Here is a 57,671-nt window from a genome sequence, read left to right on the forward strand (position 1 = left end):
GTGAACGCGCCCATGATGAATCAGGAGTACTAACTGCCCTGAAGCCGCGAGAAGACCTTCGGGTCTCGAGTTGGTGGATGCGTGGGACCTTTCCTGGTAGTAGTCAAGCGATGGGGTGACGCAGGAAGGTAGCTGGGCCGGTCAGTGGTAATACCGGTGTAAGCGTGTAGGGCGTGTCCTAGGTAAATCCGGGGCGCATACAAGCCTGAGACGTGATGCGTAGCCGATTGAGGCGAATTCAGTGATCCTATGCTGCCGAGAAAAGCCTCTAGCGAGCTTTCACACGGCCCGTACCCCAAACCGACACAGGTGGTCAGGTAGAGAATACTAAGGCGATCGAGATAACTATGGTTAAGGAACTCGGCAAAATGCCCCCGTAACTTCGGGAGAAGGGGGGCCTCGTCTGGTGACGGAATTTACTTCCTGAGCTGGGTGGGGCCGCAGAGACCAGTGAGAAGCGACTGTTTACTAAAAACACAGGTCCGTGCGAAGTCGTAAGACGATGTATACGGACTGACGCCTGCCCGGTGCTGGAAGGTTAAGAGGACCGGTTAGCTTTTCGGAGCGAAGCTGAGAATTTAAGCCCCAGTAAACGGCGGTGGTAACTATAACCATCCTAAGGTAGCGAAATTCCTTGTCGGGTAAGTTCCGACCTGCACGAATGGCGTAACGACTTCTCAGCTGTCTCAACCATAGACTCGGCGAAATTGCATTACGAGTAAAGATGCTCGTTACGCGCGGCAGGACGAAAAGACCCCGGGACCTTCACTACAGCTTGGTATTGGTGTTCGGTTCGGTTTGTGTAGGATAGGTGGGAGACTGTGAAACGGTGACGCCAGTTATCGTGGAGTCGTTGTTGAAATACCACTCTGATCGAATTGGACCTCTAACCTCGGACCATGATCTGGTTCAGGGACAGTGCCTGGTGGGTAGTTTAACTGGGGCGGTTGCCTCCCAAAATGTAACGGAGGCGCCCAAAGGTTCCCTCAGCCTGGTTGGCAATCAGGTGTCGAGTGCAAGTGCACAAGGGAGCTTGACTGTGAGACTGACAGGTCGAGCAGGGACGAAAGTCGGGACTAGTGATCCGGCACCGGCAAGTGGAAGCGGTGTCGCTCAACGGATAAAAGGTACCCCGGGGATAACAGGCTGATCTTCCCCAAGAGTCCATATCGACGGGATGGTTTGGCACCTCGATGTCGGCTCGTCGCATCCTGGGGCTGGAGTAGGTCCCAAGGGTTGGGCTGTTCGCCCATTAAAGCGGCACGCGAGCTGGGTTTAGAACGTCGTGAGACAGTTCGGTCTCTATCCGCCGCGCGCGTAAGAAACTTGAGGAAGGCTGTCCCTAGTACGAGAGGACCGGGACGGACGAACCTCTGGTGTGCCAGTTGTTCCACCAGGAGCACCGCTGGTTAGCTACGTTCGGAAGGGATAACCGCTGAAAGCATCTAAGCGGGAAGCCTGTTCCAAGATGAGGTTTCTCACCCCCTCGAGGGGGTAAGGCCCCCGGCAGACCACCGGGTTGATAGGCCAGAACTGGAAGTGCGGTAACGCATGCAGGTGACTGGTACTAATAGGCCGAGGACTTACCACAAAGAAGCTACGCGTCCACTGTGCGGTATCTGAAACAACACAGATACCCGATCACCGAACATGATGTTCGCACCCACCCCCCACCCCAGCTCACCGAGCCGGCCACAAGGGTGGATCCGAACATGGTGTCCGCTGATCGCGGTTATCGTCCACTGTGACAGTTTCATAGAGTTACGGCGGCCATAGCGAAGGGGAAACGCCCGGTCCCATTCCGAACCCGGAAGCTAAGCCCTTCAGCGCCGATGGTACTGCACTCGACAGGGTGTGGGAGAGTAGGACACCGCCGAACACACATTCAGTAAAGCCCCCCAACACAGTTGGGGGGCTTTACTCATTTCTGGTATTCGTATTTTCCACCGATTACCTTTCCGATAATGTTCGATCGCGTCGGCCTCGGGACTGTCCAAAAGTTCCTCGAAGAGCCGCGGTGGAATAAGCTGCTCGACATGGTGATTTCCCGTGGACCGAGTGCGTCGCATCTGCGACTCGTTCCGACGGAACCAGACCACGTCCGGGAAAAGGTCGTCGAGGTACCGGAACCGAAAGATCCTCGATCGAAAGGTCGCCGACGGCCGGCTCGTTACACCTTGCGGATAGAGCTCGGCGATTGTGCCGTGCCGATCTGGCGGCGGATCGTCGTCTCCTCGGATATGTACCTCGAGGATCTTCATTCGGTCGTCTGTCAGAGCGTGGGATGGTCCGGCACCCAGTCTCACAAGTGGTCGGTAGCTCACGACGGGCCCGACTGCGGGTACATCGGATTTCCAACGTCCGGCGACCGACTACCTCCGGGAACGAACGAGGTGATCGAAGCCGGTGTGCGGCTGGAGGACGTGCTATCGACGCCGGGCGACGAGCTGTTCCATCTGTACGGTCGATTGGCGAACTGGCGCCATACGATAACTCTCGAATTGCCGAGCGACAGCTTCGTCCACAGATTGCCGATATGTGTGGCGGGTGCGGGTGCATGTCCACCGGAGAACTGCCCAGGCCCGGGGGAGTTCGAACAACTGTTGGGTGTGCTGGCATCGGCACGTCTGCGTTCGGCGCAGTGGACGTTGGAGTGGATAGACACCACCTTCGACCCGACCCGGTTCTCGATCAGGGAGGCAAACGAGCGTCTGCCCGGCACGGGCCGAGTTCTTCCGGCACCACGCGGAACCGAACTGTCCGATCTGAACAATCTGATCGAGCGGCTGAATACCTCGGAAGAGCCCGGCCGGCCCGGATTTCGAAAGGTGTTCGACCAGGCCGAGATAGAGGTGCCGGGAGTCGAGGTGCCGCGAGGTGTCCCCGCCGATGTGATGACTGCGGGAACGGCGCGGCTGCGGTCGGTATTGACGCTGGTCGGCGCGAAAGGTTTGAGGGCTGACGACTTTTATTCTCTGGTCGACTCCCACCTCGACGAACCCGAATTGGGGGCCGTCAATCTACCGAAGGCGAAGTCGATGTTCGCGGTGTTACGCGGCTTCGGACTACTGCGAAAGTTCGACGGACGGGTAGCGCTGACCGAACGTGGTGCTCGCGCAATACATGACTGTGACGCTCTGTGGGGTGCGATGGTTGCCGGTATACCGGTATCGGCGGGCGGATGTAGGCGGGCTGCGGAGCTTCTCGTACTGCTGGCTGTCGCCGCCGGATTGGAACCGGCGGACAGGCATCGCTTCGTGTCGGGTGCAACCAGGACTATCCGGTCGGTGGAAGTCTCCGAAAGCGGATGGTCCACCTGGGAACGCAGTTATCCGACTGACCGCACCGCGGAAGTACTCGGATTGGTCGGCGCCACAGGTGTCGATCTTGGAAGGTTCGGCGCTACGTCGGATGCTCCGTGGGCCAAGTACCTGGCGCGCGCAGTTCTGCAGCGCTGATCACCGGGAGGTAGCCGGCGGCGCAAACCAGTCAAGGCTCGATCCGGGGTGGATCGAGCCTTGACTGGTTGTGATGGTCGATCAGATGTTGACGCCGTAATCACGGGCGATTCCGGCCAGGCCGGACGCGTAGCCCTGACCGACGGCGCGGAACTTCCACTCGCTGTTGTGGCGGTACAGCTCACCGAAGACCATGGCCGTTTCGGTGGACGCGTCCTCGGAGAGGTCGTAGCGAGCCAACTCGGAGCTGGTGACGAGGTCGACGACGCGAATGTAGGCGTTGGTGACCTGGCCGAAGGACTGCAGACGAGCGTCGGCATCGTGAATGGAGACCGGGAAGAAGATGTTGGTCACGTTCGGCGGTACCGCCGAGAGGTCGATGTTGATGACCTCGTCGTCGCCGTCGCCGTCGCCGGTCAGATTGTCGCCGGTGTGCTCGATGGAACCGTCGGGCGAGCGGAGGTTGTTGTAGAAGACGAAGTGCAGGTCGGACAGGACTCTGCGGTCGGCACCGGTGATCAGTGCGCTCGCATCGAGGTCGAAATCGGCACCGCTGGTGCTGCGTGCATCCCAGCCGAGGCCGACTGCGACCCTACTCAGGTTGGGTGCGGCCTTGGACAGAGATACGTTGCCGCCCTTGGCAAGTGTGACGCCCATCGAGGTTCCTCTCATTCGAACGAAGGTTTGTCTCTTCGTTCGGGGTGCTGATTGGTCGGTTCCGTATTCACACTACCGTGAGCGGGATGTGCGTTGCCGCAGAGCTGAGATCGTGGCGGTGTCGTTCGAATCGGATCGTCGCGGACCGGCCGAAAAGAGGGCGTGTTGTCGGATATCGGAGTGCTACGCCGAGTTCGCTTTCTGTTGGTCGTAGACACCCCGGGTCGACACCCGTGCTCGATTGACTAGTGTCGATGGTCGGAGACAGCGGTACCGAGGCGTCGGCGTCGACATCGTTCCGGGGAACAACGAGCGGAAGCGAGTAACCGATGAGTGCGCGAAATGCCGAGTATCCGCGTCCGAAACATTTCCTGGTCCATCTGAGCGATACACATCTGGTGGCCGAAGGTGAACTCTACGACGCGGTGGACGCGTCGAAGCGGCTGAGTCAGGTCCTCGACGGGCTCGTGGCATCCGGGGTCAAGCCTGATGCGTTGGTGTTCACCGGCGATCTGACCGATCAGGGAGATCGTGACGCGTACGCGACGCTCAAGGAGATTGTCGACCCGGTGGTCGAGGAACTCGGTACGCAGATCATCTGGGCGATGGGTAACCACGACGACCGTGGTCAACTCAGGTCGGTACTGCTCGGTGAGGCGCCGAGCGAACTTCCGCTCGATCGGGTCTACGACATCGACGGTCTTCGTCTCGTCACTGTGGATTCGACGGTGCCCGGTCAACATTACGGTGAGCTCAGTGACCACCAGTTGGACTGGCTACGAAGCGAATTGACCGTTCCAGCGCGGGACGGCACCATCGTGGCGATGCATCACCCGCCGGTGCCGTGTGTCCAGGACCTGGCGGTGTTGGTAGAGTTGCGTGAGCAGTCTCGATTGGCCGATGTGCTGCGGGGCAGCGACGTACGCGCGATTCTGGCCGGTCATCTGCATTTCTCGACGTCGGCGACGTTCGCCGGAATTCCGGTGTCGGTGGCATCGTCGACGTGCTACACCCAGGATCTCAATGTGGTGGTGGGCGGGCAGCGTGGCCGAGACGGTGCGCAAGGCTGCAATCTCGTTCACGTCTACGACGAGACGATCGTGCATTCGGTGGTTCCGCTCGGGGAGTACGCGTCGGTGGGCGAGCCGGTGGCCGCAGCGGAAGCCGAGCGTCGCTTGGCGCGCGCGGAGGTTCGAATCCTCGAGAGCGAAACTGTCAGCCGCACCAAAGTGTGAGGTCACGGACCGCTGAAGCCGCCACAGCGGTACCGGGACGATTGTCGGTGCGGTGTCCGAGCACTATCGTCGGGGAAGGTGCAGAGCTCCAGCGATCAAGGACCGGCTAGCTGGACGGCAACCCTTCATGCCGATGGGGTGCCCCGGAATCACACCTGGTGATGCGTGAGATCGCGCATCGCAAGCGGCAGTTGCGGTACGCGAGCATCGGCGATCTCGATGCGTTCACGACCGGTACTGTGCGCTCCCGAGTGGTACTCGAACAGGAGTAAATGCCGATGACATCCTCTCTTCCCCTCCATCTCGCCGTCGCGCTCGACGGTGCGGGCTGGCACCCAGCTGCGTGGCGAGAACCGAACTCACGCCCGACCGAACTGTTCTCCGCGCCGTACTGGACCGACCTGGTGGCTACGGCGGAACGGTCGCTGCTCGATTTCGTGACCATCGAGGACAGTCTCTCGGTGCCGTCGAATCCGCTCGAACCGCTCACCGACGTGGTCGACGAGGTTCGGGCCCGCCTCGACGCCCATCTGGTGGCGGCGAGAGTGGCGCCGGTCAGCAAGAACATCGGGCTCATTCCCACTGTCACCACCATCCACACCGAACCCTTCCACGTTTCCAAAGCCATCGCGACATTGGACTACACCTCTGGCGGGCGGGCAGGCTGGCAGGTCAAGGTATCGGCCTCGGCATCCGAATCGGCGCATTTCGGCCGCCGTTCCATCCCGGCATTGACCGAGCAGGAGCGCGAATCGATTCACGGTGGCACACTCCCGGACTTCGTGAAGGAACTGTTCGACGAGAGCGCCGAAGCGGTCGAGATCGTTCGCCGACTCTGGGACAGCTGGGAAGACGATGCCGAGATCAGGGACGTCGAGACACGACGATTCATCGATCGGGACAAGCTGCACTACATCAACTTCGAGGGTGAATATCTGTCCGTGCGAGGCCCGTCGATCACGCCGCGGCCGCCGCAGGGGCAGCCGGTGGTGACCGCGTTGGCTCATCAGCGCGTACCGTACGAGCTGGCCGCTCGATCGGCTGATCTGGTGTTCGTCACGCCCCGCGACGACGGGCAGGTCACCTCGATTCTCGCCGAGGTGCGCACCGCACAGGACAGTGTCGGACGCAGCGGCCCTGATCTTCAGGTTTACGCCGACATCGTGATCTTCCTGGACTCGGCAACGGAGACCGGGCGCGCGCGGCTGGAGAGGTTGAATGCGCTGTCCGGCAAGGAATACCACTCCGATGCGGTGATCTTCACCGGCTCGGCAGCCGAGCTTGCCGATCGGTTGTCCGAGTGGCAGGGCTTGGGGCTCGACGGATTCCGTCTGCGTCCGGGAGTGGCGGTCGACGATCTCGATGCGATCTCGTCCGATCTGATTCCACTGCTGCAACAGCGTGGAGCCTTCCGAACCGAGTACCCCCACACCAATCTGCGCGGCCTGCTCGGCCTCTCGACCGAGGTCCCCAACCGCTACGCCGCCGACACGTCGGCCGCCTGAACGAGGAGTGTCAGATCATGAGTTCTCAGCAGCGTAAGCAGGTTATTCTGGGCGCCTACCTCGGTGGGGTCAACCACCACACCGCGTGGTGGGATCCCAAGGCGGGAAGCCAGATCGAGTTCGAGTCGTTCGCGCACACCGCCCGCACCGCCGAGCGCGGAAAGTTCGACTTCTTCTTCCTCGCCGAAGGTTTGGCGCTTCGTGAACGGGCCGGCCAGATCTTCGACCAGGACATCATCGGACGCCCGGACACCTTCACCGTCCTCGCATCACTGGCGGCGGTGACGAAGCATCTCGGTCTGGCCGGGACCATCAACGCGACCTTCAACGAACCGTTCGAACTGGCACGCCAATTCGCCACGCTCGACCAGTTGTCCGGCGGCCGGGCGGCCTGGAACGTCGTGACGTCCTTCGATGCCTTCACCGGTGGGAACTTCCGTCGCGGTGGGTACCTCGATCATGCCAAGCGTTACGAGCGCGCAGCGGAAACCGTTGCGCTGATCCGCGAGCTGTGGGACTCGTGGAGCAGCGACGACATCGTTGCCGACAAGGAGTCCGGTCGATTCCTGGCACGTCCGGATGCCGGTGAATTCGCGCATCACGGCGACCAATTCGATGTCAGTGGCCGATTCACGGTTCCGCGCAGCCCGCAGGGGCGGCCGGTTCAGCTGCAAGCCGGTGTGTCGCCACAGGGCCGTGATTTCGCGGCGGCGAACGCGGACGCGATCTTCTCGCCGTACGGCAGTCTGCCCGAGGCATCGGACTTCTACCGTGACATCAAGGCGCGGGCCGTGGCAGCGGGCCGTGCACCCGAGGACATCAAGATCCTGCCGTCGGCGAGCTTCGTCATCGGGACGTCCGAGGCCGACGCCATCGAGAAGTACCGGGAAGTCCGCAATCAGCAGGTCACCGGTCAGACGGCCCGGATTCACCTCGAACAGATCTGGAATCGTGATCTCTCGGCTTACGATCCCGAGGGACCACTACCCGACATCGATCCCGATCCCGAAGCGCCGCCGATCATCCAGGGTAAGGCCTTCATCTACCAGGACAGGTTCGCCACCGTCGCCAAGTTGCGGGCCGTCGCGGAGAGCAAGAAGCTCACTCTGCGAGAGGTCGTCATCGACCAGTTCGAGCGCGGACCGATCGTCGGCACCGCTGCACAGGTGGCAGAAAAGATCGATTCCTTCGTCCAACAGGACGGCTCGGACGGCTTCATCATCGGCTCGCATCTCGTGCCCACCGGTCTGGACGAGTTCGTCGACGACGTGGTGCCGCTCCTGCAAGATCGTGGTGTTCTGCGCAGCGAGTACACGGGTACGACGTTGCGTGAGAATCTGGGCCTCGCCGTACCGGCCGAACGCGAACCGGCCGCAGTGCGGTAACCACAAGATCGAATCCGCTAGGGTCGTCCGAAAGGGCGGCCCCAGCGGCGTTTTCAGAGCTCCCAGGGTGCCGGGATCGGGTAGTAGGCGTCGAGGAATTCAGTGATCTTGCGGGTGCGCAGTTCCAGATCTATTTCCGGGGCGCTGCCGTCGTTGAGGCAGAAGAAATCCACGGATCGGTGTGCCAGCAGCCGATCCATTTCTCGAAGTCCGGCTTTGACGGTGGTGTCGACGTACCTGACCGAGGCCGACTTCTGCACCACGGAGCGCCCGCTGAGGAGGGTGTAGTAGTGATACAGCGAGTTGGTCACCGAGATGTTGGTGCTGGCCCGGAACGTACTGGCGGCGGTGGCCGCGAAATCGTCGGCGAATTCGCGTTCCATCTCGGCCATCACACTCTTGCGCAGTGGGGTAGCGGCGTGCTCGAGATGCCGGGTGGTCATCGATCCGAAACGTTCTTGCAGTAGTCGCCGGTTGACGCGCGCCGCGTTCTCGAAACCGCTGCGGTCGTTGTCGTTGTGGCCCAAACCGATTCGAGTGTCGGCTTCGATGAACATGCTGATCCCGCCGGGGGAGAAGAACATTTCGGGCCCGACGGCGCGGCCGAAGAACATGTCGTCGTTCGAGTACAGGAAATGCTCGGACAATCCCGGGATGTGGTGCAGTTGGCATTCGACAGCTTGGGAGTTGTGGGTGGGCAACACACTCGGATCGGCGAAGAACTCCTCGCTGGGCACGAACGTAACCCGCGGATCGTCCGCCAACCAGTCCGGCCGGGCCGAATCGGTGGCGACGAAGATACGGCGAATCCACGGTGCATACATGTGTACCGAGCGCAGCGCGTATTTGAGTTCGTCGATCTGGCGGAACCGGGCGTCGGATTCGTCGCCCTCACCGACTATGTAGTTCTGCATGCGGCGTGCTCGTTGCGCCTGAAATTCCTTGGAGGAGCCGTCCACCCACGAAAAGACGAGGTCGATGTCGAAGTCGACGTCGGAGGCATGAGCGGCGAACATGTTCTCGATGGTGGGCCAGATCTGCCCGAAGCGCTCGACGGTTCCGCGGACGGCTTCTTCGGGTCGTATCGTGCGCCGTGTCAGTGAGTTCTCGACCGGCAGGACTATGGACTCCTCGGTGATGGACCACAGTTCGATCTGAACGCCGATGTTCGCGCCGTAGTGCAATCCGCTCGCGACGTGGACACGGGGCCGGTACAGCCGGAAGATCCGGGCCTTGTTGGTCTGGGACAGTGCGCCGTCGGCGACCAGGACGGTCGCACTCTTCTTGGCGTCGACGGTCTTGGAATAGAAGGGCTCGTTCGAGCATCCGTCGACCAATGCGCGGCGCAGTAGTTTGCGCTCGGTCCAACTGACTGCGATGACCGGCCGTTCGTCGTTGCCGCGAACCAGCAGATACTCGATCCCGGCCGCATCGAGGAGTCCGCGCAAGAAGAGCAGGTCCTCGACCATCGCCTCCAACGGTGTCGTCGTGGTGATGGGCAGGGCGAAGCGGTTCTTGAACCGTACTGTCGAGGTGAGTTCACCCATGTGTGCCCGTACCGATGAGGACGGATGGGATACGTCGGCGGAGTCGTCGTGCTCCGGCGGAACCAGATAGACGTCAGACGAAACAGGCAATTGTGTAATGGGATGCCTTCCGGGAAGTAGCGACATCGGCGATCGGAAGATCCCGATTGCGACGTGTCCCCCGAGTCTAAGTCCTCGGAGCCGCCTGATGTGACCAGCCAGTAGTACTGCTGAGCTGCGGTACGGCTACTGATCCATCCGCCGCTGTCGGAGCGAATCACTACCCTGACGTACGGGGGGTGAGCGATGAAGCTCAGGTTCGTCATGATTGTCGTGTATTCAGGGGTGGTGGCCGCGGGTTGCGCGTCCGAAGGGGTCGACGGAACGCACCCGATACCGCTGCCGTCTACCAGTAGGGCGGCGTCGGAGTCTGTCGATGCGGATGCGTTTTACCTCGGCTACGGCAAACACGCATTCCGGTTGGACGGTGTCGCCGCAGGTTGCTGGTTCAATCCCAACACCGATACGTCACCGCACATGTTCTGCCTTGTGGATTTGCCTGCCACGAATCCGCCGATCACCGATCAGGACACCGGCATCGTGGCCCCGGCCAATTCGGTGATCATCGACGCGCTGACGGTGCGTGAAGCCGTCAACGTCGCCGAAGGAAGCCTGGTCGGACCGGTTCTGTTCGACGGTTCCACGCTCACCGTCGACAGCCTCTCGTGTACAGCCTTGTCCAGTCTGTCCATGTCGTGTACCGGTCCGGGCGGGCGGTTCACCTACGACGGAAAGGCCAGGACGGTCACCATCGTCGATACGACGTCCTCGACCGCCGGTGCGCAGCCTACGTCGTGAGAGTGGTCATCAGGATCTGGCGAACAGTGCCGGTTCGGTGCCCGGAATCTGGGCGATCTGCTCTCGGGCAAGGAGATGGCGGACATGCGCGGCGCCCTCGGACAGTGCCATCGACTTGCCGATCGGCGAGATGTCCCCCCATGGCTTGTACCACTTCATGCGGGCTGCGGCTTCCCAGACGGTCAACCGCTGATCGGTGAACTCGTCGAGGAGATGTTCGAGTCGTTCCTCGTGGTGTTCGATCAGTTCACCGGCTCGCCCGCCGACGTCGTCGATGGTGATTCCGTGTGCGCCCAGGCCACGGGTGATGTCCATCGCCTGCACGCGCCGCAACGAGTCGAGGAAGTCGGCCAGGTGATCGCGTTCCTCGAGGGGATAGACGAAATTGCCGACGTGTGGGGTGGTCTTCTGCAGGACGTGATCGCCGGTGAACATCACGTTGGCGTCGTCGAGGTAGAAGCACACGTGTCCGGGTGTGTGGCCCGGGGTGTAGACCACGCGCAGGGTGCGTCCGCTGAGGGCGATCCGCTCGTCGTCGCTCAGCGTTCGATCCGGTGCGGATTCGGGTCCGACCGGTGGCTCGCCGGCGGTGTCGGCGCGGAGAGCTTCGAGATCGGCGGACGGCGCTCCGGCCCGTTCGATGTTGTCGAGCTGGTTCGCCATCCACTCGTCGGTGCGCCGGGCCGTCATCTGCTCGAACATGTCGTGGTCGTCGTGGTGCATGGCGATCCAGGCTCCGGACGCTTCGCGCACCCGACCGCACAAGCCGGTGTGATCGGGGTGGAAATGAGTCAGGACCACACCTTCCACTTCGGTGACCGAATGCCCGATCTCCGCGAGCCCGGCGTTGAGGCCTTGCCAGCCGTTGTCGTCGCCCCAGCCGGCGTCCACCAGGATCAACCCGTTCGGGGACTCCATCGCGTAGACCATGGTGTGGCCGAGCGGATTGTCCGTGATGGGGACGGGGATCTGGAAGATGCCGTCACCGATGGCTGCCGCACCGCTCATGTCGAGTACCTCGTCGTGATCAGAAGAAATCAGTTATTGATACTCCATGTCTACCGTGCCCTCGTTTGGTCGCTCATTCAGGTCCTTGGTGTCCGGTGGTGGCGTACTTTTCGAGGCCACTTCGGATCGGCGGGAATTTATCGCTCCGGACGGCATGGCCGTCTCGAATATGTTGGGAGAGAAAGGCTTCAGTGCCACTGGGTTATAGGTCTGGTGGGCTGTGGGCTGATGTGCCGCTCGTGGGTCGCCGAGGCGAATTAGCCTCGCAGGGCAGGCGCACTGTGCGGTTCACGAGAAAGACGGGTCATGCGTTTTCAGGTACTGGACATCATCTTCAACCCACCCCACCCCGTGACCGGAGAGGAAGTGGCGCCCTCCGATCGACTCAACAGGGTGGTGGAACTCGCCGTCCTCGCGGAAGAGTTGGGTATCGACGCCTTTGCGGTGGGGGAGCGCCATGCCGGACCAGTCCTCTCGTCGGCCCCGACCGTCGTTCTGGGAGCCATCGCTCAGGCCACCGAGCGCATCTTGCTCTCGACCGGCGTCACCGTGCTCTCACTCCTCGACCCGATCCGGGTCGCCGAGGACTTCGGCACCCTCGACCAGCTCAGCCGTGGACGCATCGAAATCGTCATCGGCAAGGGCAACGAGGTGCTGCAGTACCCGCTGCTGGGGCTCGACATCAGCAAGCAGTACGAGTACCTGACCGAGAACTACGAGCTCCTCAAACTGCTGATCAGCGAAGAAAACGTCAAGTGGGTCGGCACACACCGGCCGTCACTCGAAGACGCGACCACCCTGCCCCGGCCCTTCGACGGACCGTTCCGCATCTGGCACGGATCGGCGACGTCGTTCGAGGCCGTGGAACTCGCAGCCAAGTGGGGCGATCCCATCGTCACCGCGAATGCGCTGCAGCCGCGCGAGAACTACAAGGTCCTCATCGACCACTACCGCGAGCAGTACCTCGCCCACGGCCACGACCCGGCGAAGGCGTACGTCGGTTCGGGCTCGGGTGGACTCTTTCTCGCGGACACCACGGAGCAGGCCGTCGAAGAATTCCGGCCCCTCTACGAGGGTGCGGTAGCGCAGTCCGACAAGCGCAAGCACGACCCCAAAGCGGTGGGCAAGACCACCAGCTTCCGCACCATCGAAGAAGCCGTCGATCGCGGGCCCGCTCTGGTCGGATCACCCGAGCGCGTGGCCGAGAAGATCCTCGACTACCACCAGAGCTACGGCCACGACCTCCAGTCCGTGTCGGTCAATCACGTGCTCGACTTCGAGGAGCAGAAGGACACCCTCCGCCGCTTCGCCGAGGAAGTCATCCCGCTGGTGAAGGCAGAAGTGTCCACCACACTGTGGAGCTCGAAGGACGAGGACGCGGGCCAAGGGATTCACCGCCGTCGACTGAACCGTCGAACCCGTCTCGCCAGTGGGGAGTGCCGGTACTGTAACCGAACGGAACCTGCAGTAACTTGATTACCGACGTTGCGGTCGGTTCTCGCTGCACCGGGTTTGTGAGGGGAGTGCTGCCGTGTCGCCGGGTGTTCACGCACTCTCCGCTGTCGAGCTGCGCGAAGAGCGGTGGGTCGACCTTCTTCCGTGGCTGGACGGGTACGTGTCCGACCGCGCAGAACTCCTCGAACCCCTCGCGCCGTCACCGGACTGGTGGTTCAGCGAATCGCCGTCGTTCACCGTGCTCGAAGTGGGCACCGAAAAGCTGCTCACGGAGCTGGCCGCCGTCTACATCGCGCAGCACGCGTCGGCGGTGCTTCGCGACAGCTTTCCCCTCGTCGAGACGGATCTGCCGCTTGCCGCCCTGGCCCTCGACACTCGCGCGGTCACCGCGCTGTCCAGACTGGTCACCGGTGACGTACTCGACGGGCTGCTGAGCCGTACCACCGCCGACATCTTCGGGGTGCGCGGAACCAGCGAGCAGTCCGTCCACGACATAGTTCACGCCCTGCTGACCTGCGCCGTCATGCGTGATCCCCGGTCGAGAATCGGGGACGGTGCCGACGTCGTCGAGTCCGCTGCCGTCACCGCCTTCGTTGACGATCTGACACAACTGGCAATGTGGCGTCGGGTGCGAGGACAGGACGCACGTCCGCTGGTCACCGTCGACATCGACGACGAATCTCCCGAGCAGATCCAGGTAGTCGCGTCGCGGATCTCGGCCCTCACAGCCGGCGATCTGCCGTCGACGAATCATTCCGACGCGATGGACGAGATCGACAACCTCTTCGCGCAGCTCGACGAGCGTGAATCCTTCGTACTGCGAGAACGCATCGTCGCGTCGGAGCCCCAGCGACGCGGAGCGGTCGGAGCGAAAATCGGGGTGGGTTCCGGCCGGATCGGGCAGATCGAAGCGGAGGTGAAGGAAAAACTCAACGAGGCCTGCGGTTTCGGCACGGCAGTGGGAAACCTGTTGGCAAGTCTGCGGGTCGAGATCCAGCCGGTGGCGTCACTGGATCGGCTTCTCGAGCTGCATCCGGAGATTGCTGCCGAAGTACCGGGATACGGTGTGCCGTTGTGGCTCGTTCTGGATCGGCTCGACGACTACTTCGAGGTCACCGACGGGTGGGCAGCCGCTCCGGGCGTCGCGGCGGCCAAGAAGCGAACCCAGACTCTCCTCGAGGATTTCGAATCACCCAACGGCGTCGTGGCGCTCTCGGATGTGGCCGACGCGGTGTCGATGGCGCTCGACGAGTTCGAAAAATGGCTTCGTTGGTGCGGCATTACCGTGGTGGCCGGATCGGCGTTGACGCGCACGCGACGGATCTCGGACCTGTTCGTCGGAGCGCTGGAAGCTCTCGGATCACCGAAGTCCGTGCCGGAGTTGGCAGCGCTGGTGAAATCCGATCGTAGTGAGCAGTCGATCCGGCGCGCACTCGAGTCGGACGAGCGCGTGGTGGCCGGCGGAGAACTTTGGTATCTCCAGGACTGGGCCGGTGCCGAAGCTGATGTGGTGGAAGGTGATACATCGGAGCCTGTAGCTCAGCCCGGCGAGTTCGGCGCCGACGGCACAGCGCGCCGTAAGCGGACTCGACTCACCGCAAAGCCCCCCGAGCACACGCGTCGCCTGTACCGATCGCTGAACGGCTGGCGGTTCCGCACCACGGTGACCTCGGAGCATCTGCGGGGTTCGAGCTTCGCGGTTCCGGCCGGAGTCGCGTCGGCGGCCGGATGCAACCGCGGCGAAATCCTCGAATTGGCGAGTCACCTCGGCGCGCAGGCGGTGCGGTGGACGGGTGCGCAACCGACCTTCGGAACCATCCGACGGTTCCTGCGCGAGTTGTCGGCGGTGGAGGGTGAGGACGTGTTCCTCGAACTATGGCAGGACGGGACCTTCCGAGTGGTGCGTCCGGTCGCTGTCCACTCCGACGCCGATCCGCTCCGGCAAGCCCTCGCCGAGGTGGGGAACCGTGAACCGCTCCGCACCGCCGAGCGCCACGTGGTGCGGGTGCTGGCCGAATCCGTGTGTCTGGTCGGCGAAGATCGGCCACGGAAGATATTGCGCGCGTTCGAAGATCGTGGCGAAGACCTGGTACTCGACCTGCTCGAGGCAGCGTGGGTGCGAGGCGAGGACAAGGACGACGGTAATGTCTGACAGCGCGCAGATCCGGGCCGCCGGAACCACGACCTTCGCAGCCGACGACTCCCTTGCCGGTGCCGTCGGTCTTCATCACTCCGTCCTGACTGCGCTGGCAGATCTCGTCGACAACAGCCTCGACGCCGGTGCCACCCACGTCCTGATCAGATTCGTCCAGGACGGAACCCGCATCGTCTCGCTGATGCTGATCGACGACGGCAGCGGGATGGATTCCGGGACAATCGATTCCGCGATGACCTACGGTCGCCGACGCGAGTACGGTGCCGGAGATCTGGGGCACTTCGGGGTGGGAATGAAGGCCGCGTCGCTGAGCCAAGCCCGAGTGTTGCGGGTGTGGTCGCGCGCCTCGGGTTCACCGACGCAAGGCCGCGAGATCGACTCGGCGTCGGAGCACGGGCGTCAAGGTGTCGCCATGATCGACGACGTGCACGCCGACGCCTTCTTCGGTGCCGTCAACCCGCGTTTCCCTTTCGAGACCGGCACCATCGTCGAATGGCGCGGTATCACAACCTTTCTCATGTCGGCGCAGGCAGACGAGCAGACCAGTTGGCTCGAACAGACGATCGGCGACGTGCGCAACCACCTCGGGGTGGTGTTCCATCGGCTGATCGAGTCCGGCCGGATAGCTCTGACCGTGGACGTCTTCGACGTTCAGGCCGGGCGGGCCGGGGCGCTGCGGAGTATCGGTGCGGTAGATCCGTTCGGCTATTCCCGGAGCGGAAGACCGGAATACCCTCGGACGCTGACAGTCTCGATCGGGGATGTCGATGTGGCGGCCACCGCTCACCTCTGGCCGGCGCGCAGCAATGCCCCGGAGTTCCGGCTGCACGGAGCGCCCGGCCGAGACCGGCAAGGTCTGTACTTCTATCGCCATGATCGGCTTCTGCAGATCGGTGGCTGGAACGCGATCGAACGAGGGCGTCCGGATTACGGACTCGCCCGCATCGCCGTCGATCTCGACGATCGAGTGCTTCCGCATGTCGTCATCAATCCGGAAAAGGCGGGAGTCACTCTCGACGCCACCGCAGCCGCAGCCTTCGATCAGGCGGTCTTCGACGACGGAGACGGCGGATTCCGCTCGTATCTCGTCGACGCCGAAAGTGCGGTGCGGGCGGCCCGCAGTCACCAGCCACGGCCGATCAGCGTCGTCGAACCCCGTTCCGGTCTACCCGAGGACGTGCTCGATTCCTTCACCGACGCTTTCGATTTCAGAGCCGGAGAAGACGCAGTCGCCGTCGGATGGCGGGCATTGGCGCGTGACCAGTTCTTCGAAGTGGATCTGAAATCCCGCACCCTGTGGATCAACGCGCGTTTCCGGCGGGACCTGCTCGGATACCGCAGCCTCGACACGACCGATGCGCCGGTCCTCAAGTCCTTGCTCTACCTCCTGGTCGGTGACATGTTCGAAGGAACCCGAATCAGTGCTCGTCAGAAGGACACGATGCAGGCGTGGCAGGAAGTGCTCGTCGCAGCGCTGGAAGCACACCGGGAGCGAGTGAGAAATGAGTGAAGACGTCTTCCGGGCAGTGGCCCGCGAACTCGGCGACGGCTTTCCGCCGGAGAACGTGCTGTTCCCGGTCAATGCCCGATTACGCGGAACCTATCCGGACGGGTTGACCGTCGCCGACATCGTGGAGGTCTTCCTCGACGAGAAGGCGGTATCAGTGCGGACCGCGCTGCGCTCGCGGTTGCGTCAGTGGGATGCGGAAAGCGTCGAGACGTGGACGGCAGGGACTGCGCCGCAGAGCGCCGAGCGTCGGACGCTGGTGTACGAACTGCTCGGATTCCCGGGGGAGACGCACGCCGAATTCGACGTGCAGTTCCCCCGCGAAGGCGGACCGGTGGTCATCGCGGCCCAGCAGCCGTGGGATCCCTGGTACACCTCGGACTGTCGTCGAGCGCACGACTTCTATTGGCGTGCCTACAAACGAGTTCTGGCAGAGAAGAACTGGGACGACGCGACCATCGACAAGCTCGACGTCGCCACCACCGAGGTGGTGCACCGGTTGGCCGATCCCACCCGCCCCGAGCCGTACCAGTCGAAGGGGCTCGTCGTCGGGTACGTCCAGAGCGGCAAGACGGCCAACTTCTCCGGAGTGGTGGCGAAGGCGATCGATGCCGGTTATCGGTTGGTCATCGTCCTCACCGGCACCATCGAAATTCTGCGCAGCCAGACCCAACGCCGCCTCGACATGGAACTGGTGGGACGACAGAACATCAGTGCAGGCGTCGACGACGACTACGCGAACGACGACGACTGGATCAACGGGGAAATTCCTCGAACACGAATCCGACCCCAACAAGACCAACGAGATACCGGCGATTCGTCGCCTGACCGGAAGCTCGAACGACTACAAGAGCCTGGCCCACGGATTGAGCAGTCTGCAATTCGAAATGCGCGATCATTCGCTGCCGCTGCATGATCCGAAGAATCTGTATCCCAGCAATATTCGCGTTGCCGTGGTCAAGAAGAACGTGTCGGTACTCAAGAAGCTGGTGGCGGACCTGAAAAAGGTGCCCACCGAACTCGATCAGATCCCGGCTCTGATCATCGACGACGAGGCGGACCAGGCCTCGGTTAATACGATCGACCCGAAGAAGACCACGAAAGAACAGATCGAACGCACCGCGATCAACGGGCAGATCGCGGAGATACTGGGCCTACTCACACGCGCCCAGTACATCGGTTACACCGCAACGCCGTTCGCCAACGTATTCGTCGATCCGGAGGACGGCGTCAACGTCTTTCCCTCGGACTTCATCGTCAGCCTCGAACGTCCCGGGCCGTACATGGGCGGGGCCGACTTCCACGATCTGGACGAGCTGGACGACGACGAGAAGACACCGGCGAACTCGAACGAGAAGGCCTACGTTCGTGATCTGCGGGCCGAATCCGACGAGGATCGCCGGGCCGAGCAGTTGCGTGCCCTCGACTCGTTCGTGCTGTCCGGGGCGATCAAACTGTTCCGGGAATCGAAGGGCGCCAAGCCGTACCGGCACCACACCATGCTCGTACACGAATCGGTGAAGCAAGCCGAACACGAAGCTGTCGCCGAAGATTTCAAGGCGCTGTGGACATCCGCCGGATACAGTCAGGCGAGCAGCCTCACGCGACTCGAGAACCTGTGGGCCGAGGACTTCGCGGTGGTCAGTGCGGTGCGCGGCAGCGATCAGCCCAATCCCGATTCGTTCGCCGACCTCGAGGAGTTCGTCGGTGCCGCCTACGACAAGATCTCCGAAGGCACCAGCCCGGTCATCATCGTGAACGGCGCGGCCGAGAAGGACTACGCGCAGGACTCCCTCGACTTCCAGGAGCGCGGGGTGTGGAAGATTCTCGTCGGCGGCACGAAACTCAGCCGTGGATTCACCGTCGAAGGGCTGACCGTCACTTACTACACCCGCCGCACCGGCATGGCCGACACTTTGATGCAGATGGGGCGCTGGTTCGGGTTCCGCCCCGGCTACCGGGATCTGGTGCGGCTGTTCATCGGTCGCAGCGTCGGCGGCCCGGCCGGTGCCGAGTACGACATGTACAAGGCCTTCGAGGCGATCGTGCGCGACGAAGAAGAGTTCCGGCGAGAGCTCACCCGGTTCAGCGGTCTCAACGACAAGGGCGAGCCGTGGGTCACCCCACGCGAGGTGCCGCCCATGGTGTTCCAGCAGTTGCCCTGGCTCAAGCCCACGGCACGGAACAAGATGTTCAACGCGGAGTTGGCGTACCGGGGAATGGGCGGTGAGAGTTTCAGCTTCACGATGCAGCCGCCGCGCGGGGACGGCTCCGACAACGCCCGACACTTCGCTGCCGTCGCGCCGTTGCTGACGTCCCTGAGCGAAGCAGGGACCTTCAACTTCCTCGACAAGGACGCCACGTCGAGGTCGTTCACCGCCCGCTACGGAATCGTCTCGGCCGCAGTGGTCTTGGATGCGGTCGATCAGTTCGTCTGGGCGACCGGGTGGGACTTCGGTCCGCACCGCGAGGCGATGGCGTCGGCGATCGACGCCGGTCTGCTCGAGGATTTCGCCGTTCTGTTGCCGCAACCGAAAATGCGGTTACCTCTCGAGATCAACGGGTGGCCCGAGAGATTGCCGATCGTCAACCGCAAGCGTCAGGAACGCGAGTACCGGACCGGCTTCACCGGCACCGCCGTGCGTGAGCGGGACGCCATCGAGCACATCGCCGGTAGCGAGAAGAAGAACGGCGGGCCCCTCGCGGCGTCGCTGTACCGCAAGACGCGCGGTGCGATGATTCTGGTGTTCGCGAACGATCCGTCGCCGCGCCAGAAGAAGCGGGCGCAAGTGGGGCCGGTGGACCCGCGCGAGTTCGCGACACTGTTCTCCTATGCCTTACCGCAGGCCTCGGAGCCGTTGGGGAGAATAGGTTTTCGAGTGAAGCAGTCCGGAGCAGGGGCGATAGTCGATGCACGATGAATATGGAGTTCTCGATGACAGGAACGGAATCTGATGGCTAAGACTATTGCGACCATCAACCTCAAAGGTGGCGTCGGCAAGACGACCATCACAGCAGGGTTGGCCGAGTTCATGTCGCTCGAGTTCGGGCAGCGGATACTGCTCATCGACCTGGACGCGCAGATCAACCTGACCACCATGATGATCAGCGAAGAGCACTGGCTGCGGCTGAACAAGGAAGGGTTGACCAGTGCGACCATCTTCCGCGACGCCGTCGACGGCACATCGAACTTCGACCTCGAGGCCACCATCCAGCGCGGCGTGTCCCCGGTCAAACATGTCACCGGAGTGGACCTGCTGCCGTCCTCACTCGATCTCATCGAACTCCAGGAAGAGATCAGCGCCCTGCGCGTCGCCGACCGTAGCTCCACCAGATCGGTCGAACTGCTGCGCAACGCCGTCGCGCCCGTGCTGCCGTACTACGACTACGTGCTGATCGACTGCCCACCCAATCTGGGGCCCATCACCTTGAACGGGTTGGCCATGGCCGACGGCTACGTGATCCCCACCATCCCGGACGTGCTGTCCACCTACGGCATTCCGCAGATTCAGACTCACATCGCGAAGTTCGGCAAGGAAATCGGGCGCGAGCTCTTCGAGCTCGGGCTGGTGATCACCAAGTACAAGTCCAACTCGGCAGTGCACCGCACCACCGTGCGCAACCTGAGGCGCGATCCCAACGTTCCGCACGTGTTGCCCGAGTACCTCGCGGAGTCCAACCAGATCGCGGCATCCGCCGAGTTTCATCCGTACGGCACCCTGAAGGTCAAGTACGGCAATGCAGGTCAGTTCGATCAGATGCGTGCCATCACGCAGAACATTCTCACGGAAGCGCAGGCGAAGCTATGAGTGCTGGTATCGATGAAGCGCGTCGTCGGGTGCAGGTACAGGAGAGCGGGGCGGCGCTCCTGAAGTTGGGCGCCACCAATGCTTCGGCGTCGGTGCTGCTGGCCAAGCTCGTTCAGGTGGTTGCCGAGGAAGCCGCGCGCACGCCTCGCTTCGCGAAGGCCATCGAAGACGCTTTCGCTGTTTCCGGTGCCGATTCCGCTGCTGTTGTTGCCCCCGCCGAACCTCGACCGGCTCCGCGTCGTCGAACCGCGGCACCGAAGGCGAAGCGGGAGCCGGGAGCCTTCGATCCCTTCGAGGTCTTCAAGACGGATGGTGAAGCTGCGCTGTTGGAGCGTCTTTCGGCTCTGGACACGGACGGCATCAAGGACATCATCGCCGAGCAGGAAATCGACACCCACAAGGAGACCGGCCGTAAGCGCAAGGTGGACGTACTTGCGCTGTGGACGGTCGAACGAGTGAAGGCTCTGACCTCGAAGGGCAACGCCTTCCGCTGATCCTGCGGTGGATACGAGCATCCCGATTCGATCCTGAACCTCCCGCAGTTGGGCCGCTCCAGATCTGTTGACAAGCCCAGCGTCGACGCGTATTTGATGCCGCCACCGTCGCTACGATCGGGTTTCTCGACGCGACCGAGGTCTATGACTGGCCGATAAGGTGAAGTCAGAAGAGCGTCAGCATTGCGTGCTCACCATGTTGCGCCTTCTGAACTCGCGCATTCCACCGGCGGACCAGCCACAGTTCGATCAGTTCAGGATGCGTCTGGGCCTTGGTCGCCCACGAGCGGAGCAGTTGGTTGTACCGGTGGTACCGACGCAAAGTGAAACTACTGACGGCAGGATCCTCCAACCAGCCCTCGTGCAGGAGAGTGGAGACACCGTGCTGATCGACGAGTTGGGATCGACCGTGGTCCTCGGATACCTCAGCCGCCCACATGAAGGCAGCGAGAAGTGAAACACCGACGCCCGGGGTGACCGGCCACCCCGACCACGTATCGCGATGGACAGTGGGGAGTCTACGATTCTTCAAGCAGTAATCCAGGGCTGACTTTATCGACTTGAGCGAATCCTCGCCTTCGGCTACCTGCGTGTTGAAGACGTCGGGGAATCGGCGAGCAAATCGGCGGCCCGAGTGAGCGCTCTGCCACGCCGCGCAGAGGAAGAGCAGACCGAGACCTTGGTGATCGGCCTCGACAAGCTCGCTGCCGCGACGAAGATCGTTGCGCTGCACAATCGCAAAGCCGGAGTCGACGATCTTTCCGTCGGCATCCCGGCCGTGGAGGCGTATCTCGTGCCCGGCTTCGTGGAGGTGGTGGTTCCACCAGTTCAGATCAACCTTCGCCCCGTCGTCGAGGACGTGCAGATCGTAACTGCGAGCCCGGCACCATTGGACACATGCCTCGGGCGGCTCGAATCCTTCGTCCTCGATCTGCATGCCGCGATACTGGCACATCCGGCCGACATATCGGTCGTAGCTCACCGGCGTGGTGAGCAGTTTGGACGTGATGTGTTCCCACCGTTGATGAATTGCGTGCTCAGAAGCGCATGTGAAAGACGGTTTCTTGAGCATTGCGGATGGTGTCGAATGTTTCGATACCAGGCCCCGACGTGAGGTGATGCAGTTCCTTACTGTGCGGACTGACGACGGGATCGATTCCATCAGCAAGCAGGGCGATGTTCGATTCCCCGTCGACGGAGACATTTCGATTGATGGATGCACAACGAGGTATTCGAGGGCTCCTTCGGCTGTCGATCAGCACTGTGCATCGCCGCGACGGTGCGGGTCACCCTACGAAGATGCAGTCGGCCCGGACGGATTTCTTCGTTACAAATGGAGCGGGGTGGACCCGGACCATCAGGACAATCGTGGTTTACGTGCGGCTATGGAACAGAAAGTGCCGCTGATCTGGTTCTTCGGGGTCGGCCCTGGGCAGTTTCAGCCTATCTTTCCCGTCTATCGCGTCGATGAGGAGGCCGAGCATCATCAGTTCGTCGTCGCTACCGAATTCGCTCGTGATCTTCATGTGAAGGATTCACCGGTCGAATCGCACCTGCGAAGGTGCCTGATCTCGGAAAAGAAGCGGCGACTGCATCAGCCGGTGTTCCGGGCCACGGTCATGCGTGCCTATGAAACCCGCTGCACTGACTGCGCTTTGGGGCACAGTTCGCTGCTCGATGCAGCCCATATCGTTCCTGACTCGGATGAAGCCGGTGTCGCATCAGTTCGAAATGGTTTGGCTATGTGCAGATTCATCATGTTGCCTTCGACGTGCACATCCTGGGAATCAGGCCGGATCTGGTCGTAGAGATCACACGGGATCTCTTGGAGGAGATCGACGGGCCGATGCTCGAATACGGACTCAAAGATCGGCACGGGAAGAAGCTCATGGTGACGCCTTCCCTTCGAGCGGAACGTCCTGATCCCGAATTGCTAGCGTTGAGTTATAGCCGGTTCACATCTGCTGGATGATTGTGGACATTGCAATTCCGGTTGGGACTTACCCGAGTATATGTACAGAAAGAGATGGCCATGAGCGGTGCTCGCGAGCAGAAGACATTCATCGTTCTTTGGGACGGTAGTGACGAGGGATATGAGCCGGAAGAATTTGCTGCGCACGTTCGGCTCACGGCTTTGGGGTACTCGGTTCCCATGAGGTGGAGTTTCGGACAGGGCTACGGTGATCCGGAGCCTGGCGATCGTATTTTCCTTCACAAGACTGGTACCGACAACGGAATTATTGCCAGTGGTCAGATACTTTCCAGTGGCGTGGAGTACCAACCTCATTGGTCGGTCCCGGACAGGATGGCGCCCTACGTGACCGTGGAGTGGGAGGTGCTCGTCGACCCACACGACCGCCTGGAGTACTCCGTGATGAAGAGCGAGCTTACCGATTTCAAATTCCCCATTCTGGGTTCAGGGCGGGCCGTATACGCGCCGTCGGACGCGATGCTTGCATCGCTCTGGGCGGACCATGTTGGAGATCTTGCTGAGCGTGAGAAAAATCCTTGGCTTGGCGGAAGATTCGGTCAGGGCACTGGCCGCTTATCAGGCCCGTGTGCGCTCGAGGTGCACAGGGTGGCGTCCTACGACGTTGAGAACTTCACTTCCGCTACAGCAGTCAAGCGCGAAGCGGAATTGGTCAGCCGTTTTGTCGAGCATCTGAGGTCTTTGGGTCGAGCGGTCCAAGGCTATCGAATTCTCCCAGACAGAGCAGCTCGACCACTTTTCGTGGATCTGCACGATGCCACAGAGAATCACCTATTCGAAGCCAAAGGCTCGACATCGCGTGAAGCTGTGCGAATGGCTTTGGGACAACTGCTGGATTACCGGCGCGGCTTCTCGGTGAGGCCTGCGGTATCGGTGCTTCTACCACGTCGTCCCGTTGACGACCTTCTCGAGCTTTTGGCTGAGCATGGAGTGGGATGTACCTACGAGACAGCCCCTGGCGTTTTCGAAACCGCGAACGACGGCGTGGAGTAATCGTTTTTCTGCGTCCGGTGGTGTGGCCGCTAACTGGGCCTGACGATTCTATGGGCGTACCTACCGTCGGCTTAGGAGGTCCAGGTCTATTATCTGTCGGACGGCTACGGAATGATGTCGATGACGATCGACTCGGAGCCGATCGATGCAATTTTTGACGGAGGTTTCGAATGACCAGCACGCTTCGCCATGCAGGCACGTTCCAATTGCCCGCAGACCACCGGTGGGTTGTGCTGGACGTCGAAACATCGGGAATGCGCGCAGCATCTCACCGAGTGTTGAGCATCGCCGCGCTGGCAATGCGCCAAGACGGTTCCGTCGAGCGGCAATTTTCGACTCTCCTCGATCCTGGATGCGATCCCGGACCGGTTCACGTTCACAATCTGACGCCGGAGCGCCTGGCGGGAGCTCCGCGTTTCGAGGATGTCGCATCTGAACTGAACGAGCTGCTTTCCGGGAGAACGATGGTGGCGCACAATGCCTCATTCGACTACGGGTTTCTCGCCGCTGAGTTTCAACGTGCCGGGTTCGGGATGCCCATCGAGAACAGGCTGTGCACACTGGCGCTGTCTCGTCGACTCGAAATCGACGTACCGAACCATCGACTGTCGACGTTGGCGCAGTACTGGGAGGTGGATCAGCTCGAGGCGCACGATGCGTACGACGACGCCCGCGTACTCGTCGAGGTCTTCGCGCGCAGTGCATCTATGGCGGAGACCCTGCAACTTCCGTTGCCGGTAGTCCGCTGCACCGACTCTCGGGTGATCGCTCGACCCGATCAAATAACCAGGGTGCCATCGACTTTCGTGAACCCCGGCCGTCTGGACGAGGCTCATGGACTTGTCCAGGGTATGAAAATCGTCATCAGCGGATCTACCCGAACCCCTCGGATGAGACTTGCCGCGCGGCTGATCGAGGCCGGCTTCGATGTGACGAACTCGGTAAGCCGACAGACCAGCGTTCTCGTGTGTAATGACACCGAGTCGCAAAGTGGGAAGGTTCGTAGGGCCGGGAGTGACGTCATTCCTGTCATTTCCGAGCAGCGTCTGGAGGAATTGTTGGCGCGCGTGTTGCCCGGCATCCTCAAGAGCGACGGCGTGCAGGTACCAGTTCCTGTGGATGCGCCGGCTGTGCCACTAACACTTGTCGAGGCCGAACGCGCGATTACACTCGTACCCGAAATTGTCGCGCCGGCCCAGCCTGTAGAGGTCACGCCGGTGACGAGTCCATCCGTTGCTGCGTCGCCTTCCAGCCGGAGGGCGAAGGCATGGCAGGGTCGCCGCGTTCTGCTTCTCGGTGGCAGTCATCTCGACGCGGTCATTATGCGTTCACGCATCCACCAGCTGGGTGCCCGGCCGTCCCTCAACCTGACCGCCGCTGTGACCGAGGTGCTGGTGCTGGAAGGCGGTGAGTCCGACAAGCGAATGACACGAATTGTCGAACGCGGACTGCCCAAGATCAGCGAATCCGACGTCAACGAGGCTCTGGTATCCGGTGCGGTGCCGGATCACATGAAGCTCGAATCACGACTAGCCGCACCGATTTTAATGCGCGGCGAGGTAGTAGACCTTCCTCCGACACAGTCGACGTGGTCCGTCAATGTCGCATGGCGGGCCGAGAATGTCGGCGATGAATACGACGTCGATGTTGTGGCGTTCCTCCTTGACTCCACCGGCAAGGTCGATTCTGACCAGGATTTCGTCTTCTACAACAACACTGCAGACGAGGACGCTGCGGTTGAACTGTCCGTCGACGGGGGGAGCGAGCAGAGCATTCGGGCAACCCTCGACTCGTTGCCCGAGGAATGCACTCGCGTGGTTATCGCCGCTGCAGTCGACGGTGAACGCACCTTCGGCGACTTGGGTGCCGTTTCCGTCAGTATCGACTCTCCGGATGGAACATTTGCCACCTTCGTTCTGGACGTCGGAACCGTCGAGCGGACCATGGTGCTCACCGAGATCTACCGTCGGGGTGGCGTGTGGCGGCTACGTGCAGTGGGTCAGGGCTATAACCAGGATCTCGGTGCCATGGCGGTCGGCTACGGCGTCGAGGTCGACGACGACTGACGTCAGTGTCACCCACGGCGGGGTGGGCGGAGGTCGAGGCGCATGCTCTCGGCCGCTTCGGCGTCGACGTTCCGATGGCGGAGTAGTTCTATCAAGTCCTCTTGCCGTGGTTGGCCGAATGCAAGGCGGTACAGAGCAACGCCTTCCTTGGCTCGGTTCAGCCTAGGTGTGTCCGCACTCAATTCGTATGGCATGAGTTCTCGGATCACCTTGTGTGATCCGTCGTAGATCCAATCCGGCACCATCCCGCCGAGTCCGCCTTTCGGAATGGTGTACGCAACACTCCAGGGGTGGACATCACGTGCACCCAGGATGCTGATGCGATGACGTTCGACGAGATTTCGACGCACCGCATGCCCACGAAAACGGTTGACGCGTCCGTCGCGCTGTTCGAAGTCGACGGGATTGGACGGTGTATTCCAGTGCACGACGTGATGGCACCACGGATGGAAATCGATGCCTTCCTGCCCGGCGCTGGTCGATATGATTATGAACGGCCAGAACGGGCTGTTGAATGCATGCCGTACGTCAGCCGGACGACGCGAGTCGTCCCTGTCCGAGGTACCTCCGTACTGGACGGCGAGATGAGTGCGAAATCGAATGTCGTCGGCTTCGTCGAGCGGATCGTGCGAGAGGCTCTGCCCGACCCGAAGAGACATTGCTCGCGCAGCGGAGTTGGCTATGTCGTACAGCTGGTCGACGTCGAGAGGTTCACTGTCGTGGGTTGGCGTCAGCTGTCCGAGGTATTCGTCGAGTACCGCCTGAAGGTTGCCGTCTGCACAGTACTGAAGAACTTGTCTCCAATACGGGAGGTTTGGGTAGAGCTGCCGGAGAAGGACGACTGACTGCCAGCGATTGAAGGTTGATCTCAGACCCGATGCAAGAGTGGCCGCCGCGCCCCAAATATCACCTTCCGAGACATCCGGCGAGATCCGTAGGCGTTTCAGCGCGCGCCACGAGCAGTTCGCGGGTGAGTGCGCTGCGAGCTTCGCGGACACCTCGGCGAGGTCGGGCGGCACTGGTCCGTCCGCCAGCAAGCCGGCACTGTCGGCAAGCGTGAGAAAGGGGTCGAGATTGTTGGATTCGTCGGTGGGTTCGTTGTCCGAGTAGTGGTGTGCCTGAAGGACGCGCCGCAGCCAACCGGGCTCATCCGCGGTGAAGTCGAATATATCCAGAGTCGTTCGTTCGACGTGCATAGGCCAGGACCAGTAGAAGTGTTGAGAGTTCGTCGATGTGGATGTATCACGTTCAGGTGGAAGGATTGATCGAAGCCGTTCTACCACTGAAGATTCGAATCTCGGAGTATCAACAGGATCGGCGTGATCGCGTGTCGCTTCCAAAGGGTCGGCGAGCTTCGCGAGGTCTGGCATCGGCCAGAAAAGCGCGAGGGTGGTCATCTGCGGGCTGGAACTGCGGTAGTCGAGCGGAGAGCCTATCGCGCGGAGGCTGTCGGAATCATTGGGCACCACTGGTGAATGCCCCTGCATCAAACGGTGTTCCGCGTGGTAGCTCAGTACGGCGGATAAAGCAGGCGGTGTCGAAGACCAGGTGGAGAACACCAGCCGTTTGGTTGTCTGGACAAGGTCGGGATCTGAAAACGGCCCTCCTGTGGTGAGATAGGGAAGGCTGGGCGGGATCCACAAGAGTTTTTCCCACCCATTGTCGACAGTGTCGTTACGGAATTTCCGGGCCCGGGCGTTGCCGGCCTCGAGCTCACCGAACCTGCGCACTGCTGAAACATCGATTTTGTCGATGTCGAGTAGGCGTACGTTCGCGTTGTGGGCTGCACGCCCCGATTCTGCATATTTCCGACCGAATTGGTAGTTGTTCATGAAGTTCACGAAGTACGGGACAGATTTCCAGTAGTCGACGCTGAACTGGGCGTCGAGCTCTCGGGCGAGTCGCCGGAGAGCGACATAGCCGAGTAGTTCGTGTGGGGCGATTCCGGACACAGTAGACAGGCGTTCGTGGACCATTGCTCGGTCTGCATTCGAGGGGCGTTCCACGCGACACATCAAGGACAGGAGTAATTTTCGAAGCTCTGCCATTGTCTTCGAAGCATCGAGATCCTCGATGACGGCATGGCGGAACTGCTCGAGTAGGGCTGAGATATCGCCGGACGTGACCTGCGGTGAACCTTCGGCGAGGAAATCGATGGTTTTGGTGAAGTCCGAGTAGTGATCGGAGTTCTCGTCGTCGGCTTCGGTGAAAGGTTTGTACGGAGTTGCTGACAGTAGAAGGACTCGTGTTCCGTGATGTCCGAACAGGTGACGAGCGAGTTCGCCGGCGTTCGTCGAACCGTCCAAAAGGTCTGTGAAGCGCTGAAATTCGTCCATGATGACAAGATCGGGCTCGAGTGAATTCACGCTGGCATGTGCGAGTTCGTATCGAAGATCTGCGATGAGTGTCGTGACCTCGGAATCTCGTGCAGCCCGATGGGACGGAGTCCCCATCAAGTCGAACAACCGGTCTGCGATGGACGGCTCGCCGGCGTTGACGGTTGCGGCAAATGCCTCCACGATCGACGGATTGATCGACTCGCTGAATCGCTCCTCGAATGCGTTGACGTCCTTCTCGAAGCTCTCCATGGAGGCGACTGAGCCTTGAAGGATCGTCAGCACTGCTCGGCGCTGTGTGGGAGAGAAACGAAACTCGCGGTCGAGTAGCAGGAACAATAATTGTCTCTCGTCCGAACGACCGGTCCGCTGTCCGGTCTTGAATGAGGTATCCGGTGTCAAGGAAACAAGATTGACCGGTACCCGAATATTGTCTGCGGCCGAGTCCAGTCGTCGATTGTGGGTGGCGAGCAACGTCAGGCGACTGGTATGGGTGATGTCCTTGTTGCCGGTCACGTTGAGACGGTCGAGATTCTGGCGAGCGAGATCGATGTTGGAGCAGATGTAGACGATGTTGATCTCGGTTCCGGGAGCGCCGTGCTGGAGGTGTTCTATTGTGCGGGCGATAATTCCGCGTGCCACCATGGACTTGCCCAGGCCCGTTTCGTCTGCAACGAGGAAATGGCGATTCGGTTCCGGTTTGTAGAACTGCTCGAACACATGGTCGACCGTGTCACGCTGAAAGTCACGTAGACCGGCAAGTATCGAGTCTGCGCGAAACTCCTGGTTCATGCGTTCCTCCGGTTCAGCTCGATCGCGGCAGCCTGAATGTCTGACCACAAGGCGGGAAATCCCGGAGGCAACAGGTCACGCCGCTCGCCGTCACGATGTAGTCGGAGAATGAATCCGTTCATATCTTCCAGTGCTGCAGGTGCTGTCGTCAAGGCGAGGAGCAGGGCCTCGAGAAGTCCGGAGGCTGAACCTGATGACGATGTTCGGCCTTGAGCAATCTGGCCCAGGACTCCACCTGAGCTGTCTCCTCCGGCAGAGATCGTCAGCATCAGTGCGATGAAACGTACAACGTCCTCGGGCTTCCTCAGCTGTGCGGCCAGAATCTCGTCCAATCGTTCCGTCGGTCCGTCGATCAGATCTGCGAGCACCACTGTGCTGCCGGTCATCCCGCCAGGCGCGGAGACACGAACGGCCAGGAATGGCATGATGTCGACCATCGTCAGCCCAGGGCTGATGAAGTCGACGCTCCCGGAAGCGGTGATGTGCACTGCGGAACCGGGCCGGGTAGTGAGCTCGATCGTCGCGGCGAATCCACTGGGCAGTGTTACCGGTCGCGAAGATTCGATCCTGAGGTCGAAGTACTCTCCCTCTGGCCGGACTGTCGCCGTGAACGGTGTCGATGCGATGTCCTGCAAGGCCTTGTCGAGTTCGCGACGGATGACGTCAGCTTCGTCTTGCTCGACTCCACCGGAGGGCTCGTACGGGCTGAGGATGCGCCCCAGGCCGGTATTTCCCAGGAGGGCGTCGATGCCGAACTTCATTTTCGGTCCAGTCATTTCAACCAGAATCTCGACGTTCTTGCCGAATGCTGCGGCAGTGGCGTTTGCGGATCCGATGAAAAGTTTTGCCTGATGACTATATTCGACTACATATGCTTTGGCATGTAACCCGCCCAGTATGTTCGTCGACGCCGACTCGGGGCCCGGAATGCCTGCGGCGGAGTTGAGTACGTACGAGTCGCTGAACCATTTCAAGGTTTCGGGGCGGAGCCTTTCCAACGACTCGGCCCGGCTGACGACGCTGGCAATGACTCGTTCGCCGGGTACGACGGTGTCGAAACCGTCGTCACCGAGGAACGGTGATATCACCAGATGTCGAGTTCCGTCGAAATTTGGTGATGCACGGTGGCCTGGCACGCCGAAAACATGGAAAGTTATGTCCGAAAAGCCTTCCGGTGCCGTCCATTCGGCATACCTGACATCGTCTGCCAGAGCTCGGATACGGTCACTTCTCATCTGCGACAGCGGCGTCACCGTGGCGTCGTCTGCCAGGTACTGCAAGAGTCTCCTGAGTGGATTGTTCATCCGGTTGCGAGCACTCCCGTATGTGCCGTCCAGTGCGACCATGATGTCCCAGGAGTTGTCTCGTGTCAGATTTCGGCTTTGGACGAGCAGTCGGAACGCGACGTACCCTTCGTCGTCGACGTATCGAGCGAGCCATATCTTTGGGTGAAAGAGTGCTCCGGGACGGTTCCGGACGGCGTGAACTGCAGGTTCGAGAAATGCCATCAGCGCATTGGTTCGCTCTGGTACTTGAATACGACCGGCCTGGTGAAAGATGTCTATCGAGTCGCAGCAGCTACGAACCGACGCGAGCATGGCCAGTGGATCTCTCGCATAGGCTGACGGGGCGAAGGCGAGTGCGGGGATCAATGCGGCTTGCAGATCGAGAGTGAACGTCGTCCCCACGAGGTGGTCGAGTCTCGAACCCACAGGTGGTCTCAGTTGATCGATCAGCGTTGCTCGTTCGTCAGGCGCCAGCATTGTCGAGTCCTTCGGAGATGTCGTCGAGTATCCGGGCTGCTTGTGGCCACCTGAACTGGAGCCGACTTGCTCCAGACGCGCCTTGCCAGAGCCGGATTTGCTTCTCGTTCGTCAGTCGTGACTGGGCACCCTTGTTCTGAAATTCACGTTTGCTGATCAGCTTTCGGAGTTCGGCAGTATCTGCACAGGCGCCCACCGGGAGATTGTCGACGCCTGCAATCCAGTCCTCGACAAATTGTCGAGTTCGAGGGGAGATGTTGGGGAATCTGCGCCATAGTCTCGGTCGATCCCATATCAATGCACGTGCGTCGTTTCGGTACTGTGCACTCCACCGTTCGAGCTCGCCGCGGTACCACTGCGTTGGATTCTCCACACTCGTCAATTCGAGCCGTTCGTACGCCTCACCTACCATGACGTTGTAGAGGAGCGACGCCCCAAGCAACGCCAGCGAAAACAATTCGGCGTCCTCGACCAGATCGAGGAGATCTTGCGGTGCCTCGCCGAGTTGGAGCTCCCAGAGATAATCGACATCCAAGTCGGGCATGGCGGGCAGACTCAGCAGATAGGCGAGCAGTGAACCCTCGCAGGTCAACACCATCCGCTCACGAATCCAACTGGCCTCTGCAACAGACAGGTCGAATCCTTGAACGGCGACGTTGTCCGGAAAGGATTCTGGCAGTGGAAGTGTCGACCACGATGAACTGTGTGATGCGTCGTCCTCGCCAGCTGTGGATCGACCTGTTTGCAACAGGTGCTGTGGAGGGGTCTCACGACGCAGGATCTTGTACGTCTGCAGTGCATTCCAGTAGATGGCAGAAGGGAGTACCCGTACGGCTGCGCCCGCGACGCGGCCGATCAGGCCCTGAGTGTGTCCGGCTTCGCGGAGCGCGAGGAGTATTTCTCGCTGTTCGCGGTCTGCTGCCTTGACAAGTGCCACGCCGGAATTCCGTCGCGCTGCCCGCTGAAACGTCCACGGAATCAACACGAGGTACCGTGCCCGCGTCTGCACCGTGGAGATTCCGGGAAACAGCATATCGGCCAGCCCGTCCCGAATCTGGCCGATACCGAGGTTGTCCAGAGTCCCCGGCTCGCTGAAAAGGGCCACCAGCTCACGCATACTCCGTTCTTCTTCGTCGGACGTGTCGAGCCAAGCGATCAGAGACAAGTCGGCGCTCCTGGGTGTGGCGATGCGAAGTGCAATCGATCAACCGATCGATGTCGGGTGATAGTAGAGTGCGTCGTCTGTTTCCTCCACTGCCACTCGTATCTCGTCGCCGATATGCAAGTCAGTATCGACATTGATTTGTCTTGTCGAACCAACGATATCGTGGACACTGCGTGCAGGGATTCGACCGCGACGGCCGGCGGGGCCAACTGCCAGCGCGTACTTGGGGCCGTTTTTCGTGATCCGAGCGGATATCGCCACAGGACTTTCACTGACTTCGTTGCTGTCGTTGTCGATCGATCGTTCAAGGCGTTTGGCAGGGGACATTTGTTGATCGGGCTCCTCTGCGAGACTGTCAGCCCTCTTGTCGACCTGTGCGAGTAGCCCCGCCATCTGCTTCGTATAGGTGTTGTGGAACTCGTTGGTTTTCAGTGCCTCTCCAGGTTTGCACATGCCTTCGTCGGTCAGCTCACTGAATCGTTCTGGGTCTGATGGAGACTTTGGCTATTTGATTTTGGCCAGGGCCTGGTTGCCCTGTTCGGTAGCGTACGACCTCTGTTCGTACTCTGCTGGCGGAAGATCGTCGCAGTAGCCGTGGAGGCGTTGGGGATTGTGCCAATACACCCAGGACAAGGTCGCGAGTTCAACATCGTCGATGGTCTTCCATGGTCCGCAATGTGCTGGTCCGTAGATCAGTTCAGCTTTGTAGTAGCCGTAGACAGTCTCGGCGAGAGTGAATCGCCCCGGGTATGTCGGAGGGCACATCACTCTCGAACCTGTGAGGGACGGAGAGCCTGGCAGCACCACGGAAGTGCAGCGTCGAGCTCAAGGATCGCGCAACGAGGATGGCAGTCGAGGCCCGTCGGGATCCGGTGACGCGGCCAGGTGCGCTCGAGCGGATCGCCGATCAGCTCGATGTGCACCCTGAAGCGCTGCGGACATGGGTCAAACGTGCCGAGGTCGACGACGGCGTACGCCCGGGAACCACAACCGACGACGCCGAACGGATCGCGCAGGTGGAACGGGAGAACCGCGAGTTGCGGCGGGCCAACACGATCCTGACCGTTGTATTGCTCGAACGGAATGCCTCGTTGGCGATCTTCGCTTGGTATTCACGGCCACTTTGGGGGCGAATGATTCAAGCGCGTCGACAGCGGGTGATTCTCCGAACCTCACTCGGCCGTCCTCGTGGTCGCGATCGGCAAGATATAGCTGGTGAGACTCGGCGTCAACAACGCGGAGGCTGAATCGGAGTTGTATTCAGTCCTTGATGGGCTGATTCGAGTAAAGCCGACATCTTGGTGGTTTCGAAGGCGGCAGTGTGAAGAGCAGACGGCCTTCAACGTGGGCAGACTGGACGTGGAAGATGCGGTGCATCTCGGCAACCTTGGCACGGACCTTGAAGTGTGCAGAGATGCACGCGCACAATTTGAATCACAGACGGCGCGTGCATCTCGGGTGGCAGTGTCAGCTGGGGTTCGAGGCTGCCGCTTTCAGGCCGAGGTCTCCGTCAGCAGCTTCGGAATCATCGCCGCACGCACAATCGCAGTCGCCGTCGCACCCACCGGGGTTACACTCGCCCGCATAGCTGTCGTCGTCGGGATCGCAGTCGAGGGAGCCGCCGAAAGCTTCGGCGAAATCGTCGTCGAGTTCATGCGTGAACTCGTGAACCTCGTCGATGAGGTTGAGCAGGTGCTGCGGCGCGAAGGGGTCCGCGTCGAGGATTGTCGAGACCAAGAGGTGGTCTCCGCTGAAACTGAAGCGCAGGCGCGGCCATTCCTGAGCGAGCTCGATCAGCTGCGTTGCCGCGTGGGCGGGGTTGCCGAGCCCGGTGAGGACCGAGGACCAGACGTTGATCTGGGGGCCGTCGTCCGCGACCGACACGTAGACCACGAAGCCGTGAACGGGCACCACAATGTCGCCGTCGTCATCGGTGGCGGGCTCGCTTCCCAGCAGTTCGGTGAGGGTCAGCGTAGTCAGGCGAAGCAGCTCCTCGCGCTCGTCCGTCGCCACGGCAAGAGCTCCGTCGATGTGAAACGGCTGGTCGGCGGTGGTGTCGTGCTCGCTCATGAATCCTCGTGTTCTGCGCCGGCTCATGTTCGAGCCGGCACTGGTGCGGTGCGGTAGATGCCGGGTCCACGGTAGTCGGCCGACGCGACCAGCGAATGACGGGATCATGTCGAGTTCGGACAAAGCGTAGAACTCACGGTGTAGGGAATTGCTGAATGGGGAGACCTCGGTCGTATCGTGGAGCGGTGACGGTAGACGACCTCTCGGCCCTTGCCGACGCCACTGCAGCAGCAACCGGTGGGGCTGTCGCGTTCATGCATCCGCAGGGACATGTCGTCGCGTATTCGTCGCTGCCCGGCCAGGCTATCGACGATGTTCGCCGTGACGGGATTCTGGGCAAGCGTGTTCCGGACAAGTTCCTGGTGCACCGCCACTATCCGGAGTATCGCACTGCTCTGTACGTGGAAATGTTGCCCGCTGCAGTGCGATTCAGCGGAGCGTCCGTCGGGTACGCGATCGGCACAATTCTCGGTGGGGCATTTGTACCGACGATCGCCGAGGCGTTGTTCGAGGGAACGGGCAGTTCGCTGTCGATTCGATCTACCTCATGGCACTGCCCGCCGTCTCGTTTGTTGCGACCTCCCGGATCAAAGACCGTCGCGACGTCGATCTCAACGTCTGACGATCAACTCCGGTAAGGGCTCCGAAGTGCTGATGCTTGGGGCCCTTCGTCTTGGTCCGGACACGTTTTGCTGCTGCATCGGTTCGGCGGCGTGCTCACGCTGCCAACCATTGTCATGTCTGATACTTTGGCGCAGATGTCAATGATGCCGGGGGGCTTCAATGGTGGGGACAGCTGGGGTCCGGTTCGATCTGATCGATGAGATCGACGCGTTCCGGCAGGGGTTCGGGCGTGCGGTGGGTTTGACGAACGCTGTCCGTGACGCGCTCCTATTGGTGCCTGTTGTCGACGATCGTGTTGTTGTGACGCCGCTTCGAGGTATCGATTGGATTCTGGCGTTTACCAGCGAGGATCAGTACATCCGCTACCTTGCGGCGCGTGAGCTGTGGGCTGACGCCGAGTTCCAGTGGGTGCTCGGGCACCGGATCTTCGACGCTCTACTGCCGGCCTTGCCGGGTCCGACAGGAATGCTTCTCGATGTCTCAGGCGAGATCCCGATGGCCTTCCCGCCGGACGAGAGTTCGTTGGACAGTACTCGATGAGCGAGAACCTCGGCGTCGATCCGCAGGTTCTGGTGGACGCTGCGGCTGGAATCAATTCCATCGTCGACACGCTCTCCGATCTGGGTATCGGCGAAACCGGATCAGTGGGAAGAGGATTCGCCAATCTTGCGCTGTCCACATTGGAAGCCGGCCATCACGGAGTTCAGCAGAACTTCGAGGAGTTCACCGAAAGGTGGACGTGGGGTGTGCGGGCGTTGGTTCAGGCGGCGAACAGTATCGCGGAGGCGCTTGATCTCGCGGCAGGGCTGTACCATTCGGTCGAGCAGACCAACAGCACGATGCTGAAAACTGTGTGGACCAACATTGCGGGTGATCCTCGACTGAGCAGCGAAGACATCGGGTCTCGCAGTTGGGGTGAGACTTTCGCCGACAATCAGTACAACAGCACGCTCAACGCGGACTACAGCTCCGAATCGTTTTCCGATGCGTGGAGCACCATCACCACGAACGCCGAGAGCATCGGTCGAGATTCTGTCACTATCGCGACGCCGGGGGCACGCTGATGGGCTGGCTCGAGAACGTCGGAGATTTTGTCGACAGAGTCGGTGGCAAGGTCGAGGACGCAGTCGAAAGTGGGCTCGAGTCGGCCGGTCGCGTGATCGATGCGGGAACGGATGCGCTGGCGGGCGAGGCGCATCGTATAGGAGCCGACGGGCTCGCCGGTGCGCTCACGAGCTTGGGAGACTCGATTGCCAGCATGACTGGTGGGGAGGTGGACGAACTCGAACTCGGTCAGACCGAGGAACCGAAAAAGCTTATTCGAGGGGACAGTTCGGCAATAATCGGTGCAAGCGATACTTTGACCTCGTTGTCTGCGAGTATCGGATCTACCGGTACTGCATTGCGGCAGATAGACGCCGAGGGTTGGCAAGGCGATGGGGCCGATGCCTTCAATGCGGCCTACGACAAGCAGCCACAACTGTGGTTCGACGGCGCGGTTGCAATGACTGCTGCCGCGAGTGCCTTGACGTCCTGGGCGCATGCCGTCGAAGCACTCCAAGGCCGAGCAGCCGACGCGATCGCCGTCTGGAACGAAGCGACGCAGGTGGCAAAAGCGCAGATTGCCGCATTCAACGCGATGGACGCCGAACAGCAGCAGGCCAACCCGCTGAACGACACATGGACAGCCATGCGGGAGGAAGCCCGAAGCATTCTCGCCGACGCGCGGATCGAGCGAGACGGTATTGCCGACCGGATAGTAGGTGCGCTTCAACAGGCTGTGGCAGCTGCCCCGGCCGAACCACCCTTCACGCAGCGGATGCTCGCCAATCTCACCGACCTGGTTGATGCCGGTGATCTGGCCTCGGCAAATTTCCGTTCAGGGCTTGTCGGGAGCTTGTCGGGGATAGTTGCCTTCGCCCGCCAGATCAACCCTACCGACACCTACAATCTGACTCACCCGGCTCAGTATGTGGCCGGGATGAGCGATATCGTTGCGGGAGTTACCGCAGCTGCAGCCAACCCCTCCGCTGCAGTGAGCATGATGTTCACCGGAATCGCGAAGAACCCGTTCGAATTTGCCGGTTCGGTGACAGGTGATGCGGTACTCACGGCGGCGACGGGTGGTGCAGGCGGGGCGGTAGCGCTGGGCCGGAACGGGATCCGTATTGCCGATGAAGTAGCTGAGGCAGGAGCCGCGGCACGACGCCTCGATGACGTGCCGACTCGTCCGGCAGCACATCCCGAATCATCGAGCGGCAGCCATCAGCCGGAGCCTGCACACGACGGTCCTGGTGCGCAGGAGCGCTCGAACAGTGATCGCGGGGTGGGAGAAGAGTCGAAGGAAGCAGGTCCCGACTCTGATCGAACTCCGGATCAAACTGATTGCACGTCCGACCCGGTCGATGTCGCGACCGGTGAATTTCTGCTTCCTCAAACAGATCTCACTCTCCCCGGCGTCCTCCCGATTGTCCTGACCCGGCGCCACCGATCCAATTACCGGCAGGGACGCTGGTTCGGTCGAACGTGGAGCAGCACACTTGACATGCGGGTGGTGGTCGAAGACGGCGGTGTGACTTTTGTCGGTGAGGACGGAGTGCTCCTGACCTATCCACATCCAGAACCCGGCGTGCAGGTGATGCCGTTGTCCGGGCAACTATGGCCGCTGACTCGCACCGACACCGGCGGATATCGGGTCCAGGACCCGCAACGCGAGATCAGCTGGCACTTCGCGCCCGAGCGGGCACTGTCCGGCCAAGATCTCCTCTACGGAAATTTGGCAATCAGCGCGGTGACCGACCGTCACGGGAACCGTATTCGGTTTATCTACAATATTTCTGGTGAGCCCGACGAGATTGTTCACTCCTGTGGTTACCGGATTCTGATCGAGACAGTCGGCGGGCGAATCGTCACGCTGGTGGTGCGCGACGAGTACGAGAGCACTGTAGTTCGCCGATTCACCTACCACGAAGGACATCTCAGCGCCGAGACCAACGGTGACGGGGCAACGACTGGATTCACCTACGATGCCGACGGCCGGATGACCTCCTGGACGGATTCGAACGGCAACCGCATGCTCAACACCTACGACACACGGGGCCGTGTTGTCCGGCAGAACGGAACCGGAGGAGTCCTCGACTCCCGATTCGACTACGAGGACATGCCTGACGGTCGAGGCCGCGTCACCACATTCACCAATTCGACTGGTGCTGTCACCGTTCACGGCTTCGACAGTGACCTACGGCTACGAGATGTGATGGCACCGTCCGGGGCGCACACGCACACAGATTTCAACGCGCAGCGTATGCCGCTGCGAATCGTTGCGCCAGACGGCGCGATCACCTCCTACAGTTACACGCCGGACGGCGACGTCGACCGCATTATCCGGCCGGACGGGTGCGCCGTCGCCGTCGACTACGCGGGTCCTCGCAAACCCGTCGCGGTACACACGCCTGACGGGGCAAGTACGCGCCGCAGTTGGGATCCGGATACCGGCAACCTTGCGAGCTCCACCGATGAAACCGGCGCCCGCACCGTGTATACCTACCGCGAGGACGGAGCTCCGGTCACTGCAGTGAGTCCGTTGGGTGCGCGCACCGAGATCGACTGCAATGCTGCAGGACTGCCCATCGCTGTGATCGACGCACTCGGAGTGGTCACCCGGATGGACAGAGACGGATTCGGCAGAATAGTTGCCGTTACCGAACCGGATGGAGCACGAACCGAATACCGTTGGAGCGTCGAGGGAAAGCTTTGCGCCCAGGTGGATCCGGACGGTGCGACTCGGCAATGGCTCCACGACGGCGAAGGCAACCTGCTTACCTACACAGACCAGATCGGTGCCGAAACACGCTACGTGTACGGAGCATTCGATCTCCTCGAATCCAAGCACGATCCAGACGGTTCGGTCACAACATACACCTGGGACACTGAACGTCGGCTTACCTCCGTGGCCAATCCTGTTGGTGGAGTGTGGATGTACCGCTACGATCCCTCGGGCCGGTTGATCGAGGAAGTCGACTTCAACGGCGCAGTCACCACGTACACGTATGACGTGATGGATCGAGTCACGACTATCACGCCGCCAACCGGTGTAGTGCGCAAGCATGCGTACGACGTGCTCGGACAACTTGTCACCGTAAGCACCGATGCCGGCGAGTCCAGGACTTTCGATCACGATCTCGCAGGTCGAATGACCTCGGCAGTCACGGCGTTGCAGAGCAACTCCATCCATTCTCTGACGGTCGAATACTCGGTGGACGGTTTACCTGTCAGGGAAGTCGTGGATGATCAGCAGCCATTGACGTTCGGTTATGACATCGAGCGCCGCATGATCAATCGAGACAGTCCGAGCGGAAGCTCAACCGGGTGGCAATGGGATCTGACGGAACGATTGCGCACTCTCACCGCAGATGGCAACCGGATCGGCTTCACTCACGATGCCCGCGGACAACTCACGGCATGGAACGTACACGAGCTTGCGATCGGCCGTACGTTCACAGATGTTGGCCAACTTGTGTCTCAATCGGTGACAGCTCACCCGGCGTCGATGTTGAACATGGACGTAGGACCTGTCACCAGGCCAGAGCCGAGGCTGCTTCGACGCGACGATTACCGCTACCGCGACGACCGATTTTTGAGCAGGCATACGACGGCTACTGAAGTGCTTGGCACGATCGAGCGGGACTACGAAGTGGATCCCGCCGGGCGCATAACTGATCTGTACACCGGCAACAGGTCAGAGCACTACAGCTACGACGCCTTGGGAAACATTACGGTCGGTGGGGGCGACACCGCGCGCCGCGAATATCGGGGCACACTCCTGGTGCGCGACGGTAGACACCGCTACTCGTACGACGCGGCCGGTCGATTGATTCGCACGGTGACCACACGGCTGTCACACAAGCCAGATGTGTGGCATTACCGCTACGACGGTTTTGACCAGTTGACCGGTGTCACGACCCCGGATGGCTCGATGTGGGAGTACACCTACGACGGACTGGGCCGTCGAACAACCAAGAGTCTGCGCGACGCGGTCGGGTCTGTGATTGATCAGACTCGTTTCGTATGGCACGGAACCACGCTGATCGAGCAGGTCGCGAGTCGTGAAACCACGCGCTGGACGTACAGACCCGGAACTCATACGCCACTCACACAGGCAACTGATACCGAATTCTTCGCGATCGTCACCGACTTGATCGGCACACCTACCGACCTTGTCGATCCGACCAGCGGAACTGTAGCGGGATCTGCGGTTACCTCCTTGTGGGGACGGACGAGTTGGCAGGGTGTGAGCACTCCGCTGCGTTTCCCGGGCCAGTACCACGACGAAGAAACCGGCTTACACTACAACCTGCACCGTTACTACAACCCGAACACCGCACGGTTCAACACCTCGGACCCGTTGGGACTTGCCCCTGCACCCAACCCTGATACGTATGTCCGCAACCCGACGAGGTGGATTGATCCGCTCGGATTGATCCCTGAGGCGTGCGATGAACTGCCGAACAACAGGGGACTCGATGCGCGTGAACTGTCATCGACGAAAACTGTGGCAAGTCACGTTGAGGACTACGGTCGAGACTTGTATCCACAACGACCATATGTCAGATCTATGGAGTTCACGCAAATGATTCTCGATTCAGTGGCACCAGTTCCAGATTTGCGTGGAAGTCCCGGGGTACTATCGTGGATTGTGGAAGGTTCATTGGGCGGGAAGCCCGGAATATTTACGCTAAGCATTCATATGGAAAGTAAAACTATCTACCATTATCTGTTTGACAGATGAAAGGATGGGGATTGTGGCGTCGATAAATTATTCACGAAAGAGTGGGTCAATTTTTCCATTTGTTCCAGTCTATCTTGAAGGGGAGCTATCGTTTAATATAGATAATCGAGCGGTTGCTCGAAGGCCGGAGTACCACATGTATGGAACAAGCTCAATTCTCATTTCATATGTGGAAATCGAGATAGATATTAAGTCTGGTCGGCCGATGTTTGTTTCCGGATACCATCCCAATCACGATTGGATAAGAGCTTCGGCATTCCCCTACGGCATGATCGAGGGCGAAATTTATGTTACTGCAGATCCTGAATTTGAAGGAGGGATACCATTTAGTCTTTGGAAGTATGATGAAATGGAAACAATCTACGACTCCGCGACAGGTTGGGTTCGCATGACGAGGGACGATTCGAAAGAAGATCATGACATATGGAAGTTCTCGGTTGATGCAGCGCTTGGGTTCAGGAATGACGAGCTTCATTCGCTGTGGGTGAAGCCGATATTTGAGCAGCGGAACGTGGAGGTAACAGGAACGCGGTTATGATTTGGACAAGATGTCGAATTTTCAATATCGGCAACCGGACGATGAAGTTTAGGTAAGGCGGTAGCTTCTTGTTGGCTATCAAGGGAAGATGCTCTCTATGGAAGATTCGAGTTGGATCGATTATGTTGATCGAGTGGAGTCCATCCACGCGATCTTCAAGAAAAATATTCCGGGTCTCGATGACGTCGTGATCCATCAGATTCAGGTATGCGGCGATCGATCAAATATGAGAATTATCTTCGACCTTGCCGAGTACCCGAAGTCATCTCCGGCGAAATGGTTGCGACACTGTTCGCTTAGTGTTTGTCGCTTCAGGCATTCAATCGGTCGATAGTTCAGGTCTACAAGTCTTTGGAAGATTGACGATGAAGATTACTGGTGAATTTCGCGAATCTATCGAACTGGTGGCGCAAACGGACGAGGTAACTCCGTTGAAAATTGTAACCGCTCTATTAGTTTGAATGAGATATCGGCGAGAGGCTCCAGAATTGAGAAGTCTTGACAAATTGGGATAGTGTTCGGGATTTGTACGGTGGAGCGCTGCCGAGCTTTGACGATGTCGTTTACTTCGCTACGAGAGACGTGCCTGCGGTGAAAATATCGGCACGGCGCATGTATGTTTCACGTGTGATTCCTTATGTAACGTGGTCTATTTGACGGAAAAGTTGATGCGGTTTTGATCCCTCAGCAAAAGGGGCACTCAGTGTCATAAACTCAGGTGGCAGAGTTCTTCAACAGAATAAGGGGCGGGTATGGCAAACTTTCAAATCACAGTTGATCGTACGAAGTAATCGATTCGAGACTATCAGACCTTTGGTATCAGGTATCCGTTGCTGATCAATGAGCTCGAAAGTATGCGGACTATGCGGAGCTCGAAGAAGCTGACGATCTTCGTGGGATGTGGATGGAACTTGAGATTATCAACGTCCAAGATGGTGAGCCTATTGCGGACAGGCGAAGTGGTGAAATACTGGAGATTTTACAAAGATTCTTGTCGGCCGTGGAGTCTCTCAAAGATCAGGGGGCGTGTTAAACATTGCAAGATATGTGCCTCTGTTGTCAGAGTCGCGGCGTGATCGATGCCATCGATCACGCCGGTTTTTGATCGTAGTCGGATTGTAGGTTTTGATTCGCATGATCACCCGGCGCATACGGAGACGGGAGAATTTTTCTCAACGACCTCGAATTCAAGTGATGGAGGATATCGAACGTGCGCAATTTAAGGTTCGAAAAAGTAGCGGGTGAAATATTTCCTTTTCTTTCAGTGTGTTAGGAAAATGAGTACTCGTTCAATGTTGAAAACTACGGAATCTATAAAAATCTTGGGCTCAGGAAGGAGGGAAGCTCCGCTTTGTTGATCTCTTTCCTCGAGATCGAGATCGACCTGAAAACTGGACGTGCCATGTATACTTCTGGGTATCATCCAAATATAGGTTGGATGGAAGGCCCCGCTGTTCCGCACGGAAAAATATCCGGCGAGATCATGGTCGGATCGAACCCTCCACTTGAAAGTGGAATGCCGTTTCGGATTCTGGAGCACGGTCAAATAGAAACATATTTCGATCGATTCTCGGGTTGGGTGCGAATAACTCGAAGTTATGTAGATATTGATGAGGAGATCTGGGAGTTTTGCATCGACACTGCTCTCGGATTTCGGGATGGGCAAGTACATTCAGTGTGGATCAAGCCGAAGTTCGAAAATTCCTGATTCCGAGTCTCGGTAGAAAACTGTGTATGGAGGTGTTTGATCGTGACAATTCTTGATTCACCTGATCGTCCGTGGGTCCATCTGATGGAGGACCGCGAATTTCGTAGCATCGAGACAGAGTTACTGCCGACGGACGGCCGGATAGTGCATCGTATTTCCGGCGCGGATATGAGGGCTCGTGACGAACTCTTCTACGCCTACAAAATGAATTTGAACTACCGAGCTACTTTGGTTTCAACTGGCCAGGGTTCAGTGAGTTGATGGAATCGTGGACAGTATTCCAGCGCCTTCGCATGTAACCGTTATTCGAGACTGTGGCACTGTTCTCGTCGAGGAACCCGAAGAGATTGCACCATTTCTTCGCCACCTGAATGGCATCGTTCGATACTGGTCGAACCGGGTCGGGCTTTCGAAAGACTGGGGGCCTGGACCTGTTTCGTTCAATACTGTATTAGTCGGAGATCCTTCCGCCCTGGAACGGTTGTCGGCGCACGCCCGATAAGATCCTGACAATCGACAGCCGGTACAGCCATGTGCCGACTGGTCAAGAGCGTGAGATGAGGGTATTCCTGACGGCTCTGTCCCGGCGAAATTCAGGCTGATCGCCCGCCACGTTGGCTGAAAGTTGGAGTGTCCGAATGGCATCGAGAGTGTCACCCGCCATGTGATGGTTCCGACCTCGGTTTCGGGAATCATTTCCTGCGAAATCCGCGCATATCGTGCCCAAAGTCCCATCCGATATTGATCTGTTATAAACCCTGGTGAGAGTGCATTTATCGGACGTGGAATCGTCGATATTCGGACGAATTCAGGCCCGGAAATTTCCGGTCGAAATTCGAGACCATGCTAGGGTCGAATCTCGTTGCTACGCGAGACGGTCAAGTCAAAAGCTTGAAATGTCCTCGAGCTGTGATGCATTGACAATATGCGGAACTGGTGCATTGCGTATCGAAAAACGGAGGTTCGGGCTTTTCGATCTGCGAGAATGTGAATGATAATTGAATATGTGGCCGAGAGATTGATTACCGGCCACTCCTAGGGCGTGCAGAGTTGAAGCGCAAAGATTCCTAGCCGGAATTTTTGCGCATAGTTCTGCCGATTAGTTGCGAAGGAAGTGGCATGTGACAGGGTCTGATATGGTCCAGTTCAGCGCTTTTGTGATCATTGCGTTGCTGGTTTTTTTCTATGGTGGAACCTTTCTTATTTCACTCCGTATCGGTAAGAAGCAGGAAAACGCCGACGGGTTCATGACCGCCGGAAACAAGCTTGGTTACGGCATTTCCGCCGCGAGTATGACCGCGACATGGATTTGGGCGTCGTCGATGTACGCGTCCGCGACATCGGGATACACCTACGGCATTTCCGGACCGATTCACTACGGTCTGTGGGGCGCACTGATGATTCTGTTCATCTACCCCTTCGGCAAGCGGATCCGTGAAGTGGCGCCCAAAGCACATACTCTCGCCGAGGTGATGTACGCGCGACACGGCCGCTCCAGCCAGCTGATGCTCGCGGGTTCCAACGTCGTGGGAAGTGTCATCAGTCTGATGTCGAACTTCCTGGCCGGCGGCCTGCTGATCGCGATGCTGTCGCCGTTCAACTTCATCCAGGGCGTCGTGACGGTCGCGCTGGGCGTTCTGCTGTACACGCTGTGGTCCGGATTCCGGGCGTCGGTGATGACAGATTTCGTGCAGTTGATCGGAATGCTCGGCGCGGTGGTGATCTTGGTACCGGTGATCTTCTTCTCCGCCGGATTCCCGACCGCATTCGAAAGCGGCGCAAGCAATCTGACGGACGAGCAGAGCAACTTCTTCTCGAGCGTGGCCTTCCTCGAGCAAGGTGCTCCGTACATCGCGGCGGTGCTCGCCTATGCCATCGGCAACCAAACGATCGCGCAGCGACTCTTCGCGGTTCGTTCCGACCTCATCAAACCGACCTTCATCACGGCAACCGTGGGTTACGGCGCAACGGTGATCGGCGTCGGCATGCTGGGAGTTCTCGCTCTCTACCTCGGCATCGAGCCGATGGACGGCGATGTCAACAACTTGATCCCGCAGATGGCGGCGTCGTACCTGCCCGCTGCGTTGGTGGCGGTGTTCTTCATCATGATCATCGGGGCGTTGTCGTCGACAGCGGATTCGGATCTGGCCGCTCTGTCGTCGATCATGATGACCGACGTGTACGGACAGAACGTCGCAGGCAAGGCCAAGGCCAAGCCGCGGCGGATGCTGCTGGTGGGACGAGTGACGATGATCGTCGCAACGGCGTTGGCCATAGCGTTGGCCAGTTTGCAGCTGAGCATCCTGGACCTACTTGTCTTCGTGGGGGCTCTGTGGGGTGCACTCGTGTTCCCTGTCATTGCGAGCTTCTACTGGGGAAAAGTCACCAACAAGGCGTTCACGGTGTCGGTACTGGCGGCTCTGGCCGCGTTCTTGCCGGTTCGGTTCGCTTGGGTCTCGATGGACGGTGTACTGGGTATCTTCACCGACATCGTCTCGGTGATCGGTATCGGCGTGGTGGCAGGCTTGATGGCGTTCGGGTTCTTCGGATTACGGGCCGCCAGGATCATCGGGGCACTGGCCGCGCTGCTCTCGGCCCCCTTCGCCATCGGTTCTCTGCACGATTACGCCACCCTCAGTGGCTCGCTGGTGGCCTATGCGGTCAGTACCGTCGTCTGCTTCGCCATGTCCGTCAGGCAGAAGGACACATTCGATTTCGCGCTGATCAACCAGCGCACCGGCGACTTCGATCCGTTGACGAACCAAGCGGACCCCCGCGACGATCTTCCGACGGTGGGAGCGAACAGGTGACACGACGTCGACCGACAGAAGGAGTTCACCTATGAGTACAGCGATGTTGACCGTGTACGTCCTGATCTGGCCGGTACTGGTCGCCGTGATTCTGGGCGTGATCAGTCGCGGTTTCGTCAAGGACTGGCTGACCGCTCGCCGTAACGGCGAAGACCTGGTCTAGCTCGACGACGCCGCCCCTTGCATGGGCGGGTTTCCCGGAAACGGGGGCGGCGTTATAGTTGCCCAGTGCAACAAGAGGGAGCAGCGGTGCTCACCGGATCGCCTGCCGTCTACGACGAGCTCGTTCGGTTGACACGCGAGATGATCGTCGGCGATCGCCGACCCGACGATCAGCCGACCGTCGCGCAGCATTCCTTCCTCTCCTACATCGGCCGCAACGACGGCTGCAAGGCAACCGAGATTTCCGATGAGTTCGGTGTAAACCGGTCGACCATCTCACGCCAGGTGCGCGGGTGTGTCGACGCCGGCTGGGTGTGCGCAGATCCGGGTTCCGTCCGTCAGGGCAACCCGTTGCACCTGACGGACGCCGGGCGTGAGTATCTCGACGCGGCCAACGCGCGCCGACTCGACCAGGTTGCCGAAAGACTGCAGGATTGGACCACCACCGAGATCGAGGATTTCGCTCGCGCTCTGCACCGCTTCAGGATCGCCAACCAATCACCGACCGACGGAGATGACGTCACGTGAGTGAGTACCGCACCAAAGCCCAGTTCACCATCTCGGAGACGGATTCGGTGGTGCACACGGTCTTCACCCATGCCGAGCGAACACCGAAGCTGACGGTGTTCTCCCGTCCGATCGGTGACAAGTGGGTCGACGTGTCGGCAGCGGAGTTCGCCGAGCAGGTGACGGGTGTGGCCAAGGGCCTGATTGCTGCCGGCGTTCAGCCGGGGGATCGGGTGGCCCTGCTGTCCGCGACGCGGTACGAGTGGTCGTTGTTCGACTTCGCGATCTGGGCGGCCGGTGCGGCGAGTGTGCCGATCTACGATTCGTCCTCCCAGGACCAGGTCAACTGGATCCTCGAGAACTCCGGGTCGGTGGTGGCGATTGTCGAGACTGCCGCCCACGAGAAACTGTTCCAGGACGTACCGCCGACGCTCGCGACGGTGCTGCAGATCGACGACGGCGCAGTGCAGACGCTGATCGAACAGGGTGCCGACGTCGACGACGCTGAACTGACCAAGCGCCTCGACGGTATTCGCGCCGACGATTTGGCCTCGCTCGTCTACACCTCCGGAACCACCGGACGCCCCAAGGGTTGCATTCTCACGCACCGTAATTTCCTGTCCGAGGTGCGCGGCATCAAGACCGCGTCGATCGGTAAGGTCGCGGTGCCGGGTAACCGGATCCTGACGTTCCTTCCCCTCGCCCACGTACTCGCCCGCGCGGTCTCCCTCACCGCGTTCGAAGCCGGTGCCGAGCAGGCGCATTGGTCTGACTTCTCCACTGTCACGTCCCAGTTCGAGCGGTACAAGCCGAACACGATTCTGGGGGTGCCACGTGTGTTCGAGAAGGTACGCGACGGGGCTGCGCACAAGGCGGCGGCAGGCGGCGCTGTTCCTGGGGCGATCTTCGGATTCGCGGAAGCCACCGCCAAGGAGTACAGCCGGGCTCTGGACACGGGTGGTCCGTCGCTGATCGTCAAGGTCAAGCATGCATTGGCAGACAAGCTGGTCTACTCGAAACTGCGCGCTGCGCTCGGCGGAGAATGCTGGTTCGCCATTTCCGGCGGTGGCGCACTGACCGCGGATCTCGGTCATTTCCTGCGTGGCGTCGGCGTCCCGATCTACGAAGGCTACGGACTCACGGAAACCACTGCGGCGCACTGTGTCAACGTTCCGGGCGCACAGAAGATCGGCACCGTCGGGCAGCCGATGGGTGGCAACGGAGTCCGGATCGCCGAGGACGGCGAGATCGAACTCGACGGGGGAGTGGTCTTCGCCGGGTACTGGAACAACGAGGAAGCGACCAAATCGACCCTGGTGGACGGGTGGATGAAGACGGGAGACCTGGGCGAACTCGACAGCGACGGTTACCTGTCGATTACCGGCCGCAAGAAGGACCTCCTTGTCACAGCCGGTGGAAAGAACGTCTCACCCGGTCCGATGGAAGACCGGATTCGCTCTCACTCCCTGGTGTCGCAGGCCGTGGTGGTCGGCGACGGCAGGCCGTTCATCGCCGCCCTGCTGACCGTTGATCCCGAGGTCTTCACGAAGTGGAAGTCGGAGAACGGCAAGTCCGCCGATGCGACGGTCGCGGACCTTCGTGACGACGCGGGCCTGCGCGCCGAACTGCAGAAGGCTGTCGACGACGCCAATTCGACTGTCTCGCATTCGGAGTCGATCAAGAAGTTCACGATTCTCGATCGCGACCTCACCGAAGAGGACGGCGAACTGACCGCGACGCTGAAGATCAAGCGCAACATCGTCATCGATCGATTCAAGGACGACATCGAAGGTCTGTACGCGAAGCGTTAGGAATTGCGGCCGATCTGCTCCCGATAGGCCACTACGTCGTCGAGCCGAAAGCGGCGATGCGTGCCGCGCAGTTCGATCGGGAGCTTTCCGGCGTCGGCGAGCTTGCGGACGTAGGTGTCGGAGACCCCCAGGATCTCGGCGGCCTGTGAGGTGGTGAGTAGTTCGGCCACCGGGCCGAGTGCGACACTGTCGCCGGCGGCGAGGTGGGTGAGCAACGCGACGACGGCATCCACGGCCGAGGGTGGCACGTCGAAGTGCACACCGTCGACGGACAGCGTGGGCGTATCCACCGAGGTGGCGGCGAGGTCTGTCAGTGCTGCGCTGATCCGCGCGGCGGCGGCACTGTCGACGGCCGACACGATGCGGTCGATACTCACCAGCGGTACTCCGATTCATGGGCTTGTTCGACGGTGGCCTCCGAATGCGGGGTCCACGGTCGGGGGTTCTGGAAGCATAGTCGCCGCAGATTCCGGCGGTGATCGGCCGGCTGCGGAAATTTGCGCAGCCAGATCGAAAAGGGAAGTACATGAAGTGCAGGCACATTCGTGTGGAGTCCTGCCGACAACCGCTCGTGGCGGCGAAACCGCCCGTATCATCTTCGTCGTGGCTAGACGATCGGTAACAGTGCGTTTTGACGAAGAGGAACTGCGCGCGCTCGAGGCGCTCCAGGAACTCACCGGCGCGGATATCTCCAGCGTCGTGCGAGAAGCGGTGATCGAGCATGCGCGCCGATGTGGTGCCGAGCAGAGCCGACCGCGCGATCTCGCGCGGAAACGGCAGGCCGTGGCTTTGCAGGACGCTTTCGCCAAGTACTCGGCGCTCTGTGTGGACGAAGAGCGCGAGGCATCGTAGCGGGTTGCGGCGTGCCTGCGTGGGTTTGAAGTAAATCTAAACGATTCCGGTAGAACAGCTTGCTTGTTGTTCGTGTCCGATCTGTGCAGACTGAGATGGGTGCATATGCATATAAAGTATGTGCACCTAAATTTCTGTCATAACGAAACTTCGAAGGAACTTCATGTCACTCGACAAAGAACCAGCTCTTGTCACTCCTGTGATCGCGGCCGCAGCTGTAGCCGGCGGCGCGCTCCTCGTCGATGTGCGAAGCGCGAAGGGGCGTGGCGATCACGGTGACATTCCCGGCGCCGTCATCGCTGATCGCAACGAGCTGGACGCAGAGTTCGGGCTGGATTCGCCGACCAAGCACGCCGAGGTCGTTTCACTCGATCAGCCGATCGTCGTGGTGTGCGGGTCCATTGCCGGTTCCGGACCGGTCGCCGAAGGTCTCCTCGAGCGTGGCTTCGTCAACGTCGTCCACGTCGACGGCGGATTCCCCGGCTGGAAGGCCGCGGGACTGACCGTGACCGAACCCGCGTCGGCACAGTCGTAGTACTGCGCTCTTGACCCGAACACAACTCGATCGTGATGTTCGCTGATGTCGGCCAGAGGAGGCGTGGGGTTCACCGGTGACGACCTCGATTCGATGGACACCAGCACAGTCCTGAGAACCGGTGTCCAGGTGATGGCCAAGGGAAGCGCCGGCTTCCGCATCGCCACCCCACTCTCGATCATCGCCGGACTCGTCAACGGCTCCACCATGGTGCTCAGTGCTGTCGCCATCGGCTGGGCCACCGACCATCTCGTCATTCCCGCATTCACCGACGAGCCGGTGCCGGCGCGGAACTGGTGGATCGCTCTGGTCGCCATCGCCGGCGTGTCCCTGCTTCGGGTGGTCACCATCGTCACCAGGGCCGTGGCCGCTGCATACGTGCAGTACGGCAATCAGGCGTCCACGAGACGAGATCTGGTGCGTCAGTACGCCAGACTCGGCGTTCCGTGGCACCGACGGCATTCGACCGGTCAACTGCTCTCCAACGTCGTTTCCGACGTCGAAGTGCAGTGGGCGCCCATGCAGTTCTTCGCCTTCGCGATGGGAAGCGTCTTCATGCTTGTGGTGGCGTTGGCGAACATCGCTCGATCAGACTGGTACCTCGCCGCGGTAGCAGTACTCCTCGTCATCGCGGTGCTGATCGCGAACTTCGTCTACCAGCGGGTCATGTCGCCGCGGGCGCGCGAAGCCCAACGGGCCAGAGCGACGGTCAGCACCGTCGCGCACGAGCAGATCGAAGGCGAGCAGGTGGTCCGGACCCTCGGTGTCGTCGACAGCGAGTCCGAACGGTTCGTGGCCGCCGCAGAACAAGCGCGGGTCGCGAACACCCGGATGTCGTTTGTCAGTGCGGCCTTCGACCCGGTCATCGAGCTCGCGCCGACGGCAACGGTGTTGGTGGTCCTGCTGATCGGATCCGGCCGTGTCTCGGCAGGTGAACTGACCGTCGGCACCTTGGTGGAGACCATCTACCTCTTCCTGACCATGGCACTGCCACTGGGCATGATCGGCCGGTTCTTGAGCGTGCTGCCCTTGGCGGTGGTCGGAAACATGCGAACCGGTGCCGTACTCGATTCCACGGAGTTCACCCGTTTCGGTAGTGAAGAACTCCCCGGAACGGCCGCTCTCGCGGTGCAATTCGACGACGCCCGCTACCGTTACGAACGCTCGGCCCGCGATGCCGTCGGCCCCCTCGACCTACGTTTCGATGCCGGTGACGTCGTTGCGATAGTCGGCGCTACCGGCTCGGGAAAGACCACTCTCGTACGGTTGCTCGCCCGACTGGCAGATCCCTACTCCGGCACCGTGAGTTACGACGGCCTCGACGTGCGAAACCTGACCGCTGGTCAGGTGGAGGCGCGCGTGGCAGTCGTGAGTCAGACGTCGTTCCTCTTCGACGACACCATCCGCGACAACGTCACCCTGGGTCGTGACATCAGCGACGACCAGGTGTGGAAGGCTCTCGAGATCGCCGAAGCTGCGGAGTTCGTCAGGGCAGTGACCGGCGGTTTGGACGCCGAGGTGGGTAAGCGCGGAGCCTCACTCAGCGGCGGCCAACGTCAGCGACTCGCGTTGGCGCGCGGTCTGGTCGGATCGCCGTCCCTGCTCATCCTCGACGACGCCACCAGCGCTCTCGATCCGGCCGTCGAACGAGACGTCCTGGACAACATCCGCCGCGAGTTCGTCGGCGAACACCTCCACCGACGCCGATGTACGGTGGTGATGACCGCTGCCCGCAAAACCACGGTGACACTGGCAGATCGAGTGCTGTTACTCGACGACGGCGCAGTGGCCGCATCCGGGACACACACCGAACTCCTGGCATCGAACGCCGACTACCGCGACATCGTCGACGCCTACGCGGTCGGCATGGAGATCGATGAGCTGGACGCCGAACTCGACGCAGCGGGTGACCGACCGTGAGTGCATCGGTGGCATCCAATATTCGTAAAACCCGCGAGTTGAATCCTCTTCTACTGCGCGGACTCTGGTTGACGGTCGTCCTGGCTTTCGTCGCCGCCTCCGGACGCATCGTCGTCCCGTTGACGGTGCAGTACGCACTCGACCACGCCTTGCTGCACGGCAATGCCGAGAAGGACAGCACAACACTGCTACTCGGCGCCGTGAGCGTCGGTGCGCTCGGCGTCGCGGTAGCCGGTGGAGCGTCGTGGCTGCTCAACCGGCGGCTCATCCGCACCAGCGAGAACTCTCTGGCGGCGTTGCGCATTGCGACGTTCAAACATATCTTTCGGCTACCCCCCGCGAAGTTCGACGACGCCGCCCGTGGATCGCTGGTCGCCCGGGTGACCAGCGACGTCGACACGGTGTCCCAGTTCGTTCAGACCGGTGGCGTGACCCTGATCGCGAACTGTGCGCAGATGCTGGTCGCCGCGTCGATCATGCTGATCTACAGCTGGCCGTTGGCGTTGCTCGTCATCGGGGTGTCGGCCGTGTCGGTGATAGCCATGCGGATCGTCCAGCGAGTGATCGCCCGCAGGTTCGGCGCCGTGCGAGTTGCGGTGGCCGAGCTCTACGACGGGGTGTCGGACATGGTGCACGGCGCCGAGGTCACGCGCTCCTACGGGGCCGACGCGCGCATCCAGGCCCGCGTCGACGGGCTGATCGGCCGCACCGAACATGCGCTGCTGCGGACCCAGTTCCCGTTGGGCGTCAACATGTCGTTGGGTGAGCTTGCCAGCGGGGCCATCACCACTGCGGTAGTGCTGTTCGGCGCTGCAGTAGGTACCGGGCACGTCGGTTGGATCGATCTGACTGCCGGCCAGCTGGTGGCTTTCCTGTTCCTCATCACCTTCTTCGTCCGGCCGTTGCAGTTCTCCGTCTCGATACTCGGCGACTCGCAGAGCGCGGTGGCAGGCATGCGCCGAGTGTTCGGGCTTCTCGCCGAGCCGTCGGCGGCCGTCGACGACGGCCAGGGCAAGGCGCTGCCGGAGGGCGGGGTCGGCATCGAACTACGTGGGGTGGAGTTCTCCTACACCGCCACCAAGAAGGCGATCACGGATCTGAATCTCGTCATCGAGCCGCACGAACACGTGGCGGTGGTCGGTGAGACAGGCTCCGGAAAGACTACTTTCGCCAAACTTCTCACCAGACAACTCCTGCCCACAGCCGGAGTGATCGAACTCGGCGGCACGGATATCAGTTCGATTACCGACAGCTCGCTCGCCCGCCGTGTCGCCATCGTGCCGCAGGAGGGTTTCCTCTTCGACCGTTCGGTGTTCGACAACATCGCGATGGGGAGCGACGGAGCCACGCGCGCCGACGTGATGAACGTACTCGCCGATCTGGGCCTTGCGCAGTGGGTGAATTCACTAGCCGACGGCGTGGATACTCCCGTAGGAGCTCGCGGCGAAGCGCTCTCCGCCGGTGAGCGTCAGTTGGTTGCACTGGCCCGCACCGCGATGGTCGATCCGGATCTGTTGGTCCTCGACGAGGCGACCAGCGGTGTCGACCCTGCCACGGACGTCCGGGTGCAGCGCGCACTCGCTCAACTGACCAAGGGGCGCACGACGGTCACCATTGCGCATCGGATGATCACGGCCGAGACTGCGGACACGGTTCTGTTGTTCCACAACGGAATCCTGCTCGAGCGCGGCTCCCACACGGACTTGGTGGCGCTCGGTGGGCGCTATGCGTCCCTGCATCAGGCGTGGAACGCCATGAACAGCTTGTGAGTGGACCACGCCCGCCGACGGGTCGGTGGGCGTGAAGATCTACTTAAGGTATTGCGTAGCTCCGATGGGTTGTAGTTGCGCCCGATTCCTTCGATAGTTGTTCGTACAGCAATGCACGGCGGTGCCTTTCCTGGGCCGAAGGGCTGCGAACGACGATCACTCTCGATCTCGAGGAGTCAGGCGTGTCCGACCACGACACGGGCGATCATGCTCGCCTGCGCGGCAGCGACGACGTGTTTCACGCGCATCCGCTGTCGTGTTGTCGTTGTCGTTGACTCACTCGTGAACTCCGGTGCATCTGGTTGCATCCGTGTTTCGGCTGTGACCGGGCTACGCGCACGAGGCGTCGCAGCAATTCTGCACCCGCGGCGCACCGCAGTCTTCGGTGCGTCATCGCTCTCTCGAAAAACCCTGTACAAGGAGATCTTTCGTGAAACCTGTTCGACATCGGCGCATTGTCGGCGCCCTCCTCCTCTCGACGGAAATGGCCTCGTGAGCGCCGCACGCGAGGCCCGCGCAGGCGGATGCGCCCCGGGACCGGCCGACCCCGGACCGTTGACACGAAAGCTGGGTTTGGCGGATCTGTTTGCGGAGATCAGGATCGGCGCGGCCGACCGGGACCGGACGAGTGACATCCCGTACCAGTGGGTGGACCGACTCGAGGCCGCCGGCATGGGTTCGCTTCGTCTACCCGTTTCCGAAGGTGGGCAGGGCCTCGGGCTCGCCGAACTACTCGAGGTGGTCGAGGATCTGGCTGTCGCCGATCCGTCGATCGCGCACGCATTCCGCAATCACTTCGGATTCGTAGAGAACGCCCTGGGGCGAACGAGGAACCCGATTCACGATCGGCTCCTCGCCGAGATCGCGAGCGGGAAGTTGGTGTTCGGCTCGCACGGTGAGCAGAACACGCCGACGTCCGGAGACGCTCAGGCGGACTTCACCACCACGGTCCGTCGACGAGACGGGCAGCTGCTCCTGCGCGGCGACAAGTTCTATTCCACCGGCAACCTGTACGCCGACTATCTCGTGGTGAGTGCCAACTGGGACACCGGCGGCCCGGTCACGGTGGCGATTCCGGCCACCAGGGCGGGGATCGACCGAACCGACGACTGGGACGGGATCGGTCAGCGCCTGACCGGAAGCGGGTCGACGCGCTACCGCGACGTCGTGGTACACGAGGACGAGATCGTGCCCGCCGACGACACTGCCACCACGGACAAGTACCAGGCATCGTTCGCACAGCTGTATCTGACGACGGTCATCGCCGGGATCGTGCGCAGCGTGGTGGCGGACGCGGTGGTGCACCAACCTTCCGCAGGAGAAGATCGATGACAGAAGTACACACTGCCCCACGTTCAGTGGAGAGCGCCCTGACGGAGTTCCGGGAAACCTTCGCGCGAATCGCGGAGGGCGCCGCCAGGCGTGAGCGCGAACGGGATCTTCCCTTCGCCGAGGTACAGGCATTGTTCGATGCCGGGTTCGGGGCGGTGCGCGTTCCACGGAGCAACGGCGGACTCGGCCTGAGTCTCGTCGAATTCTTCGACCTACTCATCGAATTGGGCGAAGCCGATTCGAACATTCCCCAGATCGTCCGCGGACACTTCACCACCGTGGAGATACTGCGCAATCTCGACGACGGTCCGGTACGCGATCACTGGTTCGAGAAGATCGTGGCAGGCGCGGTATTCGGAAACGCACAGTCCGAACCCACCGCGAGTGGGACGTTCGAGATCTCGACCACCGTGACGGATCTGGACGGCGAATCGGTGGTGAGCGGCGAAAAGTATTACACCACCGGCACTCTGTACGCCGACTACGTTCGAGTGTCCGTGGTGGACGAGGACGGAGACCGACGTTTCGTGGTCGTGGACGCAACGGCGAGCGGAGTACACAAGCTCGACGACTGGGACGGAATCGGACAGCGACTGACGGCCAGCGGAACCACGCACTTCGACAAGGCGCCCGTCGCCGTGTTCGGTGAATTCGGCTACCGACCAGGTTTTCTCGACCAACAGGCGTCGTTCGTGCAGATCGTTCACCTGGCAACACTTGCCGGCATCAACCGCAACCTTCGAGAGGACGCGGTCGCGCTCGTCCGCAGCCGAACCCGCACCAGCCTGCACGCCCAGTCCGATCGCGCCGAGACCGACTATGCGATCCAGAGCGTTGTCGGAAGGATCGCCACGCACGCCCTTGTCTCGGGGACACTGGTGGCCGCGCTCGCGCGTGAACTCGACGAGGCCAACGCACAGTTCGCGAGCGGGGTGGACACCGCAGACCGCTACGTCCAGGTCTACATTGACACCTCGCAAGCGCAGATCGCGATCATCGACGCGGTACTGGACTCGGCGAATCTGATCTTCAACGCCGGTGGTTCCTCGACGGTGCGTGAGCCGGGAAATCTCGATCGGCACTGGCGTAACGCCAGAACGCTGGCCTCGCACAATCCGGTGATCTACAAGCCTGCGGTGATCGGCGACTATCTGATCAACGGAACGAAGCCGAAATCCTTTCTCGACCGATACGGCCGCAAGGACGTCTGAGTGGCGCTCGAATCCCGGTGATCCCAACCCTGCCGTCGCCCGACGATCATCAGGACAATGTAGTGACGGACGACCCTGAGGCCGCGAGGACATTTCATGTACGACATACGACGACTGATTCTGCTTCACGACCTCGCGGAATTGACAACCATGACGGCAGTCTCCGAGCGGCACGGGATCACCACGTCTGCGGTATCGCAGCAGATGCGACTCCTCGAAGACGAGGTAGGTGCGGTTCTGACCCGGCGGGAAGGCCGAGTATTGCGGCTTACCCACGCCGGTCGGGTTCTCGTCGACCACACCGCACGCATCATCGCGGCCCTGGAAGAGGCGGAGAGCGCTGTCGCCGCGACGGGGGAGTCGGTGTCCGGGGTGCTGACCCTGGCTACGTTCAACACGGCCCTGAGTCGACTGGCCATTCCGGCGGCGACCCGCCTGAATCGGGAGTACGAGGGGCTGCGGGTGCGGTTGGTCGATGCAGTTCCGGTGGACTCGGTTCCGGCAGTGCGCCAACAGGAAGTTGATCTGGCCATCACGTACACGTACTCGTTCCGAACCGGCGAACTGCCCGTCGGTCTGGGAACGGAGTTCCTCTTCACCGACCCACTGGTGCTGCTGGCACCGGAATCGATGCACGAGCGTGCCCGGAAGTACGGGCTCGAGGCGGTGGCCGACGCCGATTGGATCGCCGCCAAGGACGGAGCGCCGTCCATTGCCTCGATCATGTTCTCGTGCAGACAATCCGGGTTCACCCCTCGGATCGAGCATCGTTCCGGTAATTTCGGGTCGATGGCCGAAATGGTCGATCACGGATTCGGGGTCACCGTGGTACCCGAGATGTCGGTGCCGGAGTCGGCGAAGCATCTTGTCGCCTGTCCGGTGGTGAACGGGGCCCGGGAGATCGGCGTCACCTACCGTAAGGCCTCACTGGAACGGCCCGCAGTGGCAGCTGCTATCCGCGCACTCCGAATGGCCGCTGTTCCACTGCGATTGGCGTCCTGACTGCGTTTCGGTGCACTCGTCCGGGTGTGTTGAACGTAGTTGGAGGAGTTGCGGTCCTGTGGGGTGGAACGCACCTCCGAATACCGGAGAAGTCGATCGCTCGATCGACCTACCTTTCGATGATCGACGTTCGACGACTCACACCAGAGAACAAGGACTTTCGTGATGACAGCAGTCTCGGTACCGACCGTAGCGGGGAGTGATGGGCGATGACACGCCAGGTCCACCTCAATGTGAACATCCTCAATGCGGGTGTCTTCGGTGGCTCGTGGCGATTTCCCGGGACGGACCCCGTGGGGAGCTTCGGGCTCGACCATTACCTCAACATCGCGCGTAAGGCCGAAGCCGCGAAATTCGACGCGGTGTTCCTCGCCGACGGCCCAGCCATCCGCGAGGACGTGCGATATCGCCCGTTCAACAGCCTGGAGCCATCGGTGGTGCTCGCCGCCGTTGCGGCCTCCACCTCACGGATAGGAACGGGCGGCATCGACGTCGTCGACGAGAACTGTGCCACGTCCGTTCCGGGTCTCTTCGCGGCGGGGGATGCTGCCACGCGGGAACGGATCTGCGGTGGATTCACCGGCGGTGGAAGCCACAATGCGGCCTGGGCGATGTCGTCCGGATCATGGGCGGGTGCCGGGGCCGCCCACCACGCGTGGTCGACCGGAAGACGCGGTGGTACCGAGGTGCGCGGGAGCGGGACCGTGGGCTTACAACCGACAGGACGGAGTCGATTGCCGGCGTCGGAACTGGTCGCTGCCGTTCAGTTGCAACTGCTCCCGTGGAGTTGAACTACCTCCGGCACGGGGATCGTATTCGGAACGCTCTCACCGAACTCGAATTAGCATGGAGTGCTGCATGTTCGGAGTTGGACT

Annotated in this window: 41 protein-coding genes, 2 rRNA genes, 3 pseudogenes and 1 riboswitch (2 of these 47 only partly in view); of the genes and pseudogenes, 35 read left to right on the plus strand and 11 right to left on the minus strand. The window is 60.8% G+C overall.

Annotation, left to right across the window (positions count from 1 at the left end; all coding sequences use genetic code 11):
* The 3 genes from ABH922_RS05275 to ABH922_RS05285 form a co-directional block, all read left to right on the plus strand.
* Positions 1 to 1,591, plus strand: a 23S ribosomal RNA gene (locus ABH922_RS05275) (it extends 1,542 nt beyond the left edge of the window).
* A 171-nt stretch (positions 1,592 to 1,762) separates the two neighbouring features.
* Positions 1,763 to 1,879, plus strand: a 5S ribosomal RNA gene (gene rrf / locus ABH922_RS05280).
* Positions 1,880 to 1,964: 85 nt separating this feature from the next.
* Complete coding sequence (locus ABH922_RS05285; RefSeq protein ID WP_424805928.1) at positions 1,965 to 3,458, plus strand: plasmid pRiA4b ORF-3 family protein; 1,494 nt, start codon at positions 1,965 to 1,967, stop codon at positions 3,456 to 3,458.
* A gap of 81 nt (positions 3,459 to 3,539) precedes the next feature.
* Here the strand turns inward: ABH922_RS05285 and ABH922_RS05290 are convergent, their stop codons facing one another.
* A complete protein-coding gene (locus ABH922_RS05290; protein WP_424805929.1) occupies positions 3,540 to 4,115 on the minus strand; it encodes a TerD family protein in 576 nt (191 codons plus the stop codon).
* Between the two features lie 329 nt (positions 4,116 to 4,444).
* Between ABH922_RS05290 and ABH922_RS05295 the strand changes: the two genes are divergently transcribed.
* The 3 genes from ABH922_RS05295 to ABH922_RS05305 all read left to right on the plus strand — a co-directional run bounded on the left by ABH922_RS05295 (position 4,445) and on the right by ABH922_RS05305 (position 8,240).
* Positions 4,445 to 5,350: a phosphodiesterase gene (locus tag ABH922_RS05295; protein WP_424805930.1), complete on the plus strand. Its 906-nt coding sequence runs from the start codon at positions 4,445 to 4,447 to the stop codon at positions 5,348 to 5,350.
* 77 nt (positions 5,351 to 5,427) lie between these two features.
* Positions 5,428 to 5,543: riboswitch (SAM riboswitch) on the plus strand.
* An 85-nt stretch (positions 5,544 to 5,628) separates the two neighbouring features.
* Entirely contained in the window at positions 5,629 to 6,855 is a 1,227-nt protein-coding gene (locus ABH922_RS05300) for an LLM class flavin-dependent oxidoreductase (RefSeq protein ID WP_424805931.1), read from the plus strand.
* Positions 6,856 to 6,872: 17 nt separating this feature from the next.
* Positions 6,873 to 8,240: an NtaA/DmoA family FMN-dependent monooxygenase gene (locus ABH922_RS05305; protein WP_424805932.1), complete on the plus strand. Its 1,368-nt coding sequence runs from the start codon at positions 6,873 to 6,875 to the stop codon at positions 8,238 to 8,240.
* 53 nt (positions 8,241 to 8,293) lie between these two features.
* On the opposite strand, the gene ABH922_RS05310 is transcribed toward ABH922_RS05305, so the two are convergent.
* Entirely contained in the window at positions 8,294 to 9,787 is a 1,494-nt protein-coding gene (locus ABH922_RS05310) for a stealth family protein (protein WP_424809573.1), read from the minus strand.
* Between the two features lie 285 nt (positions 9,788 to 10,072).
* Between ABH922_RS05310 and ABH922_RS05315 the strand changes: the two genes are divergently transcribed.
* Complete coding sequence (locus ABH922_RS05315) at positions 10,073 to 10,624, plus strand: hypothetical protein (RefSeq protein WP_424805933.1); 552 nt, start codon at positions 10,073 to 10,075, stop codon at positions 10,622 to 10,624.
* A gap of 9 nt (positions 10,625 to 10,633) precedes the next feature.
* On the opposite strand, the gene ABH922_RS05320 is transcribed toward ABH922_RS05315, so the two are convergent.
* Positions 10,634 to 11,632 (minus strand): MBL fold metallo-hydrolase, encoded by a 999-nt coding sequence (locus ABH922_RS05320; protein WP_424805934.1) that lies wholly within the window; start codon positions 11,630 to 11,632, stop codon positions 10,634 to 10,636.
* Positions 11,633 to 11,938: 306 nt separating this feature from the next.
* Between ABH922_RS05320 and ABH922_RS05325 the strand changes: the two are divergent.
* The 7 genes and pseudogenes from ABH922_RS05325 to ABH922_RS05355 all read left to right on the plus strand — a co-directional run bounded on the left by ABH922_RS05325 (position 11,939) and on the right by ABH922_RS05355 (position 21,052).
* A pseudogene (locus ABH922_RS05325) lies at positions 11,939 to 13,040 on the plus strand (LLM class flavin-dependent oxidoreductase).
* A 123-nt stretch (positions 13,041 to 13,163) separates the two neighbouring features.
* The gene (locus ABH922_RS05330) at positions 13,164 to 15,239 is read left to right on the plus strand and encodes a hypothetical protein (protein WP_424805935.1); all 2,076 of its coding nucleotides are present in this window, start codon (positions 13,164 to 13,166) and stop codon (positions 15,237 to 15,239) included.
* Entirely contained in the window at positions 15,232 to 16,752 is a 1,521-nt protein-coding gene (locus ABH922_RS05335; protein WP_424805936.1) for an ATP-binding protein, read from the plus strand. Before ABH922_RS05330 ends, ABH922_RS05335 begins: the two co-directional genes overlap by 8 nt.
* Positions 16,745 to 17,665 carry a hypothetical protein gene (locus tag ABH922_RS05340; RefSeq protein ID WP_424805937.1) on the plus strand — a complete coding sequence of 307 codons (921 nt, stop codon included), beginning with the start codon at positions 16,745 to 16,747 and terminating at the stop codon, positions 17,663 to 17,665. Before ABH922_RS05335 ends, ABH922_RS05340 begins: the two co-directional genes overlap by 8 nt.
* Complete coding sequence (locus ABH922_RS05345) at positions 17,637 to 19,670, plus strand: Z1 domain-containing protein (RefSeq protein ID WP_424805938.1); 2,034 nt, start codon at positions 17,637 to 17,639, stop codon at positions 19,668 to 19,670. The genes ABH922_RS05340 and ABH922_RS05345 overlap by 29 nt, the downstream gene beginning before the upstream one ends.
* A 33-nt stretch (positions 19,671 to 19,703) precedes the next feature.
* Positions 19,704 to 20,558 (plus strand): ParA family protein, encoded by an 855-nt coding sequence (locus ABH922_RS05350; RefSeq protein ID WP_424805939.1) that lies wholly within the window; start codon positions 19,704 to 19,706, stop codon positions 20,556 to 20,558.
* The gene (locus ABH922_RS05355) at positions 20,555 to 21,052 is read left to right on the plus strand and encodes a hypothetical protein (RefSeq protein WP_424805940.1); all 498 of its coding nucleotides are present in this window, start codon (positions 20,555 to 20,557) and stop codon (positions 21,050 to 21,052) included. Before ABH922_RS05350 ends, ABH922_RS05355 begins: the two co-directional genes overlap by 4 nt.
* Positions 21,053 to 21,218: 166 nt before the next feature.
* Here ABH922_RS05355 and ABH922_RS05360 read toward each other — a convergent pair whose 3' ends face one another.
* Positions 21,219 to 21,989, minus strand: coding sequence for a hypothetical protein (locus ABH922_RS05360; protein WP_424805941.1), 771 nt, complete (start codon positions 21,987 to 21,989; stop codon positions 21,219 to 21,221).
* 406 nt (positions 21,990 to 22,395) lie between these two features.
* Here ABH922_RS05360 and ABH922_RS05365 point away from each other — a divergent pair, with 406 nt between their 5' ends.
* The 3 genes from ABH922_RS05365 (at position 22,396) to ABH922_RS05375 (ending at position 26,101) form a co-directional block, all read left to right on the plus strand.
* Entirely contained in the window at positions 22,396 to 22,860 is a 465-nt protein-coding gene (locus tag ABH922_RS05365) for an HNH endonuclease (RefSeq protein WP_424805942.1), read from the plus strand.
* Between the two features lie 224 nt (positions 22,861 to 23,084).
* Positions 23,085 to 24,035, plus strand: coding sequence for a hypothetical protein (locus ABH922_RS05370; protein ID WP_424805943.1), 951 nt, complete (start codon positions 23,085 to 23,087; stop codon positions 24,033 to 24,035).
* Between the two features lie 170 nt (positions 24,036 to 24,205).
* On the plus strand, positions 24,206 to 26,101 hold the full coding sequence (locus tag ABH922_RS05375; protein ID WP_424805944.1) for a TerD family protein: 1,896 nt from the start codon (positions 24,206 to 24,208) through the stop codon (positions 26,099 to 26,101).
* A gap of 8 nt (positions 26,102 to 26,109) precedes the next feature.
* Here ABH922_RS05375 and ABH922_RS05380 read toward each other — a convergent pair whose 3' ends face one another.
* From ABH922_RS05380 to ABH922_RS05400, 5 genes and pseudogenes are all read right to left on the minus strand, one after another.
* The gene (locus ABH922_RS05380; RefSeq protein ID WP_424805945.1) at positions 26,110 to 29,229 is read right to left on the minus strand and encodes a helicase-related protein; all 3,120 of its coding nucleotides are present in this window, start codon (positions 29,227 to 29,229) and stop codon (positions 26,110 to 26,112) included.
* A complete protein-coding gene (locus ABH922_RS05385; RefSeq protein ID WP_424805946.1) occupies positions 29,226 to 30,992 on the minus strand; it encodes a phospholipase D family protein in 1,767 nt (588 codons plus the stop codon). The genes ABH922_RS05380 and ABH922_RS05385 overlap by 4 nt, the downstream gene beginning before the upstream one ends.
* Positions 30,979 to 32,157, minus strand: coding sequence for a DUF6361 family protein (locus ABH922_RS05390; protein WP_424805947.1), 1,179 nt, complete (start codon positions 32,155 to 32,157; stop codon positions 30,979 to 30,981). The genes ABH922_RS05385 and ABH922_RS05390 overlap by 14 nt, the downstream gene beginning before the upstream one ends.
* A gap of 39 nt (positions 32,158 to 32,196) precedes the next feature.
* Positions 32,197 to 32,610, minus strand: a complete 414-nt coding sequence (locus tag ABH922_RS05395; protein WP_424805948.1) for a hypothetical protein — start codon at positions 32,608 to 32,610, stop codon at positions 32,197 to 32,199.
* Positions 32,611 to 32,661: 51 nt separating this feature from the next.
* Positions 32,662 to 32,889, minus strand: a pseudogene (locus ABH922_RS05400) (IS3 family transposase); the annotation flags it as partial.
* A gap of 113 nt (positions 32,890 to 33,002) precedes the next feature.
* On the opposite strand from ABH922_RS05400, the gene ABH922_RS05405 reads away from it, so the two are divergent.
* Positions 33,003 to 33,404 (plus strand): transposase, encoded by a 402-nt coding sequence (locus ABH922_RS05405; protein ID WP_424805949.1) that lies wholly within the window; start codon positions 33,003 to 33,005, stop codon positions 33,402 to 33,404.
* Positions 33,405 to 33,624: 220 nt separating this feature from the next.
* On the opposite strand, the gene ABH922_RS05410 is transcribed toward ABH922_RS05405, so the two are convergent.
* Positions 33,625 to 34,170: a T3SS (YopN, CesT) and YbjN peptide-binding chaperone 1 gene (locus ABH922_RS05410; protein ID WP_424805950.1), complete on the minus strand. Its 546-nt coding sequence runs from the start codon at positions 34,168 to 34,170 to the stop codon at positions 33,625 to 33,627.
* A 242-nt stretch (positions 34,171 to 34,412) separates the two neighbouring features.
* On the opposite strand from ABH922_RS05410, the gene ABH922_RS05415 reads away from it, so the two are divergent.
* The 9 genes from ABH922_RS05415 (at position 34,413) to ABH922_RS05455 (ending at position 48,175) form a co-directional block, all read left to right on the plus strand.
* Entirely contained in the window at positions 34,413 to 34,865 is a 453-nt protein-coding gene (locus tag ABH922_RS05415) for a hypothetical protein (RefSeq protein WP_424805951.1), read from the plus strand.
* A gap of 145 nt (positions 34,866 to 35,010) precedes the next feature.
* Positions 35,011 to 35,391 (plus strand): SseB family protein, encoded by a 381-nt coding sequence (locus ABH922_RS05420; protein WP_424805952.1) that lies wholly within the window; start codon positions 35,011 to 35,013, stop codon positions 35,389 to 35,391.
* A complete protein-coding gene (locus ABH922_RS05425; RefSeq protein WP_424805953.1) occupies positions 35,388 to 35,915 on the plus strand; it encodes a WXG100 family type VII secretion target in 528 nt (175 codons plus the stop codon). Before ABH922_RS05420 ends, ABH922_RS05425 begins: the two co-directional genes overlap by 4 nt.
* Positions 35,915 to 40,639 (plus strand): putative T7SS-secreted protein, encoded by a 4,725-nt coding sequence (locus ABH922_RS05430; protein WP_424805954.1) that lies wholly within the window; start codon positions 35,915 to 35,917, stop codon positions 40,637 to 40,639. The genes ABH922_RS05425 and ABH922_RS05430 overlap by 1 nt, the downstream gene beginning before the upstream one ends.
* Positions 40,629 to 41,177 (plus strand): hypothetical protein, encoded by a 549-nt coding sequence (locus tag ABH922_RS05435; protein WP_424805955.1) that lies wholly within the window; start codon positions 40,629 to 40,631, stop codon positions 41,175 to 41,177. Before ABH922_RS05430 ends, ABH922_RS05435 begins: the two co-directional genes overlap by 11 nt.
* 2,844 nt (positions 41,178 to 44,021) lie before the next feature.
* The gene (locus tag ABH922_RS05440) at positions 44,022 to 45,695 is read left to right on the plus strand and encodes a sodium:solute symporter family protein (RefSeq protein ID WP_424809574.1); all 1,674 of its coding nucleotides are present in this window, start codon (positions 44,022 to 44,024) and stop codon (positions 45,693 to 45,695) included.
* Between the two features lie 31 nt (positions 45,696 to 45,726).
* Positions 45,727 to 45,858: a putative transporter small subunit gene (locus tag ABH922_RS05445; protein WP_424805956.1), complete on the plus strand. Its 132-nt coding sequence runs from the start codon at positions 45,727 to 45,729 to the stop codon at positions 45,856 to 45,858.
* A 65-nt stretch (positions 45,859 to 45,923) separates the two neighbouring features.
* The gene (locus ABH922_RS05450; protein WP_424805957.1) at positions 45,924 to 46,385 is read left to right on the plus strand and encodes a MarR family winged helix-turn-helix transcriptional regulator; all 462 of its coding nucleotides are present in this window, start codon (positions 45,924 to 45,926) and stop codon (positions 46,383 to 46,385) included.
* Entirely contained in the window at positions 46,382 to 48,175 is a 1,794-nt protein-coding gene (locus tag ABH922_RS05455; protein ID WP_424805958.1) for an AMP-dependent synthetase/ligase, read from the plus strand. The genes ABH922_RS05450 and ABH922_RS05455 overlap by 4 nt, the downstream gene beginning before the upstream one ends.
* On the opposite strand, the gene ABH922_RS05460 is transcribed toward ABH922_RS05455, so the two are convergent.
* A complete protein-coding gene (locus ABH922_RS05460) occupies positions 48,172 to 48,552 on the minus strand; it encodes a helix-turn-helix domain-containing protein (protein ID WP_424805959.1) in 381 nt (126 codons plus the stop codon). The two genes, ABH922_RS05455 and ABH922_RS05460, sit on opposite strands and share 4 nt — an antisense overlap.
* 226 nt (positions 48,553 to 48,778) lie before the next feature.
* Between ABH922_RS05460 and ABH922_RS05465 the strand changes: the two genes are divergently transcribed.
* The 8 genes and pseudogenes from ABH922_RS05465 to ABH922_RS05500 all read left to right on the plus strand — a co-directional run.
* Positions 48,779 to 49,027: a hypothetical protein gene (locus ABH922_RS05465; protein WP_424805960.1), complete on the plus strand. Its 249-nt coding sequence runs from the start codon at positions 48,779 to 48,781 to the stop codon at positions 49,025 to 49,027.
* Positions 49,028 to 49,190: 163 nt separating this feature from the next.
* Positions 49,191 to 49,562: a rhodanese-like domain-containing protein gene (locus tag ABH922_RS05470; RefSeq protein WP_424805961.1), complete on the plus strand. Its 372-nt coding sequence runs from the start codon at positions 49,191 to 49,193 to the stop codon at positions 49,560 to 49,562.
* Positions 49,563 to 49,607: 45 nt separating this feature from the next.
* A complete protein-coding gene (locus ABH922_RS05475) occupies positions 49,608 to 51,482 on the plus strand; it encodes an ABC transporter ATP-binding protein (RefSeq protein WP_424805962.1) in 1,875 nt (624 codons plus the stop codon).
* A complete protein-coding gene (locus ABH922_RS05480; protein WP_424805963.1) occupies positions 51,479 to 53,251 on the plus strand; it encodes an ABC transporter ATP-binding protein in 1,773 nt (590 codons plus the stop codon). The genes ABH922_RS05475 and ABH922_RS05480 overlap by 4 nt, the downstream gene beginning before the upstream one ends.
* A 492-nt stretch (positions 53,252 to 53,743) precedes the next feature.
* A complete protein-coding gene (locus tag ABH922_RS05485; protein WP_424805964.1) occupies positions 53,744 to 54,583 on the plus strand; it encodes an acyl-CoA dehydrogenase family protein in 840 nt (279 codons plus the stop codon).
* Positions 54,580 to 55,794, plus strand: a complete 1,215-nt coding sequence (locus ABH922_RS05490) for an acyl-CoA dehydrogenase family protein (RefSeq protein WP_424805965.1) — start codon at positions 54,580 to 54,582, stop codon at positions 55,792 to 55,794. Before ABH922_RS05485 ends, ABH922_RS05490 begins: the two co-directional genes overlap by 4 nt.
* A 96-nt stretch (positions 55,795 to 55,890) precedes the next feature.
* Positions 55,891 to 56,796: a LysR substrate-binding domain-containing protein gene (locus ABH922_RS05495; protein WP_424805966.1), complete on the plus strand. Its 906-nt coding sequence runs from the start codon at positions 55,891 to 55,893 to the stop codon at positions 56,794 to 56,796.
* Positions 56,797 to 57,005: 209 nt separating this feature from the next.
* Positions 57,006 to 57,671 (plus strand): annotated as a pseudogene (locus ABH922_RS05500) (hypothetical protein); it runs 226 nt beyond the window's last position.

The sequence above is a fragment of the Rhodococcus sp. 27YEA15 genome (assembly GCF_049739425.1).
Taxonomy (GTDB): Bacteria; Actinomycetota; Actinomycetes; order Mycobacteriales; family Mycobacteriaceae; genus Rhodococcus_F.

What these genes read in the sequence shown, in the direction of transcription:
- ABH922_RS05355 (WP_424805940.1), top strand. Translation starts at nt 20,555, where the DNA reads ATGAGTGCTGGTATCGATGAAGCGCGTCGTCGGGTGCAGGTACAGGAG.
- ABH922_RS05490 (WP_424805965.1), top strand. Translation starts at nt 54,580, where the DNA reads ATGACAGAAGTACACACTGCCCCACGTTCAGTGGAGAGCGCCCTGACG.
- ABH922_RS05375 (WP_424805944.1), top strand. Translation starts at nt 24,206, where the DNA reads ATGACCAGCACGCTTCGCCATGCAGGCACGTTCCAATTGCCCGCAGAC.
- ABH922_RS05345 (WP_424805938.1), top strand. Translation starts at nt 17,637, where the DNA reads ATGCGCGATCATTCGCTGCCGCTGCATGATCCGAAGAATCTGTATCCC.
- ABH922_RS05495 (WP_424805966.1), top strand. Translation starts at nt 55,891, where the DNA reads ATGTACGACATACGACGACTGATTCTGCTTCACGACCTCGCGGAATTG.
- ABH922_RS05310 (WP_424809573.1), bottom strand. Translation starts at nt 9,787, where the DNA reads ATGGGTGAACTCACCTCGACAGTACGGTTCAAGAACCGCTTCGCCCTG.
- ABH922_RS05320 (WP_424805934.1), bottom strand. Translation starts at nt 11,632, where the DNA reads ATGAGCGGTGCGGCAGCCATCGGTGACGGCATCTTCCAGATCCCCGTC.
- ABH922_RS05430 (WP_424805954.1), top strand. Translation starts at nt 35,915, where the DNA reads ATGGGCTGGCTCGAGAACGTCGGAGATTTTGTCGACAGAGTCGGTGGC.
- ABH922_RS05300 (WP_424805931.1), top strand. Translation starts at nt 5,629, where the DNA reads ATGACATCCTCTCTTCCCCTCCATCTCGCCGTCGCGCTCGACGGTGCG.
- ABH922_RS05370 (WP_424805943.1), top strand. Translation starts at nt 23,085, where the DNA reads ATGAGCGGTGCTCGCGAGCAGAAGACATTCATCGTTCTTTGGGACGGT.
- ABH922_RS05290 (WP_424805929.1), bottom strand. Translation starts at nt 4,115, where the DNA reads ATGGGCGTCACACTTGCCAAGGGCGGCAACGTATCTCTGTCCAAGGCC.
- ABH922_RS05405 (WP_424805949.1), top strand. Translation starts at nt 33,003, where the DNA reads ATGGCAGTCGAGGCCCGTCGGGATCCGGTGACGCGGCCAGGTGCGCTC.
- ABH922_RS05360 (WP_424805941.1), bottom strand. Translation starts at nt 21,989, where the DNA reads ATGCAGATCGAGGACGAAGGATTCGAGCCGCCCGAGGCATGTGTCCAA.
- ABH922_RS05295 (WP_424805930.1), top strand. Translation starts at nt 4,445, where the DNA reads ATGAGTGCGCGAAATGCCGAGTATCCGCGTCCGAAACATTTCCTGGTC.
- ABH922_RS05425 (WP_424805953.1), top strand. Translation starts at nt 35,388, where the DNA reads ATGAGCGAGAACCTCGGCGTCGATCCGCAGGTTCTGGTGGACGCTGCG.
- ABH922_RS05420 (WP_424805952.1), top strand. Translation starts at nt 35,011, where the DNA reads ATGGTGGGGACAGCTGGGGTCCGGTTCGATCTGATCGATGAGATCGAC.
- ABH922_RS05285 (WP_424805928.1), top strand. Translation starts at nt 1,965, where the DNA reads ATGTTCGATCGCGTCGGCCTCGGGACTGTCCAAAAGTTCCTCGAAGAG.
- ABH922_RS05395 (WP_424805948.1), bottom strand. Translation starts at nt 32,610, where the DNA reads ATGTGCAAACCTGGAGAGGCACTGAAAACCAACGAGTTCCACAACACC.
- ABH922_RS05335 (WP_424805936.1), top strand. Translation starts at nt 15,232, where the DNA reads ATGTCTGACAGCGCGCAGATCCGGGCCGCCGGAACCACGACCTTCGCA.
- ABH922_RS05385 (WP_424805946.1), bottom strand. Translation starts at nt 30,992, where the DNA reads ATGCTGGCGCCTGACGAACGAGCAACGCTGATCGATCAACTGAGACCA.
- ABH922_RS05305 (WP_424805932.1), top strand. Translation starts at nt 6,873, where the DNA reads ATGAGTTCTCAGCAGCGTAAGCAGGTTATTCTGGGCGCCTACCTCGGT.
- ABH922_RS05350 (WP_424805939.1), top strand. Translation starts at nt 19,704, where the DNA reads ATGGCTAAGACTATTGCGACCATCAACCTCAAAGGTGGCGTCGGCAAG.
- ABH922_RS05380 (WP_424805945.1), bottom strand. Translation starts at nt 29,229, where the DNA reads ATGAACCAGGAGTTTCGCGCAGACTCGATACTTGCCGGTCTACGTGAC.
- ABH922_RS05475 (WP_424805962.1), top strand. Translation starts at nt 49,608, where the DNA reads ATGTCGGCCAGAGGAGGCGTGGGGTTCACCGGTGACGACCTCGATTCG.
- ABH922_RS05440 (WP_424809574.1), top strand. Translation starts at nt 44,022, where the DNA reads ATGGTCCAGTTCAGCGCTTTTGTGATCATTGCGTTGCTGGTTTTTTTC.
- ABH922_RS05340 (WP_424805937.1), top strand. Translation starts at nt 16,745, where the DNA reads ATGAGTGAAGACGTCTTCCGGGCAGTGGCCCGCGAACTCGGCGACGGC.
- ABH922_RS05445 (WP_424805956.1), top strand. Translation starts at nt 45,727, where the DNA reads ATGAGTACAGCGATGTTGACCGTGTACGTCCTGATCTGGCCGGTACTG.
- ABH922_RS05315 (WP_424805933.1), top strand. Translation starts at nt 10,073, where the DNA reads ATGAAGCTCAGGTTCGTCATGATTGTCGTGTATTCAGGGGTGGTGGCC.
- ABH922_RS05470 (WP_424805961.1), top strand. Translation starts at nt 49,191, where the DNA reads ATGTCACTCGACAAAGAACCAGCTCTTGTCACTCCTGTGATCGCGGCC.